The organism is Mycobacterium sp. UM_Kg1 (assembly GCF_000972925.1).
Classification (GTDB): Bacteria; Actinomycetota; Actinomycetes; order Mycobacteriales; family Mycobacteriaceae; genus Mycobacterium; species Mycobacterium hiberniae.
Window position 1 is genome coordinate 1 of sequence record NZ_JRMK01000002.1, and the last position, 55,757, is coordinate 55,757.

Annotated in this window: 61 protein-coding genes and 2 pseudogenes (1 of these 63 running past the window's edge); 41 read left to right on the forward strand and 22 right to left on the reverse strand. The window is 67.5% G+C overall.

Annotation, left to right across the window (positions count from 1 at the left end):
* Positions 1–102 precede the first annotated feature (102 nt).
* Both LI92_RS00405 and ric read left to right on the forward strand, forming a co-directional pair.
* Complete coding sequence (locus LI92_RS00405; protein ID WP_046314900.1) at positions 103–495, forward strand: PPOX class F420-dependent oxidoreductase; 393 nt, start codon at positions 103–105, stop codon at positions 493–495.
* 52 nt (positions 496–547) lie between these two features.
* Complete coding sequence (gene ric / locus LI92_RS00410; RefSeq protein WP_286134753.1) at positions 548–1,276, forward strand: iron-sulfur cluster repair di-iron protein; 729 nt, start codon at positions 548–550, stop codon at positions 1,274–1,276.
* A gap of 4 nt (positions 1,277–1,280) precedes the next feature.
* On the opposite strand, the gene LI92_RS00415 is transcribed toward ric, so the two are convergent.
* Positions 1,281–1,814 carry a dienelactone hydrolase family protein gene (locus LI92_RS00415; protein ID WP_046314902.1) on the reverse strand — a complete coding sequence of 178 codons (534 nt, stop codon included), beginning with the start codon at positions 1,812–1,814 and terminating at the stop codon, positions 1,281–1,283.
* Between the two features lie 76 nt (positions 1,815–1,890).
* On the opposite strand from LI92_RS00415, the gene LI92_RS00420 reads away from it, so the two are divergent.
* The 4 genes from LI92_RS00420 (at position 1,891) to LI92_RS00435 (ending at position 6,496) form a co-directional block, all read left to right on the forward strand.
* Positions 1,891–2,385: an FxsA family protein gene (locus LI92_RS00420; RefSeq protein ID WP_286134754.1), complete on the forward strand. Its 495-nt coding sequence runs from the start codon at positions 1,891–1,893 to the stop codon at positions 2,383–2,385.
* Between the two features lie 115 nt (positions 2,386–2,500).
* Positions 2,501–4,024: an amidohydrolase gene (locus tag LI92_RS00425; protein ID WP_046314968.1), complete on the forward strand. Its 1,524-nt coding sequence runs from the start codon at positions 2,501–2,503 to the stop codon at positions 4,022–4,024.
* Positions 4,017–5,747: an apolipoprotein N-acyltransferase gene (gene lnt / locus LI92_RS00430; RefSeq protein ID WP_046314903.1), complete on the forward strand. Its 1,731-nt coding sequence runs from the start codon at positions 4,017–4,019 to the stop codon at positions 5,745–5,747. The genes LI92_RS00425 and lnt overlap by 8 nt, the downstream gene beginning before the upstream one ends.
* The gene (locus LI92_RS00435; protein ID WP_046314904.1) at positions 5,744–6,496 is read left to right on the forward strand and encodes a polyprenol monophosphomannose synthase; all 753 of its coding nucleotides are present in this window, start codon (positions 5,744–5,746) and stop codon (positions 6,494–6,496) included. The genes lnt and LI92_RS00435 overlap by 4 nt, the downstream gene beginning before the upstream one ends.
* A gap of 43 nt (positions 6,497–6,539) precedes the next feature.
* Here LI92_RS00435 and LI92_RS00440 read toward each other — a convergent pair whose 3' ends face one another.
* Positions 6,540–6,875: an RNA polymerase-binding protein RbpA gene (locus tag LI92_RS00440; RefSeq protein ID WP_046314905.1), complete on the reverse strand. Its 336-nt coding sequence runs from the start codon at positions 6,873–6,875 to the stop codon at positions 6,540–6,542.
* A gap of 142 nt (positions 6,876–7,017) precedes the next feature.
* Here LI92_RS00440 and LI92_RS00445 point away from each other — a divergent pair, with 142 nt between their 5' ends.
* Positions 7,018–7,356 (forward strand): hypothetical protein, encoded by a 339-nt coding sequence (locus LI92_RS00445; RefSeq protein ID WP_109559774.1) that lies wholly within the window; start codon positions 7,018–7,020, stop codon positions 7,354–7,356.
* A 3-nt stretch (positions 7,357–7,359) separates the two neighbouring features.
* Here the strand turns inward: LI92_RS00445 and LI92_RS00450 are convergent, their stop codons facing one another.
* The gene (locus tag LI92_RS00450; RefSeq protein ID WP_082109468.1) at positions 7,360–8,055 is read right to left on the reverse strand and encodes a hypothetical protein; all 696 of its coding nucleotides are present in this window, start codon (positions 8,053–8,055) and stop codon (positions 7,360–7,362) included.
* A 154-nt stretch (positions 8,056–8,209) separates the two neighbouring features.
* On the opposite strand from LI92_RS00450, the gene LI92_RS00455 reads away from it, so the two are divergent.
* Complete coding sequence (locus LI92_RS00455; protein ID WP_046314907.1) at positions 8,210–9,718, forward strand: carboxylesterase/lipase family protein; 1,509 nt, start codon at positions 8,210–8,212, stop codon at positions 9,716–9,718.
* A 17-nt stretch (positions 9,719–9,735) separates the two neighbouring features.
* Here LI92_RS00455 and LI92_RS00460 read toward each other — a convergent pair whose 3' ends face one another.
* Positions 9,736–10,329 (reverse strand): RDD family protein, encoded by a 594-nt coding sequence (locus tag LI92_RS00460; protein ID WP_046314908.1) that lies wholly within the window; start codon positions 10,327–10,329, stop codon positions 9,736–9,738.
* Between the two features lie 101 nt (positions 10,330–10,430).
* Here LI92_RS00460 and LI92_RS24200 point away from each other — a divergent pair.
* The 4 genes and pseudogenes from LI92_RS24200 to LI92_RS00475 form a co-directional block, all read left to right on the forward strand.
* Positions 10,431–10,739: pseudogene (locus tag LI92_RS24200) on the forward strand (DUF2784 domain-containing protein); the annotation flags it as partial.
* 54 nt (positions 10,740–10,793) lie between these two features.
* Positions 10,794–11,363 carry an isochorismatase family protein gene (locus LI92_RS24205; RefSeq protein ID WP_046314970.1) on the forward strand — a complete coding sequence of 190 codons (570 nt, stop codon included), beginning with the start codon at positions 10,794–10,796 and terminating at the stop codon, positions 11,361–11,363.
* Positions 11,363–12,163, forward strand: a complete 801-nt coding sequence (locus LI92_RS00470; protein ID WP_046314909.1) for a nuclear transport factor 2 family protein — start codon at positions 11,363–11,365, stop codon at positions 12,161–12,163. The genes LI92_RS24205 and LI92_RS00470 overlap by 1 nt, the downstream gene beginning before the upstream one ends.
* Before the next feature lie 31 nt (positions 12,164–12,194).
* Positions 12,195–12,626 carry a TOBE domain-containing protein gene (locus tag LI92_RS00475; RefSeq protein WP_046314910.1) on the forward strand — a complete coding sequence of 144 codons (432 nt, stop codon included), beginning with the start codon at positions 12,195–12,197 and terminating at the stop codon, positions 12,624–12,626.
* Between the two features lies 1 nt (position 12,627).
* On the opposite strand, the gene LI92_RS00480 is transcribed toward LI92_RS00475, so the two are convergent.
* Positions 12,628–12,981 (reverse strand): DoxX family protein, encoded by a 354-nt coding sequence (locus LI92_RS00480; RefSeq protein ID WP_046314911.1) that lies wholly within the window; start codon positions 12,979–12,981, stop codon positions 12,628–12,630.
* Between the two features lie 73 nt (positions 12,982–13,054).
* Here LI92_RS00480 and LI92_RS00485 point away from each other — a divergent pair, with 73 nt between their 5' ends.
* The 7 genes from LI92_RS00485 to LI92_RS00515 are packed head-to-tail and all read left to right on the forward strand — an operon-like array spanning position 13,055 to position 20,840.
* Positions 13,055–13,993: a sigma-70 family RNA polymerase sigma factor gene (locus LI92_RS00485; RefSeq protein WP_046314912.1), complete on the forward strand. Its 939-nt coding sequence runs from the start codon at positions 13,055–13,057 to the stop codon at positions 13,991–13,993.
* 37 nt (positions 13,994–14,030) lie between these two features.
* On the forward strand, positions 14,031–14,771 hold the full coding sequence (locus LI92_RS00490; RefSeq protein ID WP_046314913.1) for an ATP-binding cassette domain-containing protein: 741 nt from the start codon (positions 14,031–14,033) through the stop codon (positions 14,769–14,771).
* Between the two features lie 2 nt (positions 14,772–14,773).
* A complete protein-coding gene (locus LI92_RS00495; protein ID WP_046314914.1) occupies positions 14,774–16,687 on the forward strand; it encodes a YhgE/Pip domain-containing protein in 1,914 nt (637 codons plus the stop codon).
* Positions 16,684–18,039, forward strand: a complete 1,356-nt coding sequence (locus LI92_RS00500) for an ABC transporter substrate-binding protein (protein ID WP_082109470.1) — start codon at positions 16,684–16,686, stop codon at positions 18,037–18,039. Before LI92_RS00495 ends, LI92_RS00500 begins: the two co-directional genes overlap by 4 nt.
* Entirely contained in the window at positions 18,036–18,920 is an 885-nt protein-coding gene (locus LI92_RS00505) for a carbohydrate ABC transporter permease (RefSeq protein WP_046314915.1), read from the forward strand. Before LI92_RS00500 ends, LI92_RS00505 begins: the two co-directional genes overlap by 4 nt.
* Positions 18,917–19,768 (forward strand): carbohydrate ABC transporter permease, encoded by an 852-nt coding sequence (locus LI92_RS00510; protein WP_152665285.1) that lies wholly within the window; start codon positions 18,917–18,919, stop codon positions 19,766–19,768. The genes LI92_RS00505 and LI92_RS00510 overlap by 4 nt, the downstream gene beginning before the upstream one ends.
* Positions 19,769–19,781: 13 nt before the next feature.
* Positions 19,782–20,840, forward strand: coding sequence for an ABC transporter ATP-binding protein (locus tag LI92_RS00515; protein WP_046314973.1), 1,059 nt, complete (start codon positions 19,782–19,784; stop codon positions 20,838–20,840).
* 27 nt (positions 20,841–20,867) lie between these two features.
* On the opposite strand, the gene LI92_RS00520 is transcribed toward LI92_RS00515, so the two are convergent.
* Both LI92_RS00520 and LI92_RS00525 read right to left on the reverse strand, forming a co-directional pair.
* Entirely contained in the window at positions 20,868–23,666 is a 2,799-nt protein-coding gene (locus LI92_RS00520) for an aconitate hydratase (protein ID WP_046314916.1), read from the reverse strand.
* Positions 23,667–23,749: 83 nt separating this feature from the next.
* Positions 23,750–24,082: a DUF732 domain-containing protein gene (locus tag LI92_RS00525; RefSeq protein WP_046314917.1), complete on the reverse strand. Its 333-nt coding sequence runs from the start codon at positions 24,080–24,082 to the stop codon at positions 23,750–23,752.
* Between the two features lie 200 nt (positions 24,083–24,282).
* Here LI92_RS00525 and LI92_RS00530 point away from each other — a divergent pair, with 200 nt between their 5' ends.
* Positions 24,283–24,918 (forward strand): VldE C-terminal domain-containing protein, encoded by a 636-nt coding sequence (locus LI92_RS00530; protein WP_152665286.1) that lies wholly within the window; start codon positions 24,283–24,285, stop codon positions 24,916–24,918.
* Here the strand turns inward: LI92_RS00530 and LI92_RS00535 are convergent.
* Positions 24,906–25,751, reverse strand: a complete 846-nt coding sequence (locus LI92_RS00535; RefSeq protein ID WP_046314919.1) for an SDR family oxidoreductase — start codon at positions 25,749–25,751, stop codon at positions 24,906–24,908. The two genes, LI92_RS00530 and LI92_RS00535, sit on opposite strands and share 13 nt — an antisense overlap.
* Positions 25,752–25,859: 108 nt before the next feature.
* Complete coding sequence (locus tag LI92_RS00540; RefSeq protein WP_286134758.1) at positions 25,860–26,489, reverse strand: TetR/AcrR family transcriptional regulator; 630 nt, start codon at positions 26,487–26,489, stop codon at positions 25,860–25,862.
* Positions 26,490–26,546: 57 nt separating this feature from the next.
* Here LI92_RS00540 and LI92_RS00545 point away from each other — a divergent pair, with 57 nt between their 5' ends.
* The 4 genes from LI92_RS00545 to LI92_RS21775 all read left to right on the forward strand — a co-directional run bounded on the left by LI92_RS00545 (position 26,547) and on the right by LI92_RS21775 (position 30,438).
* Positions 26,547–27,755 carry an oxygenase MpaB family protein gene (locus LI92_RS00545; RefSeq protein ID WP_046314921.1) on the forward strand — a complete coding sequence of 403 codons (1,209 nt, stop codon included), beginning with the start codon at positions 26,547–26,549 and terminating at the stop codon, positions 27,753–27,755.
* Positions 27,756–27,837: 82 nt separating this feature from the next.
* The gene (locus tag LI92_RS00550) at positions 27,838–28,623 is read left to right on the forward strand and encodes a TSUP family transporter (RefSeq protein ID WP_204368881.1); all 786 of its coding nucleotides are present in this window, start codon (positions 27,838–27,840) and stop codon (positions 28,621–28,623) included.
* A 96-nt stretch (positions 28,624–28,719) separates the two neighbouring features.
* Positions 28,720–29,271 carry an NAD(P)H-dependent oxidoreductase gene (locus LI92_RS00555; protein WP_046314922.1) on the forward strand — a complete coding sequence of 184 codons (552 nt, stop codon included), beginning with the start codon at positions 28,720–28,722 and terminating at the stop codon, positions 29,269–29,271.
* 147 nt (positions 29,272–29,418) lie between these two features.
* Positions 29,419–30,438, forward strand: a complete 1,020-nt coding sequence (locus LI92_RS21775) for an AraC family transcriptional regulator (RefSeq protein ID WP_082109472.1) — start codon at positions 29,419–29,421, stop codon at positions 30,436–30,438.
* Positions 30,439–30,505: 67 nt separating this feature from the next.
* Here LI92_RS21775 and LI92_RS00565 read toward each other — a convergent pair whose 3' ends face one another.
* The 3 genes from LI92_RS00565 to LI92_RS00575 all read right to left on the reverse strand — a co-directional run bounded on the left by LI92_RS00565 (position 30,506) and on the right by LI92_RS00575 (position 32,164).
* Positions 30,506–30,811, reverse strand: a complete 306-nt coding sequence (locus tag LI92_RS00565) for a YdhR family protein (RefSeq protein WP_046314923.1) — start codon at positions 30,809–30,811, stop codon at positions 30,506–30,508.
* A 2-nt stretch (positions 30,812–30,813) separates the two neighbouring features.
* Entirely contained in the window at positions 30,814–31,008 is a 195-nt protein-coding gene (locus tag LI92_RS00570; protein WP_046314924.1) for a hypothetical protein, read from the reverse strand.
* Between the two features lie 298 nt (positions 31,009–31,306).
* The gene (locus LI92_RS00575) at positions 31,307–32,164 is read right to left on the reverse strand and encodes a mycofactocin-coupled SDR family oxidoreductase (RefSeq protein ID WP_046314925.1); all 858 of its coding nucleotides are present in this window, start codon (positions 32,162–32,164) and stop codon (positions 31,307–31,309) included.
* Between the two features lie 179 nt (positions 32,165–32,343).
* On the opposite strand from LI92_RS00575, the gene LI92_RS00580 reads away from it, so the two are divergent.
* Positions 32,344–32,775 carry a nuclear transport factor 2 family protein gene (locus LI92_RS00580; protein ID WP_046314926.1) on the forward strand — a complete coding sequence of 144 codons (432 nt, stop codon included), beginning with the start codon at positions 32,344–32,346 and terminating at the stop codon, positions 32,773–32,775.
* Positions 32,776–32,847: 72 nt separating this feature from the next.
* Here LI92_RS00580 and LI92_RS00585 read toward each other — a convergent pair whose 3' ends face one another.
* The 8 genes from LI92_RS00585 to LI92_RS00620 form a co-directional block, all read right to left on the reverse strand.
* Positions 32,848–33,591, reverse strand: a complete 744-nt coding sequence (locus LI92_RS00585; RefSeq protein WP_046314927.1) for an SDR family NAD(P)-dependent oxidoreductase — start codon at positions 33,589–33,591, stop codon at positions 32,848–32,850.
* A 260-nt stretch (positions 33,592–33,851) separates the two neighbouring features.
* The gene (locus LI92_RS00590) at positions 33,852–34,463 is read right to left on the reverse strand and encodes a TetR/AcrR family transcriptional regulator (protein ID WP_046314976.1); all 612 of its coding nucleotides are present in this window, start codon (positions 34,461–34,463) and stop codon (positions 33,852–33,854) included.
* A gap of 180 nt (positions 34,464–34,643) precedes the next feature.
* Complete coding sequence (locus tag LI92_RS00595) at positions 34,644–35,783, reverse strand: acyl-CoA dehydrogenase family protein (protein WP_046314928.1); 1,140 nt, start codon at positions 35,781–35,783, stop codon at positions 34,644–34,646.
* 39 nt (positions 35,784–35,822) lie between these two features.
* Positions 35,823–37,439 (reverse strand): class I adenylate-forming enzyme family protein, encoded by a 1,617-nt coding sequence (locus LI92_RS00600; RefSeq protein WP_286134759.1) that lies wholly within the window; start codon positions 37,437–37,439, stop codon positions 35,823–35,825.
* 10 nt (positions 37,440–37,449) lie between these two features.
* Positions 37,450–38,217: an enoyl-CoA hydratase-related protein gene (locus tag LI92_RS00605; RefSeq protein ID WP_046314929.1), complete on the reverse strand. Its 768-nt coding sequence runs from the start codon at positions 38,215–38,217 to the stop codon at positions 37,450–37,452.
* Positions 38,218–38,288: 71 nt separating this feature from the next.
* The gene (locus LI92_RS00610) at positions 38,289–39,044 is read right to left on the reverse strand and encodes an SDR family NAD(P)-dependent oxidoreductase (protein WP_046314930.1); all 756 of its coding nucleotides are present in this window, start codon (positions 39,042–39,044) and stop codon (positions 38,289–38,291) included.
* A complete protein-coding gene (locus tag LI92_RS00615) occupies positions 39,025–39,657 on the reverse strand; it encodes a TetR/AcrR family transcriptional regulator (protein WP_286134760.1) in 633 nt (210 codons plus the stop codon). Before LI92_RS00615 ends, LI92_RS00610 begins: the two co-directional genes overlap by 20 nt.
* Positions 39,654–40,478: a MaoC/PaaZ C-terminal domain-containing protein gene (locus tag LI92_RS00620; protein WP_052740663.1), complete on the reverse strand. Its 825-nt coding sequence runs from the start codon at positions 40,476–40,478 to the stop codon at positions 39,654–39,656. The genes LI92_RS00615 and LI92_RS00620 overlap by 4 nt, the downstream gene beginning before the upstream one ends.
* A 94-nt stretch (positions 40,479–40,572) precedes the next feature.
* On the opposite strand from LI92_RS00620, the gene LI92_RS00625 reads away from it, so the two are divergent.
* The 12 genes and pseudogenes from LI92_RS00625 (at position 40,573) to LI92_RS00675 (ending at position 50,817) form a co-directional block, all read left to right on the forward strand.
* Positions 40,573–41,646 (forward strand): LLM class flavin-dependent oxidoreductase, encoded by a 1,074-nt coding sequence (locus LI92_RS00625; RefSeq protein WP_046314932.1) that lies wholly within the window; start codon positions 40,573–40,575, stop codon positions 41,644–41,646.
* Positions 41,643–43,136 carry a class I adenylate-forming enzyme family protein gene (locus tag LI92_RS00630; RefSeq protein ID WP_046314933.1) on the forward strand — a complete coding sequence of 498 codons (1,494 nt, stop codon included), beginning with the start codon at positions 41,643–41,645 and terminating at the stop codon, positions 43,134–43,136. The genes LI92_RS00625 and LI92_RS00630 overlap by 4 nt, the downstream gene beginning before the upstream one ends.
* Entirely contained in the window at positions 43,133–44,302 is a 1,170-nt protein-coding gene (locus LI92_RS00635; protein ID WP_152665287.1) for an acetyl-CoA acetyltransferase, read from the forward strand. Before LI92_RS00630 ends, LI92_RS00635 begins: the two co-directional genes overlap by 4 nt.
* Complete coding sequence (locus tag LI92_RS00640) at positions 44,299–44,703, forward strand: Zn-ribbon domain-containing OB-fold protein (RefSeq protein ID WP_046314935.1); 405 nt, start codon at positions 44,299–44,301, stop codon at positions 44,701–44,703. The genes LI92_RS00635 and LI92_RS00640 overlap by 4 nt, the downstream gene beginning before the upstream one ends.
* Positions 44,700–45,104 carry a nuclear transport factor 2 family protein gene (locus LI92_RS00645; RefSeq protein ID WP_046314936.1) on the forward strand — a complete coding sequence of 135 codons (405 nt, stop codon included), beginning with the start codon at positions 44,700–44,702 and terminating at the stop codon, positions 45,102–45,104. Before LI92_RS00640 ends, LI92_RS00645 begins: the two co-directional genes overlap by 4 nt.
* A 183-nt stretch (positions 45,105–45,287) precedes the next feature.
* Positions 45,288–46,094 (forward strand): annotated as a pseudogene (locus LI92_RS24575) (thiamine pyrophosphate-dependent dehydrogenase E1 component subunit alpha); the annotation flags it as partial.
* A gap of 114 nt (positions 46,095–46,208) precedes the next feature.
* Positions 46,209–47,177, forward strand: coding sequence for an alpha-ketoacid dehydrogenase subunit beta (locus LI92_RS24580; RefSeq protein WP_502691377.1), 969 nt, complete (start codon positions 46,209–46,211; stop codon positions 47,175–47,177).
* Positions 47,174–47,401, forward strand: coding sequence for a biotin/lipoyl-containing protein (locus LI92_RS00655; protein ID WP_046314938.1), 228 nt, complete (start codon positions 47,174–47,176; stop codon positions 47,399–47,401). Before LI92_RS24580 ends, LI92_RS00655 begins: the two co-directional genes overlap by 4 nt.
* Before the next feature lie 14 nt (positions 47,402–47,415).
* Entirely contained in the window at positions 47,416–48,255 is an 840-nt protein-coding gene (locus LI92_RS00660) for an enoyl-CoA hydratase/isomerase family protein (protein ID WP_286134762.1), read from the forward strand.
* Complete coding sequence (locus LI92_RS00665) at positions 48,252–49,223, forward strand: NAD(P)H-dependent flavin oxidoreductase (protein ID WP_046314939.1); 972 nt, start codon at positions 48,252–48,254, stop codon at positions 49,221–49,223. Before LI92_RS00660 ends, LI92_RS00665 begins: the two co-directional genes overlap by 4 nt.
* Positions 49,220–50,017, forward strand: coding sequence for an enoyl-CoA hydratase/isomerase family protein (locus LI92_RS00670; protein WP_046314940.1), 798 nt, complete (start codon positions 49,220–49,222; stop codon positions 50,015–50,017). Before LI92_RS00665 ends, LI92_RS00670 begins: the two co-directional genes overlap by 4 nt.
* An 8-nt stretch (positions 50,018–50,025) precedes the next feature.
* On the forward strand, positions 50,026–50,817 hold the full coding sequence (locus LI92_RS00675) for an enoyl-CoA hydratase/isomerase family protein (RefSeq protein ID WP_046314941.1): 792 nt from the start codon (positions 50,026–50,028) through the stop codon (positions 50,815–50,817).
* On the opposite strand, the gene LI92_RS00680 is transcribed toward LI92_RS00675, so the two are convergent.
* Positions 50,772–51,974: an acyl-CoA dehydrogenase family protein gene (locus LI92_RS00680; RefSeq protein ID WP_046314942.1), complete on the reverse strand. Its 1,203-nt coding sequence runs from the start codon at positions 51,972–51,974 to the stop codon at positions 50,772–50,774. The two genes, LI92_RS00675 and LI92_RS00680, sit on opposite strands and share 46 nt — an antisense overlap.
* Positions 51,975–51,976: 2 nt before the next feature.
* Positions 51,977–52,789 carry an enoyl-CoA hydratase/isomerase family protein gene (locus tag LI92_RS00685; RefSeq protein WP_046314943.1) on the reverse strand — a complete coding sequence of 271 codons (813 nt, stop codon included), beginning with the start codon at positions 52,787–52,789 and terminating at the stop codon, positions 51,977–51,979.
* Between the two features lie 109 nt (positions 52,790–52,898).
* Here LI92_RS00685 and LI92_RS00690 point away from each other — a divergent pair, with 109 nt between their 5' ends.
* The 4 genes in view from LI92_RS00690 to LI92_RS00705 are tightly spaced (at most 17 nt apart) and all read left to right on the forward strand, a layout consistent with a single transcriptional unit that may run on beyond the window.
* Complete coding sequence (locus LI92_RS00690; RefSeq protein ID WP_046314944.1) at positions 52,899–54,095, forward strand: cytochrome P450; 1,197 nt, start codon at positions 52,899–52,901, stop codon at positions 54,093–54,095.
* Positions 54,092–54,892, forward strand: a complete 801-nt coding sequence (locus LI92_RS00695) for an enoyl-CoA hydratase/isomerase family protein (RefSeq protein WP_286134763.1) — start codon at positions 54,092–54,094, stop codon at positions 54,890–54,892. The genes LI92_RS00690 and LI92_RS00695 overlap by 4 nt, the downstream gene beginning before the upstream one ends.
* Before the next feature lie 17 nt (positions 54,893–54,909).
* Positions 54,910–55,737: an SDR family NAD(P)-dependent oxidoreductase gene (locus LI92_RS00700; RefSeq protein ID WP_082109474.1), complete on the forward strand. Its 828-nt coding sequence runs from the start codon at positions 54,910–54,912 to the stop codon at positions 55,735–55,737.
* Positions 55,738–55,749: 12 nt separating this feature from the next.
* On the forward strand, positions 55,750–55,757 hold the 5' portion of the coding sequence (locus LI92_RS00705; RefSeq protein WP_046314982.1) for an SMP-30/gluconolactonase/LRE family protein. It continues 934 nt past the right edge of the window; the window shows 8 of its 942 coding nt (coding positions 1–8); its start codon is at positions 55,750–55,752; the stop codon falls past the right edge of the window.

The window sequence follows — 55,757 nt, forward strand, 5'->3', positions numbered from 1 at the left end:
CAGCCCGCCGCTCTAGCGGCCGAGCAGCGCGGCGTCCGGCGCACGAGCCGCCCGCGCCCCGGCTACCGGCGTGGGAGCTGCTCGGGGGGTAGGTTCGCGGTCATGGCACCCACTTTCGCCCAGATCGCCAAGTCCGAGTATCTGCTCCTGACCACCTTCACCAAAGACGGTCGCCCCAAACCGACTCCGGTATGGGCCGCGCCCGACGGCGACCGCCTGTTGGTCATCACCCAGGAATCCTCCTGGAAGGTCAAGCGGATTCGTAACAACCCGCACGTCACTCTGGCGGAATGCGATGTCCGTGGCCGCCCCAAAGGCGAGGCCGTCGAGGCCGTTGCCACTGTCTTGGACAAGTCGCACACCGGTGAGGTCTACGCCGCGATCGGCAAGCGCTACAAGCTCTTCGGCCGGGTGTTCATCTTCTTCAGCAAGTTGCGGGGCGGGATGCGCACCAACGTCGGCCTGGCGCTGACCCCGGCCGACGCCACTGCGTAGCCGGCGATAACCTGCCATATATAGTGGACTATGTTCATCTAAACTGGCTCCGGTGGACCGGACATCGACGGTGAGGACTTCCATGGCCGCCTACACAGGAGAGCATGTTCTGGGCGACATCGTCACCGCCGATCCGTCGACCACCCGCATCCTCAGCCGTTTCGGGATCGACTTCTGCTGTCACGGCCGGCGTCGCCTGGCCGAGGCATGTGCCGCCGACGGAGTCGACGCCGGAGAACTGCTGGCCGCACTCAACGCCGTCGAACCGGGTCGGCCGGCCGACTGGGCCGGCTACGACGATGTGTCGCTGATCGCCCATATCGTCAGCACCCACCACCGGTTCCTGTGGGACGAGTTCCCCCGGCTGACCGAGCTGGTCGACAAGGTGGCGCGGGTGCACGGCCCCCGGCACGGCGAGCTGATCGATGTCCGCGAGGTCTTCCACAGGCTGCGGGACGAGATGGAGCCACACCTGCGCCGCGAGGAGACCCTGCTGTTTCCCCAGATCAGCCTGCACGCCGGGCGTCCGGAGCAGGCCCTGCCGGACGACGTGCGCGCCGAACTGTCCGGCAATCAGGACGAACACGATCGGTGCGGTGAGCTGCTGGCCGAACTGCGGGCGCTCACCGACGGCTACGCGGTCCCGGCGGACGCCTGCGCCAGCTACACCGCGATGCTGGCCGGCCTGGCCGACTTGGAGTCCGACATCCACCTGCACGTGCACAAGGAGAACAACGTGCTGTTCCCGCGGGTGCTGGCCGCGGCCGGCGATCGCGCCTGAGTCATCAGGCCCCGGGCCTCAGGTGCTCGGCGAAGAATGCGAACACCCGGTTCCAGGCATCGGCGGTCGCGGCCTCGTTGTATCCGTACCCGGCGATGCGCAGCAGCGGCTGGGCCGGCAGCCGATTGGCGAAGCTGTGCCCGGCGTCGCGGTACACCTTGATGTCATGGGGGATGTGGTGCTTCTCGACCGCGGCGCGTAACCGGTCGCCGGCGATGCCCACCGCGCCGGAGCACTCCGGCATCGCCAGCAGGTGATCACGGGCGGCCAGGATGTCCTCGAGTGCGCGGCCGCGCTGAGTGAGCAGTTCGCGAAACACCCGGGTGATACAGCGCGCCCGCCCGCCCCGGGAGTACAGGTTGGGCGACAGCGCCAGATAACCCGCGGCGGCGACCCGCCGGGAAACGGCCCGCATGTCTGCGCCGTAGCCGATCGCATCGTGGACGAGCACCACACCGGGCCACGGCCCGGATCCCTCCGGAACATCCAGCAGGGCCTGCACAGGTCCGGCGGGTGCGTCGACATCGATCGTGGTCATCGCATCAGTATTGCCGTCACCGCATGTCCCCGCGGGCGGGTTGGAACCCCCCGGCCGTCTCCGACGTTGGACAGTCATGATGAGCGCTGCGCTGCGGATCTGCGGTCTCTACGTCCTGGTCGAGGTTGCGGTGATCGCCGCGATGATCTGGGCGTTCGGCTTCGGCTGGACGGCATTGCTGCTGGCCGCCACCGGCTTGGCCGGTCTGGTGCTGGCCACCGCGCAGGTCAAGCGCCAGCTCCGCCGGCTGCGCCGGCCCGCCGTCCCGGGTGTGCTCGCCGACAGCGGGCTGGTGACCGCCGGCACCATGCTGGTGCTGGTGCCGGGGCCGGTGACCACGCTGGCCGGCATGCTGCTGCTGGCGCCCCCGACCCGGGCGGCCGCACGCCCGCTGCTGGGCACGGTGGCCGCCACGGCACTGGGCCGGCACGCCCCGCTGGTGGCAGCGGCCACCGTCGGGCGGCAGTGGTACCGCAGCCGGCGCACCGGCGACTACATCGACGGCGAGTACATCGACGCCCAATTCGTCGACGTCACCGACACCGGCCGGCGGGCCCTTCCGGTCGCCTGATCGGTCGGCCACCTCAACCCGTACGTTCTACGACGTGAGCGTTGTGAACGACAGTCCCACCTCCTTGCTGCTCGGCGGGCGGATCCACAGTCCGAGTCACCCGGAGGCCACCGCGATGGCAGTCCGCGGCGAGCTGGTGGTCTGGCTCGGCAGCGACGAGCTCGGCCGGGAACAGTTCCCCCAGGCCGAGGTGGTCGAACTCGACGGTGCATTGGTCACCCCGGCGTTCGTCGACAGCCACGTGCACCTCACCGAGACCGGGCTGTGCCATGTCGGGCTGGATCTTCGGCCGGCCACCTCCGCACAGCACTGCCTGCAGCTGATCGCCGACTACGTCGCCGCCCACCCCGGGGAGCCGATCCGCGGACACGGCTGGGACGAATCCGGCTGGCCGGACGCCCGGGTCCCCGACACCGCCGCCATCGACGCTGCGGTGGGGGACCAGCCGGCCTACCTCTCGCGCGCCGACGTCCACTCGGCGCTGGCGTCCACCGCGCTGCGCAACCTGGTGCCGCCGAGCACGGCAGACCCGGCTGCGCCGCTGACCGGCGATGCCCACCACCTGGTCCGGGCCGCGGCGGGACGGTTGCTCACCGCCGCGCAACGCGCCGAAGCCCGGACGGCGGCGCTGGCTGCGGCCGCCGCGGCCGGGATCGTCGCGGTTCACGAGTGCGCCGGCCCGGACATCGGCGGCGCCGACGACTGGCGCGAGTTGCGGGCCGTGCGCGATGGCAGCGGTGTCGAAGTCATCGGCTACTGGGGCGAAGCGGTCGCCAGCGCCGATCGGGCGCGCGAGCTGATCGCCGACACCGGCGCTCGCGGGCTCGGCGGCGATCTCTTCGTCGACGGAGCCCTGGGGTCGCGCACCGCCTGGCTGCATGAGCCCTACGCCGATGCCCCCGGCTGCACCGGGGTGCACCATCTGGACGGCGACGCGGTCACCGCACACCTGCGGGCCTGTACCGAAGCCGGCGTCACCGCCGGGTTCCACGTCATCGGCGACGCCGCGGTGTCCTCGGTGGTGGCCGCGCTGGAGCAGGTGGTGGACCAGTACGGGGTGGCTGCGGTCGCCCGCTGCGGGCATCGGCTGGAGCACCTGGAGATGGTCAACGCCGAGCAGGCCGCCAAGCTGGGCGCCTGGGGCGTGATCGCAAGTATGCAACCGGCTTTCGACGCACGCTGGGGCGGCGCGGACGGCATGTACGCCCAGCGCCTGGGCGCCGAGCGAGCCGCCGGGCTGAACCCGTTCGCGCTGTTAGCATCCCAAGGCGTGCCCCTCGCGTTCGGTTCCGACAGCCCGGTCACCGGCCTGGATCCCTGGGCCGCGGTACGCGCGGCTGCGCACCATCGCACGCCCGGCAGCGCGATATCGATGCGGGCGGCGTTCGCCGCCTCGACCCGCGGCGGCTGGCGCGCCGCCGGTGTCAACGACGGCATCACCGGCACCCTGGTGCCCGGAGCGCCGGCGTCCTACGCGGTCTGGGAGACGGGGCCGCTGGCCGTGCAGGCGCCCCGCGACACCGTCCAGCGATGGTCGACCGATCCCCGCGCGCGGGTGCCCGCGCTGCCGGTGCTCGACGCCGGCGCCGGCCCGCGATGCCGTCGCACGGTTCACCGCGGGGTGGTGCTGTATGGCTGAGAACGACGAACCGGGCGTGTCGGCTCCCACCGCCGGTCCCGCCCGGACCGGACCGAACCGGGCCGAACGGCTGGCCCTCGCCGCCGCGGACCGCTGGGCGCAGCTGGCCGCCGCGGTGGGCGCCGGCATGCTGCTGCGCTCCAGCTTTCCGCCGCTGAACTGGTGGTGGGCCGCGATCCTGGCCTTCGCCGCGCTGAGCTGGGTGCTGATCCGCCGGGAGACCACCGTCGCCGGCGGCTTCGGCTACGGCCTGCTGTGCGGCTTGGCCCTGTATCTGCCGCTGCTTCCCTGGGTGGGTGGTCTGGTCGGCTCGCTGCCGTGGCTGGTGCTGGCACTGACGTGTGCACTGTTTCCCGCGCTGTTCGGTGCGGCGGCCGTCGTGGTGCGCTCCCTGCCCGGTTGGCCGATCTGGTTCGCGCTGCTGTGGGCCGCACAGGAGTGGGCGAAGTCGGTCTTCCCGTTCGGCGGATTCCCTTGGGGCGGAGTCGGATACAGCCAGACCTCCGGACCCTTGCTGCCCCTGGTCTCCCTCGGCGGGGTGCCCCTGCTGTCGACCGGCGTGGCGCTGCTCGGATGCGCCGGCACCGCCCTGACCGCCGAGATCGTGCGGTGGGTGCGCAATCCACCGGCGCCCGGTCGCGACCAGCGCCCACCGGCGGTTCTGGTACCCGGCCTGTGTATCTGTCTGGTGATGCTGACCGCTGTCGTGGTGTGGCCCGGGGTTCGGCGTTCCGGTGCCGGGGCCGGAGACGACCCGGCGATCACGGTGGCCGTCGTGCAGGGCAACGTGCCCAGACTCGGGCTGGACTTCAACGCCCAGCGCCGCGAGGTGCTGGACTACCACGTCCGCGAAACCCTGCGGCTGGCCGACGATGTCGCGGCGGGACGCGCACGGCAGCCATTGTTCGTCGTCTGGCCGGAGAACGCCTCCGACATCGATCCGGTGACCAACAGCGACGCCGCCCAGCAGATCACCGCCGCCGCGCAGGCGATCGACGCCCCCATCCTGGTGGGCACCGTGCGCGCCGCTGACGGCTGGAGCCCGCAGAACCCGGTGGCGTCGAATTCGGTGCTGGTGTGGGATCCGCGTACCGGCCCGGGGGAGAGCCACGACAAGCGGATCGTCCAGCCGTTCGGGGAGTACCTGCCGTGGCGCGGGTTCTTCCGCCACCTGTCCGGCTACGCGGACCGGGCCGGGTATTTCGTTCCCGGCCGCGGTGACGGGGTGGTGCATGTTGCCGGTGTCCCGGTCGGGGTCGCCACCTGTTGGGAGGTGATCTTCGATCGCGCGCCGCGTCAGTCGGTGCTCGCCGGCGCCCAGATGCTGGCCGTGCCCACCAACAACGCCACCTTCGACGAGACGATGAGCGAACAACAACTGGCGTTCGCCCGGGTGCGTGCGGTCGAGCACAACCGCTACGTGGTAGTCGCCGGCACCACGGGGATCAGCGCGGTGATCGCTCCCGACGGCCGGGAGCTGGCGCGCACCGCCTTCTTCGAGCCCGCCTATCTCGACGGCCACCTGCGACTCAAGACCGCGTTGACGCCCGCGACCCGGTGGGGGCCGGTGCTGCAGTGGGTGCTGGTTGGAGCGGCCGTTGCTGCCCTGCTGGCCGGCATACGGCAAAATGGAAACTTCATGCGCGATCGGTTTGCCCGACGCCGTTTCAAGCGGGGCCGCACCGGCGCCGATGCGAAAGAAGGGGAGGAGCGGCGCCGATGAACGAGCGTCCCAGCCTGCACACGTTGGTGGTCATCCCCACCTATAACGAGTTGGAGAATCTGCCGATCATCCTCGATCGGCTACAGCAGGCGCGCCCCGATGTGCACATCCTGATCGTCGACGACGGCAGTCCGGACGGTACCGGGAAGCTGGCCGATGAGCGGGCTGCCGCCGATCCCGCCCGCATCCACGTGATGCACCGCAGCTCCAAGGCGGGACTGGGCGCGGCCTACCTCGCCGGGTTCGCCTGGGCGCTCGAGCGCAACTACGAGGTGGTGGTCGAGATGGACGCCGACGGCAGCCATGCGCCCGAACAGCTCTACCGGTTGCTCGACGCCATCGACTCCGGCGCTGATTTGGCAATCGGCTCGCGCTACGTCGACGGTGGCGCGGTGCGCAACTGGCCGGTGCGCCGGCTGGTGCTGTCCAAGACCGCCAACACCTATGCGCGTCTGCTGCTCGGTGTGGGGATCCACGACATCACCGCCGGATACCGGGCGTATCGCCGGTCGGTTTTGGAGAAGATCGGTCTGGACGCGGTCGAGTCCAAGGGGTACTGCTTCCAGGTGGACCTCACCTGGCGGGCCGTCAACAACGGGTTCACCATCACCGAGGTGCCGATCACGTTCACCGAGCGGGAGCTCGGCGTGTCGAAGATGAGCGGCTCGAACATCCGCGAAGCGATGGTCAAGGTGGCCCAGTGGGGGATCGGCGGCCGGCTGAACCGGCTGCGGGGCGCCCGAGGCTAGATCGCCGCGGCAGCCGGGGCTGCCGCGGCGGTCCGGGGCGGACTCAGCCGCGCCGCTTCGTCTTGATCAGCTCGAGGCGCTCCTTGAGCAGCTCTTCGAGCTCTTCGACGGAGCGGCGCTCCAGCAGCATGTCCCAGTGGGTGCGCGGCGGCTTGACCTTCTTCGGCTCGGGCACATCGCCCTCGAGCAGCGTGCCTTCCAGTCCGTTGCGGCACATCCAGGTACCGGGGATCTCCGCGTCGTCGGCGAAGGGAACCTCGAACTCCTCACCGTTGTCGGTGCGGTAGCGCGCCATGCGACGCGGCGCCAGGTCGTGGTTGCGGTCGGTCTCGTAGCTCACGGCTCCCAGCCGACTGCCCCGCAGAACACGATCAGCCATGACCCACTCTCCTTAAAACCTGTTCAGTGAAATATGCCTCAGGATTGCCAACGCGAGCGGACCCTGCGAAGTTCCCGGCGCACGTGGCGAGACCTCTCATGATACCGGGGGGATCGCCGCCGGCGGACTAAGGTGTTCAACCGTGCCTCGCAGTCCCCGCACCCAGCCGTGCCGATGGTGCGGTCGTGACGTGGGCGACGCGGGGATCGGGCGCCGTCGCCAATACTGCCGGCAGTCCTGCCGGCAGCGCGCTTACGAACAGCGCGCCTTGATCGCCAGCGGCAAGACCACCGCGCTGGCACCCGATTCGGTGGTGCTCTCCGCCGACGAGGCGACGGCCCTGTCCGACCGGATCTACCAGGTCCGGTGCGCCGCTGAGGACATCGCGACCGCCCTGCGTGAAGACGCGCCCCGCGAGGAGCTGACCCAGCTGTGCGACACGCTGCTGCAGGCGGTCGACTCAGCGGACCGCTGGCGCTGATCCTCAGCTGGCGCAGCTGAACAGCTTGCCGGCGTCGGCCGGCGGCGGCACCGACTGCAGGCAGCCGAACGTGGTGATGCCCTCCGGGCTGATCAGTGCCGCCGCGCGGTGCGCATAGTTGACGCAGAACAGCCCGACCCGGTCGGCCCGGCAACGATAGTCGGCGAAGGACAGCGACGAGCCGTCGGGCAGCACGGCGCCGTTCCCGTGCACGAACCGCCCCGGGTCGCCGTGGGCGGATCCGACACGCAGCGTGTTGCCGCCGAAATCGACCCAGCCGCCCTTCCACTCGCCGTAGACGTCGTCGGGCTGCGGAGTCGGTGTCACCAGGTCCACCACACAGGACAACGCGCTGTCGGCGGAACTGGAATCGGTCATGCAGATGGTGTCGCGCCGCGGCGCGGCCGGCACCGTGAACGCGACATCGTCGATGAGGTCGGTCACCTCGCCGTCGCGGATCGCGGTGTGAAAACTCGCGGCGTCGACCGGACGGGCGGTTTCGATCCAGGTGATCACATCCGAGATCGACGCGCCGGCCGCCGGCGGGCCCACCGGCTTGGCCGAAGTCGTCGGCGCAGCAGCCGAAGACTTTGTGCTGGATGGTGCCGGCGCAGTCGACGTCGGCTCCGGATCGTGCACGGTGGCCCCCGAACATCCGGCGGTCAACAGCAGTACGGCGATCAGCCCGCTACGACGCATGCCGTTAGGCTAACCGGCCCTGCTCAAGCGGCGGTCCAGCCGCGCCTCTCCTTCGTCGAGGTTCGCTAACCGGCCCTGCTCAAGCGGCGGTCCAGCCGCGCCTCTCCTTCGTCGAGGTTCGCTAACCGCCGCCGCGTTCGCTACCGTTCGCCTCATGCATAACCACCCTGTGCAGGCCGCCATCGCCACCGGAGTGGTGGAGGGTTTCGCCCGCGACGGAGTGCGCAGATGGCGGTCCATCCCTTATGCCCGCCCGCCGGTCGGTCCGCTGCGATTCCGGGCGCCGCAACCGGCCGAGCCGTGGTCGGGGGTTCGCCATTGTCACGGATTCACCTACTGCGCGCCGCAGCGCCGGTTGTACACCGCGCTGGGGCCCGGCCGTTTCCAGCCGACCAGTGAGGACTGCCTGACGCTCAACGTGGTGGCGCCGGAGGACGGCGGCGACGGTCCGTTGCCGGTGATGTTCTTCATCCACGGTGGCGGCTACATCCTGGGCAGTTCGGCCACCCCGATCTATGACGGGGCGGCGCTGGCCCGGCGCGGCTGCGTCTACGTCTCGGCCAACTACCGCCTGGGTGCGCTGGGCTGCCTGGACCTGTCGTCGCTGTCGACCCCCGAGGTCACGGTGGACAGCAACCTCTACCTGCGTGACCTGGTGCTGGCGCTGCGCTGGGTCCGGGAGAACATCGCGGCGTTCGGGGGCGACCCCGACAACGTCACCATCTTCGGGGAGAGCGCGGGCGCACACGCCGTCGCCACTTTGCTGGCGGTTCCCTCGGCGCAGGGCCTGTTCGCCCGGGCCATCGCCGAAAGCCCGGCTGCGGGTCTGGTGCGCAACACCGAGATCGCCGCGGCGTTCGCCGAGCGATTCGCCGCGCTGTTGGGAGTCCGCCCGGGCGACGCCGCCCAGGCCCTGCTGCGGGTGTCGCCGGCTGAGCTGCTGGATGCCCAGGACCGGCTGATCGACGACGGCAACCGCGACATGCTGGGCGCGTTCCCCATCGGTCCGGTCTGTGGCGACGACGTGTTGCCGGTGGAACCGGTGGAGGCGATGCGGCAGGGGTCGGCGCACCGGGTTCCGCTCATCGTCGGCAGCAACGCCGAGGAAGGACGCCTGTTCACCCGTTTCCTGAAAATGCTGCCGGTCGACGAACCGACGGTCGAAGCGGTGCTGGCCGGGGCGGATACGACGGTGCGCGAACGCATCATCGCCGCCTACCCGGACTACCCGAAGCGGTCCGCGTGCGTGCGGCTCGGCGGCGATTTCGCGTTCAACGCTGCGGTGTGGCAGATCGCCGAGGCCCACGGTGCTCATGCCCCCACCTACGTCTACCGCTACGACTACGCGCCGCGGATGCTGCGCTGGTCGGGTATGGGCGCCACGCACGCAACCGAGTTGTTCGCGGTGTTCGACATCTACCGCAGCGGAGGGTTCGGCCGGCTACTGACCGCCGGCGCGGACCGGCGCACCGCGGTTCAGGTCAGCAAGCAGGTGCAGCGCCGCTGGGGCGCGTTCAGCCGGGCGGGGGTGCCCGGCGAGAACTGGCCGGCCTACTCCGCCGACGAGCGCGCCGTCATGGTGTTCGACCGCAGAACCCGGGTGGAATACGACCCGGCCCCGGAGCGCCGGATGGCGTGGCAGGGCTTCACCCTCGCCCACTGAGCATCCGGGGAGGAAGTTCAGTCCCGGGTGACCCGGGTGCCGCCGGCCAGCTCGTCGTGCTTGCCCTGCTTGGTCGGACTGCCGCTGATGGTCACCGCGATCACGACGTAGGCGATGAATGCCAGCAGCGGACCGACGTAGGGGACGACGGCCAGCAACGTGAACGAGTTGCGCAGAGCCGACTGGGCAGCCGTCGGTTTTGACACGCCGTCCGGCCCGCGTACGTGCAGACCCAGCAGCCGCTTGGCCGGGGTGGCCCCCTGGGTGACCTCGAACAGCACGAAATAGCCGAACGTCAGCGCCCCGGAGAACAGGCCGGTCACCAGGAACGGGTAATCGTCGGAGAAGACGAACACCGACAGGAAGAACGACACGACGCCCACCAGCATCCCGTCGAGGACGCGGGCCCAGAACCGTCTGAGCAGGCCGCCCGGCCGCTGCGCCGGAGCGGGCGGGGGTCCCCAGGCCTGCGGCGGCGGGTAACCGCCGGGCTGGCCGTAGCCGGGGCCATAACCGGGCCCCTGCGGCCCGTAACCCGGGCCGTTGGAGCCGTAACCAGGTCCGTTCGGGCCGTAACCGGGACCGTTCGGGCCGAAATCGCCGGTTGTCATCAGATCCGCTCCTGACCACGTTGGTGTTCGCCAATGTACCGTGACGCGCACAGGCTCGATCGGTTTCTGCGGAGGGCGAAACGGTGGTGTACCGGATCGCGGTGGTTCTCATCGTCGCAGCGCATCTCATCTTCGTCGGCTACGTCGTGGTCGGCGGTTTCCTCGCCCTGCGCGCACCCCGCACCCTGTGGCTGCACGGTGTGGCGGTCACGTGGGCGGCGCTGATCGTGGCCGACACTCCCGCCGGTGTGGAATGCCCGCTGACCTGGCTGGAGCGCCGTGCTCGCGCCGCCGCCGGCATGTCGGCGCTGCCGCCGGACGGCTTCATCGCCCACTACCTGACCGGCGTGCTCTACCCGCCGGGCTGGGCCACCGGAATCGACGTCGCGGTGCTCGGCGCCGTCGCGGGCTCCTGGGTGCTGTGCGGACGAGAGCTGCTGCGCCGCCGGCGATACTGTGGACGCATGCGGGCGTTGGTGATCGTCGACGTGCAGAACGATTTCTGCCCCGGCGGGGCACTGCCGGTGGCCGGAGCCGACGCGGTGGCCGACGCCATCAGCCGCTACCTGCAGAGCCCGAGCGGCCGGACCCGTTACGCCCACGTAGTGGCCACCCAGGACTGGCACATCGATCCGGGGCCGCACTTCTCCGGGAATCCCGACTACCAGAACTCCTGGCCACCGCACTGCGTCGCGGGAAGTCCCGGCGCAGCTCTGCACCCCGCCCTGAGCGCCGCCGGTGTCGAGGCGGTGTTCCAAAAGGGTTCCTACAGTGCGGGTTACAGCGGCTTCGAGGGGGTCGACGTGCACGGCTGTTCGTTGGGCGACTGGTTGCGTGAACACGATGTGGACAGTGTCGAGCTGGTCGGCGTCGCCACCGATCACTGCGTGCGCCGCACCGCCGAAGATGCGGTCGGCGAGGGCTTTGCCACCGCGGTGCTGCCGCACCTGACCGCCGGGGTGAACCCCGATTCGACGGCCGCCGCCCTGACGGCGATGCGCAGCGCCGGTGTCGCTGTGCTGGAGGCGGCCTGATGACCGGCGCCACGGCCGCGGAGCTGCTCGCGGCGGTCGAACAGTCACCGGCCGCGGCGGCCGCGCACGATCGGGCCGGCTGGACCGGGCTGTTCAGCGACGAAGGCCGGGTGGAGGATCCGGTGGGTTCGCGCCCGCATATCGGCGCCGAGCAGATCGGGCGGTTCTACGACACCTTCATCGGACCGCGCGACATCACGTTTCACCGTGACCTCGACATCGTGCGCGAAAACACCGTCATCCGCGACCTGCAACTGGAGGTTGCGATGGGACCAGCGGTCACCATGCACATTCCGGCGATCCTGCGCTATGACCTGAAAGAGTCTGCGGGGCAATGGAAGTTGTTGAGCCTGCAGGCCTTCTGGGAGCTTCCGGCCATGGTGCGCCAGTTTCTCGGCACCGGCGTCGCGGCCGTGCCCGCCGGCCTCGGGCTGACCAGAGCGTTGCTGCGCAATCAGGGACTGTCCGGTGCGGCAGGTTTCGCCGGCGGGTTCCGCCGGCCGGCCGGCGCGGCCAAGGACACGGTGCGGGCGTTCCTCGACGCGCTCGCCGTCGGCGACCTCGCCACCGCCAGAACGCTGCTGGCGCCGGCCGCCGACGTCACGTGCGGCGATGACGCCGCCGTCGAGCTCTCCGAGCTCGCGACGCTGCAGGCCGGCGCGCGCCCGGCCAAGATGCTGGCCGCCGGTGGCACGGTCGCGGTGTCGACCAGTTCGGCGCAGCGGCGCGCCGTGCTGTTCTTCGGCGTGGCGGGCCGGGCCGGGCCCATCACGGCGGTCCGCTGTTACGCAGCATCCTGAGCTGGTCTGGCGGCGGCGATAAACTCGGTACGTGCCGAGCTTTCGTATCGCCGAAGTCGCGGAGCTGCTCGGTGTCAGCGACGACACCGTCCGCCGGTGGGTGGATTCCGGCCGCCTGCCGCTGACGGCAGGCAGCGGGCCCCGCACGGTCGACGGGGCGGAGCTGGCCCGGTTCGCCCAGGAGCGCGCCGCGGCCCAAGGGGTCTCACGCAGTCCGGTGGTGGGCCAGTCGGCGCGCAACCGGATGGCCGGGCTGGTCACCAAGGTCACCCGTGACACGGTGATGGCGCAGGTCGAGGTTCAGGTCGGACCGTTCCGGCTGGTCTCCCTGGTCAGCAGGGAAGCCGCCGACGAACTGCAGCTGGAACCGGGCAGCCTGGTGGTGGCCTCGGTCAAGGCCACCGATGTCGTCGTCGAACTGCCACGGCGGGCCGGTTCGGCCGTCGCCAACGAGATCGGCTGACTCACGCCAGCAGCACCGCCAGCGAGGCCGCCGACGCCAGCAGATACGCGGCCGGAAACCCGATATTGTGCAGCACCCCGGTCCGGATGTGGGTAGCGACGGCCCCGATGAAGAAGGCCACCAGCCCGGCCGCTGCGGCGACACCGACCAGCCGAACGCCCGCCAGGCCGATGAGCAGACCGACGCCCCCGGCCAGTTTCAGCCCGCCCAACACCGGAATCCACGTCCGCGGTACGCCGACCTCGGCCGAGTTGGCCAGGACGAACTGCGCGGGGACGAAGTCCGCGACGGCGACGGCAATGGTGATCGCCGCGGTGACCACGATTGTCACCACGCTCACGGTCGGTACGCTCATAATGTTGCTCTTTCTTGTCGTCGATGGATGTGGCTCTATCCCTGTGACGACTCCCGGAAGGGAAAGGTGACCCATGGGCAACACCGACGGTTTGGCCCGACGGTTCGAAGACAACCGCCACCGCCTGCACTCGGTGGCTTTTCATGTGCTCGGCTCGGCCGCCGACGCCGAGGACGCCGTCCAAGCGGCCTGGCTCAAGGCCAGCCGTGCCGACCATGCGGCGGTGGACAATCTGGCGGCGTGGCTGACCACCATCACCGCCCGCGTCTCCGTCGATGCGTTGCGCGCCCGCGCGCGCCGCATTGAGCAACCCCTGCCGGACCCATCCGAGCCGGACGGCAGCACCGCTTTTGCCGTGCCCGCCGCCGACGAGGAGGTGTTGCGCGGCGAGGCGGTCAGCCGGGCCCTGCTGGTGGTGCTGGACCGCTTGTCGCCGGCCCAGCGGGTGGCCTTCGTGCTGCACGATGTGTTCGACGTGCCCTTCGAACACATCGGTGAGGTGCTGGAGCGCTCACCGGAGGCGGCCAAGAAACTGGCCAGCCGTGCCCGGGCCCGCCTGCGCGACGCCTCGGGCGAGCCACCACGACGCCGCGCCGAACACCTGCGGGTGGTGAGCGCATTCCTGGCCGCCTCGCGCGGGGGCGACATCCCGGCGCTGCTGGAGATGCTGGCGCCCGACGTCGTGCGGCGTGTCGACCCGGTGCTGGTGCCGGCCGGGGTGCCCACGCAGATGCGCGGCGCCGCCGACGTCGCACAGGAGACCCGAAGCTTCACCGGCCGCGCAGAGGCCGGCGCGGTGCTGATCGTCGACGGCGCACCGGGCATCGCCATCGCCCCGGGCGGTCGCCTGTTCGCCCTGCTGCGCCTCGGCATCGGCGACGACGGCCGGATTCACACCATCGACATCACCGGCGATCCGCAGCGGCTGCGCAGCGCGACGCTGCACCTGCCGCCGGCTGAGCTGCTGCCAGAACACGAGACAACCGCTCGCCGCGGCCCGGTTCTGCTTTGATGGGTCACGCGAAACCGATGTGTGAGGGGGACAGCCCGTGCCAGATCAGACCGCTGCTGCCGAGGAGACGACGGCGGAGGCGCAACCGCCGGCGGTGACGGCACGCGGCATCACGATGACCGGACCGTGGGGGCGGGTCTTCGGGCCACTGGACCTCAACATCCCGGCCGGCGGGGTCAGCCTGCTGATCGGTCCGCCCGGGTCGGGGCGCACCGCGCTGCTGATGAACCTCGCCGGCCGGATGAAGCCCTCCGCGGGCACGCTCACGGTGTTCGGCCAGAGCAGAGCGCGCAACATCTTCGATCTGGCCGCGCTGGCCGGGATAGCGGAGCTCGATGAGATCTTCGAGTCGGTGACGGTCGGGGATCTGATCACCGAGAAGATCCGCTGGGACGCGCCGTGGTACCGCCTGGTGCGCCGGGCCGGTGATGCCGAGCGCGATGCGATCTGCGCCCCGGTCTTCGGCGATGTGCCGATGCCGCAACTGCACGACTACGTCGAGCACCTCGACGAACTGACCGGCCTGCTGCTGCGTATCGCGCTGGCCAACACCAAGCGCCCACCGCTGCTGGTGGTGGGCAGCATCGACGAAGTCACCAACGACCGTGACCGCGCCACCCTGGTCCAGCGGTTGGTGGTCCTGGGCGGGCAGCAGACCGTGATCACCGCCTCGGCAAACGTGCTCGGCGAGGAATCCGGGGTCACCACACAGATCGTCGTCGATGCCCTCGAGCGCGCCGATCTCACCCACGGCCGACACGAGAAGGGGAACCGCTGAGCATGCTCGCCGGAATGTCGCTGGGAACCGACCTCAAACGCTATTCGCGGGGCACCATGCCGCGGCTGGCGTTGATCACCATCATCGTGCTGCCCCTGCTGTACGGGGCGATGTATCTGTGGGCGTTCTGGAATCCGTTCGCCGCCATCGACAAGATCCCGGTTGCCCTGGTCAACGAAGACACCGGCGCGCAGGTCTCCGACCAGCCCGTGCACGCCGGGGACGAGGTGACTCGCGCCCTGGTCGACTCCGGCCAGCTGGATCTGCACCAGGTTTCGCAGAGCGAGGCCGTCAAGGGGGTGTCCGACGGCACTTACTACTTCTCGATCACCCTGCCGGCCGATTTCAGCGCCGCCGTGGTGTCCCCGGCGGGACCGCATCCGCAGAAGGCCCAGATTCAGTTCCGGTTCAACGACGCGAACAACTATCTGGCCTCGGTCATGGGACAGAACGCCGCCCGCGAGGTACTCAACGAAGTGAGCGCCAAAGTAGGCCAGCAGGTGATCGGTACCGCCTTGACCCAGGTGACCGACGAGGTCCGCCAGGCTGCCGACGGCGCGGGGCAACTCGCTGAGGGCTCAAGTGCTTTGGCCGCCAACCTGGGCACGGCGCGGGACGGTTCCGCGGCGCTCGCCGACGGAATCCGCCAGCTGGCCACCGGCGTGCACCAGGCCACCGACCCGCTGCTCAAGGTGACCGAGGACCTGGCCGCCAAGGGGTTCGACCCCAATGCCGCCGGTGCCGCAGCCGCCGGCCTCGGTGCCGACCTCACGACGCTGACCGACCGGATCGCTTCGCTCAACGTCAACTACCAGCAGGCCGCCGGCATCGTGGACCAGGTGGTCGACAGCCTGCGCGCCAACCCCGACCCCGCGGTCCAGGCGCTGGCCGACACCCTGGCCGGCGCCCGACGGCTCCTCGACGTCGCGGGCATCGACCCGGCCACCGACGAGGGACTGGCGCACCTGCGCGCCAACACCCAACAGCTGCAGAACGATCTCGCCGACCCCGGCAGCGGCCTGCGCACGTTCATGACGCACGCCCTCGACGGCGGCCTGCAGGCCGACCTGGTCGCGCTGCGCGACGGGGCCACCGCGCTGCAAGCCGGGGCGAATCAGCTCAGCGACGGGCTGGTCCAGCTGACCGACGGCAGCAATCAGCTCAAGGACGGTGCCGCACAGCTGGCCGCGGGACTGGGCGAAGCCGATCAGCGGGCCTCGACGATCACCGACCAGCAGCGCGTCCAGGTGGCCCAGATCCTGGCCAGTCCGGTGGGGGTGGATATGGACTTCACCCATCACGCCGCCACGTTCGGCACCGGATTCGCCCCGTTCTTTCTGCCGCTGGCGCTGTTCATCGGAGCACTCATCGTTTGGATGCTGTTGACGCCGTTGCAGACTCGCGCCATCGTCAGCGGCCTCGGTGCGTTGCGGGTGGTGCTGGCCTCGTACTGGCCGGCCCTGCTACTGGGCCTGTGCCAGGTGCTGCTGATGTATACCGTGGTGCACTTCGGGGTGGGGTTGCAAGCCCGGCACGCGGCCGGCATGGTGGCCTTCCTGGCGTTGATCGCGGCAGCATTCCTGGCCATGATCCAGGCGTTCAACGCGCTGCTGGGGGTGGCCGTCGGCCGGGTCTTCACGTTGGCCTTCCTGATGTTCCAGCTGGTGTCGTCCGGCGGGGTCTATCCCGTGGAGACCACCGCGAAGCCCTTCCAGATCCTGCACCCCTACGACCCGATGACCTATGCGGTCAACGGGTTGCGCCAGCTGACCGTCGGCGGCGTCGACGAGCGGTTGTGGATGTCGGTGGCCGTGCTGGCGGGAATCCTGGTGCTCTCACTGCTGGCCAGCTCCTGGGCTGCCCGACGCGACCGCCAGTACACCCTCGAGCGCCTCTACCCCCCGATCGAAGTGTGACTGCGGCGCCGGCGACACCTTCGGGCGGGCGGGTCCTGCCTCGGCGCACCGTGCTCCGGGGCGCCGGGGCGCTCGGGGCGGCCGCGCTGGTCCCGTGGACGCCGGCCTGCGGCACCGGCGAGGACGCTCTGACGTTCTACTTCGCGGCCAACCCCGAAGAGGCCGACGCCCGGATGCGCATCGTGGCCGCCTTCGAACGCGAGCACCCCGAGATTCGGGTCCGCACGATATTGGCCGGCGGCGATCCGACGCAGCAGATCTCGACGTTCTGCGCCGGCGGCAAATGCCCGGATGTGCTGATGGCGTGGGAGTTCAACTTCGCCGGGTTTGCCGACCGCGGGGTGCTGTTGGACCTCAACAGCCTGCTGGAACGGGATCGGCGGTTCGCGGCGGCGTTGCACGCCGACAGTCACCCGGCGCTGTATGAGACGTTCGGCTTCCAAGGCGGCCAGTACGCGTTTCCAGAACAGTGGTCGGGTGCGTTCTTGTTCTACAACACCCGGATCTTCGCCGAAGCCGGTGTGCCACCGCCGCCGGGCCGCTGGGACCAGCCCTGGAGCTTCGACGAATTCCTCGCTGCCGCAACCGCACTGACACGGCGTTCCGGAAACGGACGGGTCACCCAGTGGGGCTTCGTCGACACCTGGTCCGCGCCCTACACCGCGGCGCTGTTCGGCATGAACAACGGCACCCCGTGGGCGGTGCCGCGGGTCAACCCGACCCACCTCAACTTCGACGACGACGACTTTCTGGCCGGCGTCCAGTTCTACGCCGACCTGGCCAACGTGCATCGGGTGGCGCCGGCCGCCGCCGACACCCAGTCGATCTCCACGATGGGCCTGTTCACCGCCGGCAAGGCTGCGATGGCCCTCGGCGGGCACTGGCGCTATCAGACGTTCATCCACGCCGAGGGCCTGGATTTCGATGTGGCGGTGCTGCCGACGGGGCCCGGCGCCGCAGCCAGGGGCAGGGCGGCGCGATCCGCCATCGGCAGCACCGGTCTGGCCATTGCCGCCGGCAGTCGCCGCCGCGAACAGGCCTGGGAGTTCCTCAAATTTGCGACGGGGCCGGCGGGACAGTCGCTGATCGCCGAATCCGGACTGTTCGTGCCGGTGTTGCGTTCGGGGATCGGCTCACCGGGCTTTACCGCCGCCCACGCCGGAATCGCCAACCTTGCCGTGCTGACCGGCGGGCCGGCGCATTCCGAGGGGTTGCCCATCACCCCGGACTGGCAGAAGATCCACGCCCTGATGGACCGCGCCATCGGTCCGGTCCTGCGCGGCTCACGGCCCGCGTCGAGTCTCAGGCAAGGCCTGACCCCGCAGATCGACAAAGTCCTGGCCGCCCCATGAACCCGACCCGCAGCCGGTCTCGCGCAGGACGCTGGTTCATCGCCCCGAACCTGCTTGCCGTCGCGGTGTTCATGGCCTTCCCGCTGGGCTTCTCGCTCTATATGAGCTTCCAGCACTGGGACCTGTTCACGCCGCCGCAGTTCGTCGGCGCCGCCAACTACCGTGAGGTGTTCGCCGGCGATCCGTTGTTCGCCATCGCGGTGCGCAACACGACGGTGTTCACGCTCGGCAGCGTCGTCCCCACGGTGCTCATCAGCCTGGCGGTGGCCGGACTGCTGAACCGCCAGATCCGGGGAATCGGCCTGTTCCGGGCGATCGCCTTTCTGCCGCTGGCGGTGTCGTCGGTGGTGATCGCGGTGGTGTGGCAGTTCGTGTTCAACACCGACAACGGGCTGCTGAACATCATGCTCGGCTGGTTCGGCGTCGCCCCGGTGCCGTGGCTCACCGAGCCGCACTGGGCGATGGTGTCGTTGTGCGTGGTCAGCGTCTGGAAGAGCGTGCCGTTCGCGACGGTGATCCTGCTGGCGGCCATGCAGGGCGTGCCCGAATCCCTGCATGAGGCGGCGCGCATCGACGGGGCGGGGGAGCTGCGCCGGTTCGTGTCGATCACGGTGCCGATGATCCGCGGCGCCGTGTGGTTCGTGGTGGTGATCTCGATCATCAACGCCTTTCAGGCGTTCGACCTCGTCTACGTGCTCACCGGAAGCAGCGGGGGCCCCGAGACCGGCACCTACGTGCTGGCCATCATGCTGTTCCAGCAGGCGTTCGCCTTCCTGAACTTCGGCTACGCGTCCGCACTGGCCTGGGTGATGTTCGCCGTGCTGCTGGTGCTCACCGTCATCCAGCTGCGGCTGTCCCGCCGCAATGCGGTGCAGCAGTGACGCCCCGCCACGCCGCGCCAACGGGGCGGCACCGCATCGCCGGGCTGCTCGGCGCCTACGCCGGGTTGGCGGCCGTCACCGCCTGCGCGCTGTTCCCGATTCTGTGGGCGCTGTCGGGCTCCCTGAAACGCCAGGCCGAGATCAGCCAGCCCATCCTGGTACCGGCCCATCCGCAGTGGTCGAACTACCTTGAGGTGTTCGCCCGCATGCCGTTTTGGCGCGTGCTGTTCAACACCGTCCTCTACGCCGGCTGCGTCACCGCCGGGCAGGTGTTCTTCTGCTCCCTGGCCGGCTATGCCTTTGCCCGGCTTCCGTTCACCGGCCGCGACAGCCTGTTCGTGCTCTATCTGGCGACGCTGATGGTGCCGTTGACGGTCACGGTGATTCCGCAGTTCATCTTGATGCGGGTTTTCGGCTGGACCGACACCATGTGGGCGATGATCATCCCCGGACTGTTCGGCAGCGCCTTCGGCACCTACCTGATGCGCCAGTTCTTCGCCACCTTGCCCGTCGACATGGAAGAGGCCGCCATCTTGGACGGCTGCTCGCCGTGGACCATCTATTGGCGCATCCTGTTGCCGCACGCCAGGCCGGCGGCGATGGTGCTGGCGGTGTTGACCTGGATCAATGTCTGGAACGATTTTCTGTGGCCGCTGCTGATGATTCAGCGCAAGGACATCGCCACCTTGACCCTCGGACTGGTATGGATGCAGGGCGAGTACGTCGCCGAATGGCCGATAATCATGGCGGCGTCCATGCTGATGCTGGCGCCGCTGGTGGTGATCTACGCGGTCGCCCAGCGGGCCTTCGTCCGCGGGATCGCGGCGACCGGTTTCGGTGGACGGTAGTCAGGAGAACGCGGTGGCCTCAGTGACGTTCGACTCGGTGACGCGGCACTATCCCGGCACCGAACACCGCGCTGTCGACGGCCTGGACCTCGCCGTCAAAGACGGCGAGTTCATGGTGCTGGTCGGACCCTCGGGGTGCGGTAAAACCACGACGCTGCGAATGCTGGCCGGCCTGGAACCCGTCGACGCCGGCCGCATTCTCATCGGCGAGCGTGACGTCACCGCAACCGATCCCGCCGGTCGCGATATCGCGATGGTCTTTCAGAACTACGCCCTGTACCCGCACATGACGGTGGCGCAGAACATGGGATTCGCCCTCAAGGTCGCCAAGACTCCCAAGGCGCAGATCCGCTCCCGGGTGCGCGAAGCCGCGGAACTGCTGGGTCTGTCGGAGCTGCTGGCCCGCAAGCCCAAGGACCTCTCCGGCGGCGAACGCCAGCGCGTCGCGATGGGCCGGGCGATCGTGCGGCGCCCGCAGGTCTTCTTGATGGACGAGCCGCTGTCGAATCTGGACGCCATGTTGCGGGTGCAGACCCGCAACCAGATCGCCGACCTGCAACGGCGGCTGGGTATCACCACGGTCTATGTGACCCACGATCAGGTCGAGGCCATGACGATGGGCGATCGGGTTGCGGTGCTGCGCGACGGAGTCCTGCAGCAGTGCGCGCCGCCGCGCGAGCTCTACCGCACCCCGGCCAATGTGTTCGTCGCCGGGTTCATCGGGTCGCCGGCGATGAACCTGTTCACCGTTCCCGTCGTCGGCTCCACGGTGTCACTGGACGGGTTCGGCATCCCCATACCGCCGGAAATCGTTGCGGCAGCAGCAGAAGTGACGGTGGGAATCCGTCCCGAGCACTTGAAGATCGCCGATCGCGGGATCGGCGTCGAGGTCGATTTCGTGGAAGAACTGGGCGCCGACACCTATCTGTACGGCGCGACGGCGCAGCAGACGGCCCGGCTGGTGGCCCGGGTCTCGGGGACCGTCGAGGTGTCACGCGGCGCCCGGTTGTCGCTCGGCTTCGACATGAGCGACCTGCACTTCTTCGCGACCGACGGAGCCCGGATCGGCTGAGCCCGCCCCGATAGGGCCGGCGGGGCCTCAGTCGAGCAGCTGCCGCAGCACATAGGGCATGATGCCGCCGTGCCGGTAGTAGTCGGCTTCGCCAGGGGTGTCGATGCGCACCGTCGCATCGAACTCGATGTCACCGGCGCGCACGTGCACGGTGTCGGGAATCTTCTCGCCCAGCGCGGTCACCCCGGTGATGTCAAAGGTTTCTTCACCGGTAAGCCCCAGCGATTCCGCGTCGGCGCCGGCGGGGAACTGCAGCGGCAGCACACCCATGCCGATCAGGTTGGACCGGTGGATGCGCTCATAGGACACCGCCAGCACCGCCCGCACCCCGAGCAGTGCGGTGCCTTTGGCGGCCCAGTCCCGCGAGGATCCCGAACCGTATTCTCTGCCCGCCAGAATCACCAGCGGGGTCCCGGCGGCGAGGTAGTTCACCGAGGCTTCGTAGATGGTGGTCACCGGACCGTCGGCCCGGGTGAAGTCACGGGTGAATCCCCCCTCGGTGCCGGGTGCCAACTGGTTACGCAGCCGCACGTTGGCGAAGGTGCCGCGGATCATCACCTCGTGGTTGCCGCGGCGTGAGCCGTAGGAGTTGAAGTCTTTGCGGTCAATACCGTGTTCCGACAGATACTTTCCGGCGGGGGCGTCATAGCGGATGGACCCGGCCGGGCTGATGTGGTCGGTGGTCACCGAGTCGCCGAGTTTGGCCAGTACCCGAGCCCCGGTGATGTCGGTGACCGGCTCGGGCTCGCGCGTCATGCCGTCGAAGTACGGTGGCCGGCGCACGTAGGTGGATTCGGGCTCCCAGGAGAAGGTGTCGCTGTCGGGTACCGCCAGTGAGCGCCAGCGCTCGTCGCCGGTGAAGACATCGGCGTAGCTGGCGGTGAACATCTGCGCCTGCAGGTTGTCGTCCACCACGGCGGCGATCTCCGCGGCGGTGGGCCAGATGTCGCGCAGGTACACCCGTTCGCCATCGCTGCCGGTGCCGAGCGGGTCGGTCAGCAGGTTGACACGCAGGGTGCCGGCCAGCGCATAGGCGACCACCAGCGGCGGCGAGGCCAGGAAGTTCATCCGGACCTCCGGATGGATACGGCCCTCGAAGTTGCGGTTGCCCGACAGCACCGAGCACACGGTCAGGTCGTGGTCGACGACAGCCTTGCTCACCTCGGGGATCAGCGGTCCCGAGTTGCCGATGCAGGTGGTACAGCCGTAGCCGACCAGGTTGAAGCCGAGCTTGTCCAGGTAGGGGGTCAAGCCCGCCCGCTCGTAGTAGTCGGTGACCACGCGCGACCCGGGTGCCAGGGTGGTCTTCACCCACGGCTTGCGCGACAGGCCCTTGTCGACGGCGTTGCGCGCCAGCAGTGCCGCGCCCACCATCACCGAGGGGTTGGAGGTGTTGGTGCAGGAGGTGATCGCGGCGATGACCACATCGCCGTTGTCGACGTCGGTACGGGTGCCGTCGGCCAACTCGATCGGGGTGGGCGCAGTGGGCCACGGGAGCTTGTCGCCGCCGGCCCACTGTTCCCGCGGGGTGCCTTCGGGTTGGGATTGACCGAACGCGATCGGGTCGCTGGCCGGAAACGAGTCCGCCGACGCCTGGTCCAGGTCGGAGAGGGCCTGAGCGGTCGATTCGGCGCCGTCGAGCAGGGCGGCGACGGTCTGGGGGGCCAGCCGCAGCGGGATGCGGTCCTGCGGGCGTTTGGGGCCGGCGATCGACGGCTCGACGGCGCCGAGGTCCAGTTCGAGAGTCTGGGAGTACGCGGGATCGCGGTCCGGGTCATGCCACATGCCCTGTTCCTTGGCGTAGGCCTGCACCAGTTTGATCTGGTGCTCCGAGCGCCCGGTCAAGCGCAGATAGTCGCAGGTCACGTCATCGATGGGGAAGATCGCGCAGGTGGCCCCGTACTCCGGGCTCATGTTGCCGATGGTGGCCCGGTTGGCCAGTGGGACGTTGGCCACCCCCGGACCGTAGAACTCGACGAACTTGCCCACCACCCCGGTGGCACGCAGCAGTTGCGCCACCGTGAGGACCAGGTCGGTGGCGGTGGTGCCCGGCTGCAGTTCGCCGGTCAGTTTGAGGCCGACTACCGGCGGGATCAGCATGCTCATGGGCTGTCCGAGCATGGCCGCTTCGGCCTCGATCCCGCCGACGCCCCAGCCCAGCACGCCCAGGCCGTTGACCATCGGGGTGTGCGAGTCGGTGCCCACCAGGGTGTCCGGGTAGGCCAGCGGTCCCTGCGCGCTGTCGCGGGTGAACACCACCCGGGCCAGGTATTCCAGGTTGACCTGGTGGCAGATGCCGGTGTCGGGCGGCACCACCGAGAAATCGTCGAAGGCCTGTTGGGCCCACCGCAACAGTTGGTAGCGCTCGGCGTTGCGCTCGAATTCCAGTTCGGCGTTGATCGAAAACGCGTCGGGGCGCCCGAAGACGTCGGCGATCACCGAGTGGTCGATCACCAGCTCGGTGGGGCACAGCGGGTTGATGCGGCCGGTCTGCCCGCCCAGCTCGGTGATCGCGTCGCGCATCGCGACCAGGTCGACCACGCACGGCACCCCGGTGAAGTCCTGCATCAAGACTCGTGCGGGCGTGAATGCGATCTCCCGGCCGTGTTCGTCGGCCGGGTCCCATGCGGCCAGTGCGCCGATCTGCTCGGCGGTGACCAGGCGGCCGTCCTCGTTGCGCAGCAGGTTCTCCAGAAGAACCTTGAGGCTGTAGGGCAACCGTGCTGCGCCGCTGACCCGGTCGAGGCGCCGGATCTGATACGTGGTGTCGTCGACGCTCAGCCGGCCCCGGGTGTCGAAGCTGTCGTGGTTGCTGCTTTCGGCCATCGCGGGCCCCTCCCACCGGACGGATCGGTTACTACCGACCCTAGGGCCGCTTCACCGCCGCGGCCAGGGGAAGAAGGCCGCAATCAGCCGTTCTGGGCGGCCCGCTCCAGAACCGGACGCTTGTCGGGGCAGTAGGTGTTGATCGACGCGCCGAGGAACTGCCAGGCCTGCACCTGCGTGCTGCCCTTCTGCAGGTTGGGGGTGATGAAGCGGACCGACTTGGCCGCGTCCCCGTCGATTCCCTTGTCCAGACGCTCACAGACGATCTTGCCCAGCCACGCGTTGTAATCCCGCGGGCCGTAGATGCCGTAGGTGTGCAGTTCGCGGGCGAAATCGGTGTCCGGGTCGGCGTGGGCGGGCGCGGCCAGCGCCACGGCCACGCCCAGGACCGCTGCGGCGAGGGTCGTCGATTTCATGAGATGCAGTGTAGACCCGTCTGCTTAGGTGAGCTTCCTTTGCCGGGTGCGGGGGAGCGGGCCCAAGCGCGCTCACCTGCGCGAATCGGAGCCGATCGGACCGGCGCTCGGGGGGCCCATTGTGACGAAGACGACATAAGGAATTTATGAGGTTTATAAAATTGTGACTATTAGCCGAATTTCTCGTATTGTGTCTTCCCGTGGGCCGACACGAGTTAGCCAGCAAGCGGCAAAGGTCATCTGTTCTGATGGCCGCAGTCCTCGCACCAGCGGCAGTGTTCTTTGCTGTGGGTGGCAGCGCCAATCCTGCGGTGCCGAAAGAATCCGTTGCGGTGGTTGCTGAAGACAATTCGCCTGGCGGAATGCAGCTTGTCGCAGCACCCGCCGTGACTCATGAAACGGGCGCCCCCGCGCGGTTCTCGGTGGCATCGCGCACCCGCACCGTTTCGCGGTTCCTGCCGGCGGGAGTAGCTCCGGAGCGGGGCCTGCAGGTCCGCACCATCCAGGCGGCCCGCAGCATCAGTGACGCCTTCCCGCAGATCCGCCAGATCGGGGGCGTGCGGTCCGACGCGCTGCGCTGGCACCCCAATGGGCTGGCGCTCGACGTGATGGTTCCCAACCCGACCAGCGCCGCGGGCATCGCGCTCGGCGATGAGATCGTGGCCTACGTGATGGAGAACGCCGAGCGGTTCGGTCTGCAGGACGCCATCTGGCGCGGCGTGTACTACACACCCGGCGGCGGCGCGCAGCGTGGCGGATACGGCCATTACGACCATGTGCATGTCACCACCACCGGCGGCGGATACCCCAGCGGGGCCGAGGTCTACCTGCGCTGAGCGTCGGCGTCGTCGATGAAGAAGTCGATCAGCGGCTCCGACCCGCCCCCGTAGCCCGACAGGTCGGTGACCCCGGCCTCGGTGAGCACCTGCGCGTCGATGAAGCACTGGCCGGTGGCGTCGGCGCCCTTGCGGCGCAGGATCTCCACGGCGGCGTCCGCCATGATCTGCGGGCTGCGCGACCTCTCGAGCAACTCGACCCCGTTGGGAGTGTTGGCGACCGCCGATGTTGCGATGTAGGTCTGCGGCCACAGGCAGTTGCAGGCGATCCCGGCGTCGGCGTATTCGGCGGCCCAGCCCAGCGTCAACAGCGTCATCCCGTATTTGGACAGCGTGTAGGACGGGTGGATGCCCAGCCAGTACGGGTTCAGGTTGATCGGGGGAGCGATGGTCAGCACGTGGGGATTGGCCGAGCGCCGAAGGTGCGGCAGGCAGGCTCTGGTCAGCAGGAACGTTCCGCGCACGTTGATGTCCTGCATGAGGTCAAAACGCTTGGCGGACAACTGCTCGGTGGGCTCGGTCGCGATGGAGCTGGCGTTGTTGACGCACACGTCGACGCCGCCGAACTTCTCGACCGCGGCGTCGATCGCCCGTTGCACATCCTGCTCGCTGCGCACGTCGCCGACGACCGCGAGGGCCCGGCCTCCGGCGGCCTCGATCTCGGCGGCCGCGGTGTGCACGGTGCCGGGCAGTCGCGGATGCGGCTCGGCCGTCTTGGCCAGCAGCACGACATTGGCACCCAGCCGGGCGGCACCCAGGCCGATAGCCAGCCCGATACCGCGGCTTGCGCCCGAGACCACGACGGTCCTGCCGGAGAATTCAGCGCCTGTCACCTGCGGACTCCTCGTCGACGATGCGTTTTTGCCCGGGGCTTCGGCGCGGAATCGGGCCGTGGCCGCCCGGGCGCCAGCGTGACAGTTCAGTGCAGAATTGTAAAGTCGTCAGGTGTCCGCCGGGGCTTTCAGCGCGGCCGCCAGCATGGTCGCCGTCACCCGGATCATGGCGTCGCGATCCGCGGTGGCGGGTCGCTGCAAAGCGATGCGCAAGCAGGCGCTCGACGTCACGCCCATGGTGACGAACACCAGATCGTCCAGCTCTGCCGGCGACAGGTCCGGCCGCGATCGGCTCGGGATCACGCTGGCCAGCGGCAGCAGGCTGCGCTCGACCTCGGCCATCGCGGTGTGGTTGAGGTAGGGCGGCAGATCGAAAGCTGAGGATGTCATCGCCGCCAGCAGAATCGGGGCGTGCTGCTCATAGACGGTCGTGAGGGTGTCGACGAGGAGGGACGCCGCCTGATCCACCTCCAGGTCGATGGCTTGGCCGACGGTGCGCACCAACTGGAAGGAGATGTCGCGTGTGGCCTCTTCCACCAGCTCGACGATGATCGCGGCGCGGTCGGGAAAATAGCGATACACCGTGCCGATACTCACGTGGGCGGCATCGGCGATGGTTTGGGTGGTCAACGGTTCCACCCCTCGGCGCTCCACCAGCTGCCGAGCGGTGTCCAGCAGCCGGCGACGCATCTCGCGGGCGCGCTGCTGTTGCGGACGTGAGCGTGTCGGAGCGGGCAACGCACCTCCCGTCAAAAGTGAGTAGTAAATGAGGCATTCTCATGTTTACATGACTGCATGGCAAATGCGCCCCATATTCCCAATGCCGACCTGGCCGTCGCGCGCTACGGCCAGGCCGGCCGCGACTGGATCGCCGGGACGCAGATCGCCGATCCGCCGGCCGATGCCGTGGTCGCTGATTTCGCGACGCTGCCGCGCGGAGCCGGGATGGCCATGCTGCGCACCGCACTGGAGCACGGCATCGATACCGTGCCGGAGGCGCCGGAGTCGCTGCGGGCATTGTTCGACGAGATCGACCACGAGCCGGACTGGCTCGACCACGACCGCCTGGACCGGGCGGCGGGGCACATCGTGCGCCACACCGCTTCCTACGGCATCGTCTTGGGTGCGGCCTCCTTGACCACCGGCGCGATGAACTCCGTCGCCGGCCTGCCGCTGGTTCTGACCGGCCGCTACACGAGCCAGGCGGCGGTGCGGTCGATCGAGGTGGGCGCCTGGCTGCAGACGATTCTCACCCCGGGCGGATTGCGGCGCTACGGCGCCGGGGTGGCCACCACGGTGCGGGTCAGGATGATTCACGCGTTCGTCCGGCGCCATCTGCTGACCGGGGCCGACTGGGACACCGCGACCTGGGGTGTGCCCATTCCGCAGAGCTATATGGCCGTCACCGTCGTCGAATTCGGCCGGATCGCGCTGGCGGCGATGCACCAACTGGGAATCCGCTACACGCCCGCCGAGCTCGACGACATCTACCACCTCTGGCGTTACGTCGGACGGCTCAACGGTGTTGCGGAGCCGTTGAATCCGGCCACCGAAGCCGATCAGATCCGGATCGCCGAACTGTACGCGCTGACCGCGGTGGCGCCCGACGACGGCGACCGCGACTTCGTGCGGGCGCTGACCCACGACTACCTCGCGCGCGAGATCGCCGAGCTGTTGCCGTTGCGCGGTGCGTGGAAACACGCCGTGGGCGTCAACGTCATCAACGGCATGATCCGGTTATTTCTCGGCGATGCCAACGCCACCCAACTGGGAGTGGCCGACACCCCGATGAAGTATCTGCCGCGCGTGGTCAGCCCGGTCGTCGCGGGGGCCAACCACATCCTGGCCCGCATTCCCGGCGTCAACGACATGCGGACCCGCCGTGCCCTGGCCAACTACCCGCGCCTGATGGACGAACAGCGGCAACGCTACGGAATACACCACGACCTGGTCGATGCCGCGCCCAACAGCGGCGACCATCCCGCGGCGGTGCGCTCGGCGTAGCGGCGAGCCGGCCGTGTTCACAACGCAAGTCCGGTGATTCAAACTCTGGCCAGCGCCACACCGCTGCGGCCATAGTGCTGGGGTGGCCGTACCCGACCTGGTTCTGTTGAGCTTCATCGGGGGTCTGGCAGTCGCACTGCTGACCGCGCCGGTCGGCGTGTCCGGCGCGGTGTTTCTGCTTCCGATCCAGATCAGCGTCCTGCAGATCCCCAGCCCCGCTGTCACCCCGACCAACCTGCTGTTCAACATCGTCGCGGCCCCCGGCGCGCTGGCCCGCTATCGCACGCAGGCGAGCCTGCACAGCGCCCTGACCGTATCGCTGCTCATCGGTACGCTGCCCGGCGTCGTCATCGGGGCCTGCGTCCGGGTGTTCCTGATTCCGGGCCCCGAGGTGTTCCGGATCATGGTGGCAGGTTTCCTCTTCCCGGTTGGACTTCGGCTTCTTCTCCGGCCGCGGCGCGTGCCGACGCCCGATTCGGCGCCACTGGCAGGCGGCCTGACCATCGGCATAGCGCTGATCGTCGGGGTCATCGGCGGCATCTACGGGATCGGTGGCGGATCGTTGCTGAGCCCCATCCTGGTCGGCCACGGTGTCGCAGTGGCGACGGTGGCCCCGGCCACGTTGGTGTGCACATTAATCACCTCGCTGGTCGGCGCGGCCACCTATGCGATCCTGGCGATCGTCACCACCGGGCTGCAGGTCGCGCCCCATTGGACCGCGGGACTGCTCGCCGGAGCCGGTGGGCTCGTCGGGGGCTATCTCGGCGCACGACTGCAGCCGCGGTTACCCGAAGCCGCACTACGAACCGTGCTGGGCACACTGGCCGTCGCGACCGCCGTTCTCTATGTGCTCGAGGCGCTTCGGTAGGAGCCGGCGGACGAGGGATCAGCGCGCGGCCAAGACGAAAACGCTACGATCACGGTCCCTGCGAAAGTGAAGGCTACTGCGAATGCGGCACAACCGATGACCCCGGCCACCTCCACCGTGCGAACCCTCATTCTGGTGGGCAGCCTGCGGTCTGGATCCCTCAATCGCGCACTGGCCCAGACAGCCATCGATCACGTGCCTGCACGCGTCGAGCCGATCCTGTTCGACCGCCTGGGCGAGTTGCCGCACTACAACGAGGACCTCGACACCGCGACAGGCGATCCCGTGGTGCAGGCACTTCGTGCCGAGGCGGACACCAGCGACGCCTTGCTCGTAGTCACGCCGGAATACAACGGCGGCCTGCCCGGAGTACTCAAGAATGCGATCGACTGGCTCTCGCGCCCGTATGGCAACAGCGCACTGAAGGGCAAGCCGGCAGCGGTGATCGGCTCGGCACTGGGCAGGTACGGGGGCCAATGGGCACACGCCGATGCCCGCAAGTCGCTCGCGATCGCCGGCGCGCAGGTGCCCGAGGATATCGAATTGTCCATTCCGGCCAAGGATCTCAATGGGCTGCCGCCCGCCGAATCGCCCGACGTCGTCGCGTCGCTGCGCGGAGTCTGGGCGCGGTTGATCGAGCACCTCTAGGACGGGTCCGGCTGCCGCTGTCCGCGGCGACGCCGTCGGGGGAGATCGCGGACTTCGGCTCGTCGGGATCTCAAACCTCGGCAAAGCCCATCGGCGACCCTATAGTGCCCCCTGACCGGTATGTGGTTCTGGAGGGATTGGTAGGGCATGACTGCTGAACTCGGCTGGGCAGAGGTCCGCACAGCTCCGGTTCTTGGGCAGGCCTGGCACCCGGGAACATTCGAATCCAGTGATCCAGACAGAGCCCACAGCCATCCGAGCGAGTTCGTGGGTCCGCACACGATGGATCTGCCGGAGGGAACCTACGGCTGCCATGCCCGTCAGCAGGCCACCTCGATGCCGGGCGTGCAAGTCCACCGGATGGCCTACGGCGGGACGACAGTTGACCTGCGCCCCGAGCCCAACACCGAGCACATCGTGGTCATCCACACCCTGCAAGGCCGGATCGGCGTGAGTTCTGGAGACGTCGGGATCGTCGCAGGACCACACCTTCCCGTCGTCCTCGACGTGGGCAAGCGCTATCGCACGCGCTGGAGCCGGAACAGCGTGGCCTGCAAGGTCGTTGTCGACCGGGCGCTGGCTCGCAGGATTGCCGCAGAGGCCCGCGGCCTGTCCCCGGAGCACGTCTCGCTGGACTTCTCCCTGCAAACCCTCCCCGCGAGCCCTGCGGTCGCCACCTGGAGCCGAATGGTGGACATTCTGGCCGAGCAGGCCGCGCCGTCCAGACCTGACCAAACACCGTCGCTCACCGGCGTTCACCTTGCCAAGGCGACCGTATCGGCACTGCTCGACACCTTCCCGAACGCGGTACGCGTCACCAGCGACCGGTGGACGCCAGGGGATTGCGCGCCGGCGGTGGCCCGAGCCATCAGCTACATCGACGAGCATGCCGGTAGTCCGCTCACCGTGCGCGAGATCGCACAGTCGGTGGGCCTGAGCTCGCGTGCGTTGCAGGCGGCGTTCCGCCGGCAACGCAACGTCACGCCGATGGAGTATGCCCGTCAGGTCCGACTTCGGCGGGCCTACGAGGATCTGGCCGTCGCTGACGCCGAGCGGACGACCGTTGCCGCCGTCGCCGCCCGCTGGGGCTACCACAACCCCGGCCGGTTCGCCGCGGACTTCCGCGCCCAGTTCGGCAGATATCCCAAAGAGGTTCTTGCCCACTGACGCGCGGTGCCGGCGGTCAGGTGTCTGCCGCCGGCACCACGCGCCACCGAGTTACCCCGCCGGCGCCTCAGGGCGACGGCAGCCCGTGGGTACGAGCGCTGAGCGCTTCGTCCACGCCGAATCGCTGAATCAAGAAGGCGGAGAACTTCGGGTGCTGCTGTAGCTCAGCGACCAACGGCCCCGACAGATAGGCATCAGCGGCGGCATCGTCGCGGAAGATGTAGAAGCCGCCGCTGCCGCCGTGGGTCTCGAGCCAGGTCTTGCCCAGCAAGCCGTCGACGTCGGTGAGCGCGCCAGCGAACTCGACAGCAATCGCAGCCAGTTCCGCCGGCTCGGCAGCACTGGCGAAGGTGACCAGAATCGCGGTTGCCATGCTTAACAGATCTCCACATCCAGGGCGGAGAAGAACGTCGACAGGGCGTCGGTTCCCTTCTGCCGGAACGGATGATCAACGGTGTGTGCGGTCTGCAAATACTCACCCCCGGTCTTGGCGATGTAGTCGTCCGGCACCTGCTTGGCCTCGGGGGAGAGGCTGTCAAGATCGGGGACGAGATGGAGCCGCGGCGCCATAGGTTCTCCTTCTGCGATCAGGCCTTGCCGCTGTCAGTCAAACGCGGACTTCCGGGCGGCGACAGCCGTCAAGCGCACGGTGGCTGTCCACTTTGCGCACGTGTGCGCGGTGACAGCGGCGGGAGAACCCGGCAAGGGGTAGCGCTGTCCGTTTCGGCGTGGGGAGTACTCGGCTTGAGCCGATGACCTGCCGCTCGCGACAGCCGCGCCTTCGGCGCAGTCGCGTTCTCGTCTCAGCTGACCGGCATCCGCCGCGAGCGGCCGAGCGAGGCGCGAACGGGCATTCCCCCGCTGGGGGTTACATGCCCAGTTTCAGGCCGGCTCCCGCGTCGACGAACAGTTGCTGGCCCGTCACGAAGCGTGATTCATCGGATGCCAGGTAGACGATGGCGTGGGATACGTCCTCGGGTTCCACCCAGGGTGTGGGCATCGCCTGTAGGAGAGGAAACACAATCTGGGCGTCGTCCCTGGTCGGCTCAGGCAGATCAGGCCGGAACACCCGGTACATCGGCAGGTTGTGCAGCATGTCGGTGTTGACATTCGTCGGGTGGACCGCATTGACACGGATCCCGTGCGGCGCCATGGTGAGCGCAAGGGCCTTGGTGTAATCGCGAATCATCTTCTTTGCCATACCGTAGCCCGCACCACCTGGCCCCTGTGGGCCACCGCCATTGACCAGATCCTTCTGATCGATGAGTCCGGCGATGGAACCTGTGGCGATCACCGAACCACCCGGCCCCAGGTGATCGAAGCTGACGTGGATGGTGTTGACGACCCCGACGAAGTCGACGTCGAACGCGTCGATGAAGCCGCGAAACGGGATGTGGTTGCCCTGCGGGCATATTCCCGCATTGGCAACGACGACATGCAAACCGCCAAGTTCGGCCACGGCCTCGTCCAGGCGGGCTTTGAGTGAAAAGCGATCACGCACATCGACGACCGCCGATATGGCCCGCTGTCCTGACTTTTCGACCAGATTGACCGTCTCTTCGAGATCTTCGGGAGTGGCCAACGGGTACTCGTTCGACTCGATGTCGGCACAGATATCGATCGCGATGATATCGGCACCTTCGTCTGCCAGATGGACCGCGTGGCTACGACCCTGCCCCCGCGCTGCGCCGGTGACGAGGGCAACCTTGCCCTTGAGACGGTTCATCGTTGACTCCCATCGGATCACTGACGGCGTGTTTTAGACCAGTGGATAATAGAACACTGACTGTTACTCTGTCATGCATAGCGGGTGAGGGGATCCCCGGCCCCGTGCACCCATTACAGTGGGCGCTGAGTAGCCGGCGTTTTGGTCTGGCATCGAGAACGTTGGGAGCTCAGCTTCACGTGACCGATTACCTCGCATCCCGCTCACACCTCGAAGCACACTCCGAGCTGGCGTTGGCTAAGGCTCGCTACTGCCGCCTCCTGGACACCAAGGATTGGGCGGCGCTGACTGACCTGTTGGCCGAGGACGTCACGGTCGATCTCGACGGCGGCAACCCGGAATCAACACCGCTGTGCGGCCGCGACACTGTGGTGGAGGCTGTCCGGGCGGCGGTGGCACAGGCGATCACCGTGCACCAAGTGCATGCCCCGGAATTTGACGTGGCCGGCGACAGCGCGCACGTCATCTGGGCGGTTCAAGAACGCGTGGTCTGGGAGAACGGAACATCCCTGACCGCCTACGGGCATTATCACGACCGCTGGGTTCGGCGCGACGGTAGGTGGCTGCTTGCGGAGATGAAGCTCATCCACTTACTCATGGACTTTGGTTGACCACTGCGGGTGGAGCGCGGTGGCCCTACCCCGGGGATGCGCCACCGCCGCCCTTGGACTTACGTCACATGCTCACAGGCGCATCGGAGCAGCCGACGACTTGAGTGTTACGTGCTCGAGCCCCACCGTCGAGTTGTCGAGTGCGCCCGCGAAAATTGTCGCCAAGGTGTCGGCCACCTCGTCGGGGGTCATGTGCGTCGATGGGACCAACCCACGCGATATCCATTCGCCCGCAACGGCTCCGAGCAGTTCTGGGTCGAAGTCGGAGATAAAGTCGGTGGGCACCGTCGCGCCGACCTCCACGCAGCTGAACCGATAGCCGGGATGCTCCAGCCGCCATGCCGTCATAGTGCGTTCCGTAGCGGCCTTGCTGGCCGAATAGGCCCCCAGTGCGCGATGCGGATTGCGGACCGAATCTGATGACAGCACGGCCACCACGGCCGATGGCGCCAGCACGGGCAGATGCGCGCGGATGACCTGATGGACACCGATCACATTGGTTGTCAGGACCTTGATCCAGTCGGCACTATCGACCTCGGAGAATAACTTCAGCGGCGCATATCCTGCGGTGATCAACAACAGATCGACGTTCCCGAGCGTGTCCGCAGCGACGCGGCCGATGCGGGCGCAGTCTTCGGGAATGCAGATGTCGGCACGAACGGAGGTCAGCTCCGGGCCGTCGGCGGGGAGTTCGCGGCGTGCGGCCACCACCAGCCGCGCCCCCTGTGTTGCCGCCCTGCTGACAAACGACTTGCCTATGCCGGCAGAACCCCCGACGACAACGATCCGTCTGCCCGCCAGCGAACTCGTGCTCACCGCGCACCTTCAGTCATCGACTGGTTCCCACGATCAGGGCAGGACTTCCCGCTGCCTCGGATGCGGCGGGCAGGTGCGTCCAGCACCGCGTCTGCGGTGGCGGCCACCCGCCGGCCCTCGACTGATATCGGCCTACTACGCCACGCCGCCGCCATAGCTCTCCTATGCCCTCGTGCGGCCGCTCACCCGGCCCGCATCGCACCGTCCCTACAGGACAATAGATCAACACATGTTCTGTTGACTACTACCGGTGCGCGATGTCAGCGGAGTCCGTTGACGGCGAACTTCTCCACGTATTTGCGCACTGTCGCGGGCTTGGCCATGTCGAAGGTCTGCGCCTCGTTAACGGTGGAGAAGGAGTAGATGATTCGGGCGAGCCATTCACTGGCCGCGGTCACGTCTACCGATGCGCCGACTTCGCCCCGCTTCTGAGCCTCGCGAACATAGGGCACCAGAAACTCGGTTGAGCGTCGTACCGCACTGTCGCCGTCGGAAATCATGTGGCGCATGAGTTCAGCGTCATCGGCCATGAGTCGGTTGCGAGTGCGGTGGTCCAGCAGTATGCGTGCGTGGGTCTCGGCCATCGCACCCAACTGCTCGGCAAGCGTGGACTTCTTGGCCATCGCGGCGGCAACCAGCCGATAGAATTTCTGCGCACCGAATTCGATCGCCGCCTCGATCAGGACATTACGGTCCTCGAAGTAGCGGTACACCGTGCCGCGTGAGACATTGGCCATCCGAGCCACGTCTTGGACGCTGGTGCGTTGAATTCCCAGCTGCGTGAAGCACTGGTTGACCGCTTCGAGAATCTGGTTGCGACGGTCCAGGTCCGCACTGTCGTCGACTGCGGCCGATACGGGCTGGCTTGCCATCAGCACTCCTTGCCTCCGAAAGCAGTATCGGCGGACTCAGCGCCCTCCGTAAGGGCTCAATACTACGCGACAAAGCCTGTCCTGCTGTCCCGGACCCACCGCCGATCGACGCTCACCGGCCACGCAACCAGGCCACCTTGCGCGCCGGGGCGTCCACCCGGCCGGCCAGCAGCGCAGAGCTCACGTGAGTCCGATGATGTCGGCCAGCCGCCGCCGATGAAAGTCGGCGTCGCCAAAGAGCATCGACGAGCACTGCGCGCGCTTGAAGTGTAGGTGCGCCGCATGCTCCCAGGTGAACCCGATACCGCCGTGCATCTGGATGTTGGACGCGGCCGCGCGCAGGTACACCTCCGAGCAGTGGGCCTTCGCCAAGGCCGCGGCAGCGCCGAAGGATTCCGGGAAGGCGTCGATTGCCGCCGCCGCGTACTGGGCCACACCGCGGGCGCCTGCTATCGCCAGCATCAGATCGGCGCACTTGTGCCGGATCGCCTGGAAGGAACCGATCGGCCGGCCGAACTGGCGCCGCACCTTGACATAACCGACGGCCTGATCGAGACAGCGCTGCGCACCGCCGACCTGCTCCAATGCCAGCATTGTGACCGACTGGCACAGTGCCAGATCGAGCCCCGCGCCGATCGCCTCTTCACCACCGACCAAGGTCGCCGGTGCACCGGCCAACGTGATCACAGCTTGACGGCGCGTCGGGTCCAGACTCGACTGGGTCCGGCGTTGCAGAACCGAGGTGTCGTCCACGGCGAACAGCGCGGGCCCACGGTCGGTTCGAGCGACAACCAGCAGCAGATCAGCGATCGCGCCGTCGAGCACGAAGTGCTTCGTGCCGTGCAACCTCCACCCTGCGGCAACCCGTTCGGCACGGGTCTGCACGGTCTCGATGTTCCAGCGACCCGGCCATTCGGTCAACGCCAGGGCGGCGATGGTGCGCCCACTTGCCAACTCAGGTAAGAACCGCTGCTTGGCCGCCTCGTCGGCACAGTTCAGCAGCACGTTCGTCGCCAGCACCGCCGACCCGAAGAACGGCCCCGGCAGCAGCGCTGCACCGGTTTCCTCCACCACGATGCCGAGTTCGGTGAAGCCGAAACCCTCCCCGCCGTATTCCTCCGGGATTGCCAGACCCTGAAGCTGCAGCTGCTCGGCCATCGCCTGCCACAACGCCGGGTCGTAGCCGAGCTCAGTTTCCATGACACGGCGCACCTGGTCCTCGGGGGAGTACTGGCCCAGGAAGGCGCGCACCGCGCTCCGGAACTCCTCGTGCTGATCATTGGCACTGAACGCTGTGGACACGGTTGATGGGTCGGTCATGTCATCGGCTCCCGTGGTCTCGTTCCCGGTGACCGCATCTCATGCCAACACCTTCGCTTCGAGCATCTTGGCCAAGGCGACCTTGTCGATTTTATCGGTTGTGGTGTACGGCAACTGGTCAACGTCGGGCAGCAGCACCCACCTCTTCGGAACCTTGTAGGCCGCCAGGTGCTGCCGGCACTCGGCGGTCAACTGGTCGGCCGTCAGATCCGAACCGGTGTCGAGCACCACGACCGCGCACACCAGAGCACCCTTTTCAGGGTCGGGGAGCCCGACCACATAAGCGACGCGCACTCCCTCGATCCGCCCCAGCAGCGCCTCGACCTCGGCCGGCGCGACATTGGCTCCCGAGGTCTTGATCATGTCGTCGACGCGGCCGGTGAAATACAGGTGGCCGTCGTCGTCCTGGTAGCCGGCGTCCTTGGTGTGATACCAACCGTCGGCGTCGAACACCTCCTGGCGACTGCGACCGACGATGCCGCGCATCATCGCCCAGCCCCGCACGCAGATTTCGCCGACGGTGCCATGGGGAACCTCGCGGCCGGTGTCGTCGACGATCTTGTGTTCATACCCGGGACCCGAAACCCCGAGAGAGCCCCGCTTGGATTCCGGTACCTGCTCATGCGGCGGCCACCAGGTGTGCGAACTGCATGTCTCTGTCATTCCGAGCTGACGCACCCGAAGCGAGGGGTCGGCAGCCCGCCGTCGGGGCGGCAGCAGCATCTGCTGGTAGCCCTCGCGGAGCGCGGACAGATCGGCGCGGGCGAAGTCTGGATGATTCGACAGCGCGGGGCCGATGTGATCGAAGCCCGTGGTGTAGGTGGCGCGCTCGGACTGCAGCAGACGAAGCACATCTCCGGCGTCGAAGCGGTGTTCGGTGAGGATGGTCAACCCGAGCTGCATGGGGCCGAGAAGCCCGAACACCAAGCCGCCGACCCAGAAGAAGGCCATGGGCACATAGACCCGGTCAGACGACGTCCACCCATGTTGGCCGGCGATGAACGCCGAGTGCGTGATCGCGGTGCCGTGGGTGTGAATCACGCCTTTGGGATGTGCGGTGCTGCCCGAGGTATAGATCACCATCAGGTCGTCGGTCTCGCGCACCGTCGCTTCGCACTGGGTCAGCAGCTTGCGGTACTCGGGTTGCGCCGATACCTGGCGCGGCGAGAAGTAGATCACATTGCGCAGGTGGGGGAGCCGAGCACAACGCAGACCGTCGGTTGCCGATGTCCCGGTGACGGCCTCCAGCCGGGCGCGAATGTCTTTGCCCAACAGTGATTCGACCGCGACCACCGTATGTATGTCGGAATCGCGCAGCAGCCATTCCAGTTCGCCGGCCTGAAAGAACGTGTTGAGCGGTACGGCCACTGCGCCGATCCGGGTGGCCGCCAGGAATCCGACGGCGAAATCGGGACCATTAGGTGCCAGAATTCCTACCCGATTGCCTTTGACAACACCGCAACTCAGCAGTCGGGCGGCCAGGTCCGCCGAGCGTGTGTCGGCATCGCCATAGCTGATCCGTTCGTCGTTGCCGGTGCTGTCTGAGGCCACGACGAAGTCATTGCCACCGTGCTGCTCGCACACCGCACGCAGCATCTCCGGTAGCACCGGCCGGTAGGGCAGTGGGGCGTAGCGGAAGACGCGCCCCGGACTCACTGGGCCGTCCTCACTCAATGGTCCAGCGTGGTTCACGCTTCTCCGCGAAGGCGACCATTCCCTCGCGGTAATCCGGATGCGTCATCTGGTGGTGCAGGACGTACCGGTAGGCGACGTCGTTGGCGGCGTGTAGCCCGACATCCAGCGAGGCCCACATGGCCTTGATCGAGGCTTGCGTAGTAGCGGGCGAGAGCGCCGTGATCGCCATCGCGACCTCTCGTGCTCGCTGTTGCAGTCGGTCAGCGGGAACGACTTCGTTGATCAACCCGATTTCGTAACCGCGCTGGGCGGTTATCCGGCCGTCCTTGGTCATCAAGGCCAGTTGCATCACCATCGAGATCGGCATGCGCCGAAGCAGCACCGCCGGCTCAAGTGCGAACACGTTGCCGACTTTGAGGTGGGTGTCGATCAACTCGGCGTGCTCGGCCGCGATGATCAGGTCGGCGTCGGCAACCTGGTGAAGTCCGCCCCCGACCACCATTCCGTTGAGAGCGCAGATAACCGGCTTCCACACGTTGTGGTGTAGGCGTGAACCGGGCACCTTGTTTCGGATGCCATTGGCAGCGGTCGCCCGGATGTCCTGGCCCACGCAGAAGGCGCGGTCGCCGGCGCCGGTGATGATGGCGACCCTGATCTCGGGGTCATCGCGAACCTGACCCCATGCCCACCCCAGTTCGGTACGAGCCAGATCGTCGGTCGCGTTCAACCGATCAGGCCGATTGATGGTGATGGTGGCTATGTGTTCGCTGACGTCGAAGAGAATTCGCTCCAGTTTCACCGGACCCCTGCCCACTAGCGCCAATGGCTAAACAAATTATCACAGTGTGTTCATCTGTGTCGTCACTGAGGTCATGGTATCCATTGGCCTCCGGAGACTGAGATCAGCTGGCCGGTGATGTGCTTGGCCGATTCGGAACACAGGAACACCACCGCCGCCGCGATATCGTCGGGCTCGCCGATGGCCCCAGTGATCGTCGACTCGCGCATGGCGTTCAACTCCGAATCCGTCTTGCGGGACAGCAGCCACGGAGTGGCCGTGGTGCCCACGACAATGGTGTTGACGCGCACGCCGTGCGGGCCCAGCTGCACCGCCATCAGCCGGCTCAGACCCTCGACCCCCGACTTGGCCGCGGCGTAGGCGGGCGGCCCCGTTCGAACGCCGTGGGCAGACACCGAGCTGATGTTCACGATCGCGCCGCGGCCAGCCGCGACCATCTGCCGGGCGGCCACCTGGCCCATGATGAACGTTCCGGTCAGATTCACCGCCACAATGCGATCCCAATCATCGTCACTCTGATCGAGGAAGGTGGCAGGCAGCGTCATCCCGGCGTTGTTCACCAGGACACGTATCGGTCCGTGTGTCTCGGCAAGGGCGGCCAGTTCCCTCTCGACGGCGGGCCGGTCGGTGATCGAAATCGGCAAGGGGATCACCGATCCACTGCGTGCGGCCTCGCCGTCGGCAATCCGCGCCATCGCCTTTGCGTTGACATCAACGACGGCAACCCGGTATCCCGCACCGACGAGCGCATCGACGATCGCCTCGCCGATGCCGCGCGCGCCGCCGGTGACGACGGCCAGCGCAGCGTTATCCGTCCCCGCAGTCATGCTCCTCCTTGACCAGGCGTTCGATCCGGTTGATCGACGGCCGCAGCAGTGCCACTGCCTGTGCCACGGTGTCGATCAGGTCGAGGTGGCCCGCACTGGCCACCCAGGTGTCTATCGCAGTCCGGTTCGCGGCGTTGATCGCGCTGGCCGCCAGACGGGGGAGCATGTCCGAGGACTCGTCGGCTCCCAGCCGGGCCGCAACCTCGTGGGTCATCTGGTCGATCCAGTCATCGTTGAGCCGCAGCAGCGTGGCTCGCAGACCGGGACTACCCGCGTACATTCTGGCCCGAATCAGAAAGAAGTCCGGTTCGGCGCTGATGGTCTGGGCCACCGCGGCCGACGCCTCTGCCAGCGCGCCCCACAACGACGTCGAGCGGGAAGAGCGAAATCGTTGCGCCGCCTCCTCGAGGCGCTCGGCGTACCCGTCGAAGAGCAGGTCCTCTTTTGCGGCGAAATGATGGAAGAACGTCCGGCTGGCCACGCCTGCGGCAGCAGAGATCTGCTCGACGGTGGTCGATTCGTAGCCGTTGGTTTCGAACAGTCGGATGGCGCAGGCAACCAGCGCTTGCCGGTTCCGCTCTCCCCGTGCGCGCCGAAGGTCCACCGGCGTCACCGTCGAAGGGTCGCCACGCCCGACGACAACGTCACGTTGGGTCCCTGGCTTGCGCGAAACCGCAGATCTGCGCCGTCCCGCCATATCTCGGTACGCAGCCCTTGGCCGAGCAGCACCGGCTTGGCGAATCGGCAGCTGATCGACCGCAGAGCGTCCGGCTCGCCCTGGCCGGCCGCGTTGATAACGGCACGGGCCGCGAAACCCAGGGTGCACAGGCCATGCAGAAAGACGTCGTCGAACCCCGCCCGGTTTGCGGCTGCCGGATCGATGTGCAGTGGGTTTCGATCACCGCTGAGTCGGTAAAGCGCCGCCTGCTCCGGGCGAATCTCGTCGTCAACAGTGAAGTCGGGGACTCCGGTTGGTTCGTCGGCCGGGGACGGTCCTCGCTCGCCGCCGAATCCGCCGGCGCCGAGAACCATGGTCTGCCCGACGGCGACGAACAGTTCGCCGTCGGCATCCTCTCCGCGGGTTGTCACTTCGATGGCGGCGTGCTTGCCCTTGTCCCACGCGGCCGTGACTTCGCCGCTGACGTTCACCTCGCCGCGGGGCCGCAGTGGGCGCCTCAGGGTCAGTGACTGGCCCCCGTGCACGATCGGCGATTCCCCCAGATCGAGCATCGGGCGCAAGTCCTTGACGGCCCACCAGTTGGCCAGCAATGCGAACGTGGGCAGGACGGTGAGCCCGCCGTGCTCGTTGAGCATGCTGAGTTCTCCCGGCGGCCGGGCGCCGACGCCGAGGGCGTACAGGATCGCGTCGGTCTCAGTCCAGGCGAATGTCGTCGCCTTCAGCGGCGTGCCTACCAACGCGGCGGAAACGGACACCGGGCCCTCCCTTGACATAGAACGGATTGACGCCAACTGTTCAATCGTGCAGTATTGTCGCAGTAACTGCAACTAGTTTCGGGGAGATCGCGATATGAAGTTCGGTGTCTTCATCCTCGGCGACAAGCCCAACCACCTCAGCGAGCAAGAGGTCTTGGCCAATGTGCTGGAGGAGGCGCGCTGGGCCGAGGAGCTGGGATACGACCAGGTGTGGCTCGCCGAACATCACTTCTCGCCCTACGGCATCCTGGCGGATCTGCCGTTGGTCGCTGCCGCGATCGCCGCGCAGACCGAGCGCATCCGGATCGGCACCGCCTGCATGGTGGCGCCGTTCCACAATCCCGTTCGCCTCGCCGAACGCATTGCCATGGTCGACGTACTTTCAGGTGGCCGTTTCGATGCGGGCTTCGGGCGCGGCTACCAGGCGCACGAGTTCAAAGGCTTCGGGATTCCCATGGATGAGGCGACCGCGCGCTACACCGAGGCCGTGGAGATCGTGAATCAGCTGCTGACACAGGAGAGTGTCAGCTACGAGGGAAAGCACTTCCAGATTCAGGACGTCACGGTCTATCCCCGCCCCGTTCAGGATCCGGTGCCGGTCTGGGGAACGGTGATGAAGACCCCGTCGAGCTTCGAGTGGCTTGCCGACAAGGGATTCGGTGCCATCATCGGAAATCCCTACACTGTCGATCCGGACCTCCAAGGCGCGCTCGACATCTATCTCGAGACCCAGGCGAAGAAAGGTCTCGCCGCCGCCACCGACAAGGTCTGGGCCCTGCTGAATGCCTTCTGCCACAGCGACGACCAGTTCGCGCGTTCCTATCCTCGCGAGAGCGTGGAGTTGTCCATCGAACGTCACCGCGCGTATTCAAGCCCCTTCGAGCGCGGCGGAGAGATCCCAGCCGATTACAAGGCTTACTCGGACTGGTTCGAAAAACACGACAAGCAGAGCTACGAGCAGGTCCTCAACTCGCACCTGACGCTCATGGGTGATCCCGATCGCATCATCGACAAGATGCGCACGGTGATCGACATGGGTTGGCGCAACATCATGCTGCGCATGTCGCGCGGCGGTGCCATGGATCGTTCCAAGGTCTACGATTCGATGAAACTCTTCGCCCAAGAGGTGATTCCGGCGGCGACCGAGCTCGCGGCAGCGCCGGCTTGAGTAACGAGCTCAACGACCGGCTGCGCACCGTACTGTCGCTCGATCCAGCGCAACCCGCGATCGAGTATCGGGGCGAGTGGACCGATTGGGCTGCTGTGAACACAGTGGCCACCGGTGTTCAGGAGCTGCTCAACACCGGCGGACTGGGTTCCGGATCCCCGGTCGGTCTGGTGCTTCGCAACCATCCGGCCCTGGTCGGGGCGCTCATCGGAGTACTGCTGTCGGGTGCGACAGTGGTGACCCTCAATGCGTCCCAGGGCGATGCCGGCCTGAGCGCCGAGATTGCCGAACTGGCGCCGGCAGCCGTGATTGCGCTCGACACCGACTGGCAACGACCCGGACTCGCGGACTTCGACGGCGCGTTGGTCCTCAGCGTTTCGCTGCAGCCGGCCGCGGTCACCGTCCGCCGACGTCCTGAGACCGGGGTTCCGGCTGCGTTCCGTGCAGAGCTGGAAGGTGTGGCGGTTCAGATGCTGACCAGCGGGACAACCGGCCCTCCTAAGCGGATTCCCCTGTCCTACGAGGCGTTCAGCCGTACTGTTGCCGCCGCGGAGGCGCACTACTCCGGCGCCGCGGCCGGTACGCCGCGGCTGCGGTCGGGGGTGGCCATCGTCAGTTCGCCGCTGGTCCACATGTCCGGACTGTTCCGGACGCTGCTCAACGTGTGCCAGGGGCGCAAGATCGCGTTACTTGAGCGGTTCGGGGTGCCGGAGTTCGTCGAGCTGGTGTGTCGGCACCGGCCGCGAGCTGTCAGCCTGGTGCCCTCGGCCCTGGTGATGATTCTCGACGCGCAGGTCGACCGAGAGGTCTTCGACAGCGTCGAAGTGGTCACCTCGGGCACCGCGCACCTACCGGTCGCCGTGCAGGAGGCCTTCGAGGAGCGTTACGACGTGGCCGTGCTGCCGTCTTACGGCGCAACGGAGTTCGCCGGCGGGGTCGCAGGCTGGAACCTCGCGCTGCACCGCCGGTGGGCACTGGCCAAACGCGGCAGTGTCGGCAGACCGCAGCGCGGACGCGAGGTCCGCATTGCGGCGCTCGACGGTGACACCGAAGTCTCCCCGGGGACCCAGGGACGCATCGAGGTGCGTACCGGCGGCGGGGACTGGGTGGCCACCACCGATCTCGGTCGCTTGGACTCCGACGGCTTCCTCTATGTGGACGGCAGAACCGACGACGTCATCGTTCGGGGCGGCTTCAAAGTCGCGCCCGCCGTGGTGGTCGCTGCGCTGCGCAGCCACCCGGCCGTCCGCGACGCCGGGGTCACGGGTGTGCCCGACGAACGCCTCGGCTCGGTTCCGGTTGCGGCCGTGGAACTCGCCAGCGGCGCCAGCGCCGGACCGGATGAACTGCTGAACTTCCTCAGAGACCGGCTGACCCGCTACGAGGTGCCCGCCGCGTTGATCGTCGTGGATGCGCTGCCGCGGACCGCGTCGCTGAAGGTCAGCCAACCGAGATTGCGCGAACTGTTCGACAAGGAGGTCCCTGCGTGACGGCGATCAGAGGATCGGCGGCAGTCGTCGGGGTTGCCGACGACGTCTCCCCGAGCGGGATCATCGACGTGCCGCTGCGCGAGTTGGAGGCCCGGGTGATCCGGGCGGCCCTGGCCGATGCCGGTCTCACGCTGAGCGACGTCGACGGGTTGTGCACCTGCACGGGCGGCTCCCTGATGCATTCGGTCGAACTGGCCGAGTACTTGGGAATCGCCCCGCGGTTCACCGATGCGACGCAGACCGGCGGGGCCAGTTATGGGCTCTACGTCGAGCACGCCGCAGCTGCGATCGCCGCGGGAATGGCCGAGACAGTCGTGATCGTGTATGCGTCCACGCCGCGTGCCGCGCGCAAGCGAGGGGAGAAGGGGCTGGGTGTGTTCGCGACGCCGGAGCGTCTCGAATGGGAGACCCCGTACGGCGTGATGCCCCCGATCAGCGCCTACGCCCTGGCCGCTAACCGGCACATGGCCCAGTTCGGCACCACTGCCGAACAGCTCGCACAGATCGCCGTCGACACCAGAGCGTGGGCTGCGCGCAACCCCCGCGCACACCTGCGGGACCCGATCAGCGTGAATGACGTGCTGGAGTCCGGATACCTCGCCGAGCCGGTGCACAAACTGGAGTGCTGCCTGGTAACCGACGGCGCCGCAGCCATCGTGGTGACCAGCGCAGAACGTGCCCGGTCGCTGGCCCGGCCGCCGGTCTACGTACTCGGCGCGGCCTCGGCTGCCTCGCACGCGATGATCTCGCAGATGCCCGACCTCACGGTCACTCCGGGCGCCCGCTCCGGCCCCGCGGCCTTCGCCGCCGCGGGCATCACCCCCGGTGACGTCGATGTCGTGCAGTTGTACGACTCCTTCACCATCACCGTTCTACTCGCCTTGGAGGATCTCGGCTTCTGCGCCAAGGGCGAGGGCGGTCCGTTCTGCGGTACCGGTGTGTTGGCCCCCGGGGGTGCGCTGCCGGGCCAGACGACGGGCGGCGGACTCGCCTACACGCACCCCGGAGCGTTCGGAGCGTTCCTTCTCGTCGAGGCGGCGCGTCAGCTTCGCGGCGAATGCCAGGAACGGCAGGTGGCCGGCGCCGAGGTCGCGTTGGCCCACGGCACCGGAGGCGTGCTGTCGGCGACCTCGACGGTGATTCTCGGGACGGAGGCAACGCTATGACCGACACCCCAGCTGCGATTCCCGTGCCCGAGCCATCCGCCGTCAGCGGCCCCTTCTGGGATGGCACGCGCCGGCGCGAATTACACATACAGCGATGCGACTCCTGCTCCCGGCTGGTCTGGTATCCGCGATTCGCCTGTTCGCACTGCGGAGGCGACCAACTGACCTGGGAGCGGGTCTCGGGTAACGGCACGGTTTACGCGGTCAGTGTGCACCATCGGCCCGCTCTGCCGGCATTGGCCGATCGGGTGCCGTACTCGGTGGTGTTGGTGGATCTGGACGAAGGCGCACGCATCATGTCCAACGTCTTCGGTGCGCCGCCGGCCGTCGGTGCTGCGGTCAGGGTTGCGTGGTCGCCCCTGCCGGACGGTCGGAATCTGCCGACCTTCGAGCTCATATGAACGATTCCGAGGAGCTGTATCGGCGGCGGGAAGCGCTGGTGCTGCGGCACGTCGCAGCAGAGAACGACCGTGATCTCGAGGCGATCATGGCCACGTTCACCCATGCGCGCTACGAGATCATACCGACGGGGGAGGTCTTCGACGGCGAGAGCGCGGTACGCGCGATGATCGAGCAGCAGTGGGCCGAGCTGCCCCGCATGCGCTACGCCCCCGAGGCGCTGTTTCACTCCGAAGCCGGGTTGGTCGTCGAAACGCGAACAACCTGCCCTGGAAGCTCGTTCAATATGTTGAGCGTCAACCTATTCGGGTTCATCGGTGACGGACTCGTGCTGGAGCGCTGCTATTTCGACCGGCTGCTGTTCGCCGACGAGCTGGAGAAGGTTCCGAAGCAGCACGACTGAACAGGTGTCGTTCTATTGTAGAGTTCTGTGTCGGACCGTCGAGGAGTAGGGATGTCAGCCCAAGTGGACGCCGCCTTGTCGTTGCAGACCGGTGATCGAGCGCTGGCACTGTACCGCTTGATGAGCAAAATCCATCACGGCGACAAGCGCGTTCGCAAGGCGCTGTCCTCCGGCGAGGCGACCATGAGCTACTGGCCGGTGGACGGCCAGGAGGCCATGTCGGCCGGCGCGATGCTCGCACTGGCCGACGGCGACCAGGTCGTCACGACCTACCGCGGTCTGGGCGACGCCCTTGCCAAGGGGATCGATCTGCCCGGCTACTTCGCCGAGATCCTCGGCCGCCGCGACGGGCTGTCCAAAGGCAAAGCAGGCGCCATGGGCATCTACGACCCCGATCACGGCATCGCGTGGACCACCGGCATCGTCGGCGCCGGACCGTTGATAGCCAACGGGATTGCGCTGGCGGCACTGCGGCGGCAGACCGGCCAGGTGGTGCTGGTCAGCTTCGGTGACGGCGCCACGAGCATCGGGTTCGTTCACGAAGCCATGAACCTGGCATCCCTGTGGTCCTTACCGGTGATCTTTTTCTGTCAGAACAACTCCTGGGCCGAAGCCACCTCGTTCGACCGCTACACGCGCACCGAGCGACTTTCTGATCGCGCACCGGCCTACGGTATGCCGGGTGTCACGGTCGACGGGACAGATCCCCAAGCGGTGTACGGCGCGGTCAGCGCGGCAGTCGACCGCGCCCGCAGCAACCTGGGACCCTCGTTCATCGAGGCGGTGGCTTACCGGTTGCAGGGGCACTACTTCGGCGACACGATGGGATACGCCGACCAAGACGAGCTTGCCGCCAAGCGAGCCGACCCGCCGTTCGCGCGGTATCGCCGGCGGTTGATCGACGACGGCACCGCGACCGCCGCGGAACTGGATGCCATCGACGCCGAGACCGCCGCGGAGGTGAATTCGGCGTTCACTGCCGCGGTGGCCTCGACGCCGCCGGATGTCTCCGAGCTCACCCAAGACGTCTTCGCCGACGGCGGCTGCGAGTTGGCCAGTCCGGGGCCGGTTGCGGTTGCTCCGCCGGGGGCGCAGACCGAGGAGATGGGCTTGGTCGCGGCCATCAATCGCACCCTCGACCGTGCCATGGCGGCCGACGAGTCGATCGTTCTGCTCGGCGAAGACATCGGCGACCGGTCTGGCGGCGGAATGTTCAAGGTCACCGCCGGCCTGTCCGCCAAGTACGGGGAACACCGCGTCCTGGACACCCCCATCGCGGAGTCGGCGATCATCGGGACAGCCATCGGCGCCGCTCTGGCAGGGCTGCGGCCCGTCGCCGAACTGATGTTCATGGACTTTCTCGGCGTCGCAATGGACCAGATCGCCAACCACGCCGCCAAGGTCCGCTATCTGTCGGGAGGCCGCCACGGCGCACCGATGGTGATCCGGACAATGGTGGGAGCCTCCGCGGGCCCGCAGCATTCGCAGGCCTTCGAAGCATGGGCCATGCACACGCCGGGCTTGAAGGTCGTGTGGCCCAGCACCGCCGCCGACGCGGCGGGCCTGCTCAGGGCCTGTCTGGATGACGACGACCCGTGTCTGTTCGTGGAATCGATGAAGCTGTACTACGGCGGGGGGAAGGGACCGGTTCCGGTCGACGACTACGTCATTCCGCTCGGGCAGGCCGACGTCAAGCGGGCCGGATCCGACGTCACCGTCGTGGCCTACGGCGTCATGGTCCACGCCGCCCTGGAGGCCGCCGGCCAGCTCGCAGCCGAAGGGATCTCCGTTGAGGTGGTCGACCTTCGCACCCTCGTTCCCCTGGATCTGGACACCGTTCTGGCATCGGTGGGCAAGACGACCCGCCTCGTCGTCACCCACGAGTCAGTCGGTTTCTGCGGTCCGGGCGCCGAGATCGCCGCGGCCGTCGGTACGGAGTTGTTCGGAGTGCTCTCGGCACCCATCCAGCGGGTCGCCGGTACCTACACGCCCGTGCCCCGGGCCGCCAGCCTCGAAGCGGCCTGTCGGCCCGGAGCGGCGCAGATCATCGACGCCGTCAGGAGGATCGTGTGACCGAGGTGCGACTACCGAAGCCCGGCGACGCCATCACCGAGGCCGAGATCACCGAACTGCATGTCCCAGAGGGCGCCCAGGTCACCGAAGGCGATCCGCTGTACACCATCGCCACCGACAAGGTGGAGATGGACATCGAATCTCCGGTGTCGGGAACGGTCTCCTGGTCGGTGCAGCGGGGGCAGACCTACGAAGTCGGCGTGCTGGTCGCCGTCATCTCATGACCGCCCTACCGGCCGTGGTCGACCTGCAGGCCCCGGAGCTCTCCGCCCGGATCGACGGCGACACCCTGACTGTGACCATTGATCGTCCGGAGAAGCGCAACGCCTTGACGGCGGACGGCTACCACGGCATCAAGCGGGCGGCGATGATCGTGGCTGACGAACCCACGCTCCAGTTTCTGGTGCTGACGGGCGCCGGTGACGTGTTCTGTGCGGGCGGCGACATGAACTCGGTCGGTAACCCTGATCGGCGCTGGGATTCGTTCACCGACGCCTACGACGCGACCCCGTTCGAGACGCTCGGCAAGATACCGAAACTCGTCGTGTGCGCCGTCAATGGGACGGCGCTCGGCGGCGGCCTGGTCATGACGCTGTACGCGGACTTGGTGATCGCCTCCGACCGGGCGCGGCTGCGCGTACCTGATCTGACGCGGGGAGTCTATGAGGCGTTCATCGCCGCACGCATTCCCCAGCGGATTGGAACCCTGCGGGCGAATCACCTGGTGTACGGCAACGATTGGATCGATGCCGCAGAGGCCGAGCGATTGGGTCTGGTCGGGAAGGTGGTCCCGCATGAGACTCTGGCCGCCGAAACGGCCGCGCTGCTTGAGCGGGTGCGCAATACCGGTCCGGCCGCGCGCGCGGCGATGAAACGGGAGATGGCTCGCACGCTGCCTGCGGTCGACGTGTCCGGTTACTGGGCCTCGATGGGCACGGCTGAGCAGATCGAGGCGTTCACCGCATTCCTGCAGAAGCGGCCACCGAACTGGCCGGCGACGGTTGACCGGGATGCGTTTGTGGCGACTCGCCGGCCGGACTGGGCCGGATCCGATGCGGAAGGGGACGTAATTCCTTGATCAGAACGCGATTCACTGAGGTGTTCGGGGTCGCTGCGCCGATAGTTCAGGGCGGCATGCAGTGGGTCGGGCGGGCGGAGTTGGCCGCGGCGGTGTCGGAAGCGGGCGGCCTCGGTTTGATCACGGCGTTGACCCAGCCCACGCCGGCCGCACTGGCAAACGAGATCGCGCGGGCCCGAGACTTGACCGACAAGCCGTTCGGGGTGAACCTCACCATCCTGCCGACCATCAACCCACCGCCCTATGAGGAGTACCGACAGGTCATCGTCGACGCAGGAATCAAGATCGTCGAGACTGCCGGCTCCAATCCAGCCCCGCACCTGCCGATTTTCCATGACAACGGCATCAAGGTGCTGCACAAATGCACCTCGGTGCGGCACGCGGCCAAGGCCCAGGATCTTGGCGTTGACGGCATCAGCATCGACGGATTCGAGTGCGCCGGGCACCCCGGAGAGGACGACGTACCCGGTTTGGTGTTGATTCCAGCCGCTGCCCGGGTGATCGACATCCCGATGATCGCGTCCGGCGGCTTCGCTGATGGGCGTGGCCTGGCCGCCGCACTTGCCCTGGGTGCCGACGGTATCAACATGGGGTCGCGCTTCATGTGCACCGTCGAGTCGCCGATTCATCCCAACGTCAAGGATGCGATCGTCGCCGGTAACGAGTTGGGAACCGAATTGATCTTCCGCACACTGCGCAACACCGGCCGCGTGGCCAGCAATACCATTTCGCGCGAGGTGGTGAAGATTCTCGACGACGGTGGGCAGTTCGAAGACATCGCCCACCTGGTTTCCGGGCAGCGCGGAGCACAGGTCTACCAGACCGGCGATCTGGAGGCCGGGATCTGGTGGATCGGAACCGTGATGGGATTGATTGACGACATACCCACGGCTGGCGAGCTGGTAGCGCGCATCGTGGCCGAGGCAGAGCAGATCATCGGTGGCCGATTGGCTGGAGCAATCCGATGACCGAGCTGCCGCGGGGGACCGCCGAACTGACCGGGTGCGACGAACTTCTCGTCGCCAACGACGGCCCGGTGCGGATCGTCACGTTGAACAATCCCGCGAGCGCCAACGCCGTGAACAATCGGATGCACGGCGCATTCGCTCGACTGTGGACCGCGCTCGGTGAGGACGCCGACGCTCGTGCGGTGCTGCTCACCGGCACAGGTGATTTCTTCTCGGCCGGCGGCGACCTCGTCGAATGGCTCACCACCCATGTCGAGAACCCGGTGACCCGGCGGGAAGGCATGCGAGATGCGCGCCGCATCGTCCGCGACATGGTCGACTTCCCGCTTCCGATCATCGCGTCGGTGAACGGTCCCGCCGTCGGATTCGGCTGCAGTATCGCCGTTTTATGCGACCTGGTCCTGATGTCGGATCGGGCCTACTTTGCCGACACGCATGTCGCCAGCGGCTTAGTCGCCGGTGATGGTGGATCTGTGCTGTGGCCGCTGTTCATGAGCTTGCTCAAAGCCAAGGAATACCTCCTGCTGGGCGAGCGCATCGGTGCCGAGAAGGCGGTCGAATTGGGGCTCGCCAACAGAGTCGTCCCGCATGCCGACATCAAGTCAGAGGGACTCGCCCTGGCGCATCGCCTGGCCGCACTGCCCCCGCGTGCGGTTCAGGACACCAAACGCACGCTCAACCTGCACGCCGAGCGTGCGGTAACCGCCATCCTCGACTACGGGATCTCGGCAGAGACCGAGTGCTTCACCACCGCCGAACATCGCGCCGCGATCGACAAGTTCCTCAACCGGTAGCCGCGGCGATGACCGAGCAGGCCCATATTCGCCGGGAGGATCGGGACGGCATAGCCCTGGTCCTGGTCAACCGTCCGGCCCAGCGCAATTCGCTGCGCTACGAGTCGTGGACGCAACTGTCGGAGGCGCTGTCTGATCTCGGCGGCGCACGTGGGCTGGTGATTGCGGGTGAAGCCGGGTTCTTCAGCGCCGGCGGCGACCTGAAATCGGGGCCAGCGCACGGGGAAGGACCGATGGGTCCGGCAGGACGGGTTGAGCACGCGCATCACGTGATGATGCAGCTGCGACGGATTCCGGTGCCGACCATTGCGGCAGTGGAGGGAGCAGCGATCGGGCTCGGCTGGAGTCTCGCGCTGTCCTGCGATCTGATCGTTGCGGCCCGGGATTCGTTCTTCGCCGCGCCCTTCGTGGCTAGAGCGGTGGTGCCCGACGGCGGAATCGCTTGGCGGCTGACCCAGCAGCTGGGCCGTCATCGAGCGTCGTCGCTGCTTCTGCGGGGGAGCAGGGTGCCCGCTGAACAAGCCCATGAGTGGGGCCTGGTGACCGACGTCGCCGAGCCTGGTGGCGCTGTCGCTGCGGCTCTCGACATCGCGCGGGAGCTGGCCGAGGCGGACACCGGAGCAGTCGAGCTGACGAAGCGGCTCATCGCGTCGGTCGAAGAGCCGCATCTGGCTGCGTTCCAGCCCTTCGAACTGGCTGTCGCGACCGTCGCACAGCAGCGTTCAGCCGCCGCGTCGGGCCGTGCCCAATTCGGTCACCGCGGAAGTCCCAGTCCCGCAGTGGATATCAAGTCGCGCTGAATCTCGCTGGTGCCGCCTCCGATGGTGTGCAGCAGTGACAACAGCAGTCCCTCGGAGAAGTGTCCGTGCAGCAGCGCGTCGGGATCATCGGGCAGTAACGCGCCGGCGGGCCCGAGGATTTTGGCACCCAGCTGCCGCAGTTCCGCGGTGAGTTCAGAGTGATAGAGCTTCGACAGCGACGGTAACGCCGGATCCAGTGTGCCCGCCGCCTGCTGGCTGGCCACACGGTAGGACAGGGCGCGACCGACCTCGACGCGTTCCACCGCGCGAACCAATGCCAGCAGATTGGCGGGGTCGTCCAACGGGTCGAACGAAGTGCCGCGCGCAGCACGGCACCAGTCGATGAGCTCGTCGAGGTAGCGCTGCGCCTGGGCCGCTCGGGTCACGTTGGAACGCTCGGCCACCAGCAGCGCTTTCGCAACGGCCCAACCCTGCCCCTCGGCGCCCACCAGATTGGCGGCGGGCACGCGTACGCCGTCGAAGAACTCCTCGGCGAACGTCGGATAGCCGGTCAGCGAACGAATCGGCCTCCGGGTGATTCCGGGCGTTTCGAGGTCGACGAGAAAGAACGAGATCCCGGCCTGGCGCTTCTCACCCGGTGGTGAGGTACGCGCCAGCACGAAGATCCAGTCGGCCAGTACGCCGTTGCTGGTCCAGGTCTTCTGGCCGTCAAGGATGTAGACGTCGCCCTCTCGACGCGCCGTCATCCGCAGTGCGGCCAGGTCCGATCCCGCTTCGGGCTCCGAATAACCCTGCGCCCACATCCGCTCGCTTCGCGCAATCTTGGGCAGATGCTCTTCCTGCTGTTCGGGCGTGCCGAATTCGAAGAGCACGGGTGCGAGCATGTTGACACCGTTGGTGTTGACCAAAGGCGCTCCGGCGTAGGCGAGTTCCTCCCGGATGACCACCTGTTCGACGACTCCCAGCCCCGCCCCGCCGTAGCGGGTCGGCCAGTGCGGGACGAACCAGCCTTGGGTGTGCAGCTCCTGACAGAAGGCGACCGCACGCTGGTGAGCGTCTCGGGGAAGATAGTCGGGGTTGGCCGCAGTGCGCCGGAACTCCTCTGGCAGGTGCTCGGCGAGCCAGGTTCGCAGGCGCGTGCGCAGCTGCTCGACGTCGGATCCACCGCCGAACCGCACGATGGGATCGAGCGGCACGCTCAGACCCGGTCCGCGGGCTTTGCCGATCGCTTCATCAGCTCCGCCACGTAGTTCTGGAACTCCTTCGAGCCGGTCACGACCGCCTGCAGGTCGTTGCTGGCCTGTTGGTGTGTCCTAAAGCCCATGTTCTCCCACGCCCGCAGAATGCCGGCCTTGGTCGCCTGCAGGGTGATCAGCGGGGCCTTGGCGATCTTGGCCGCCAGCGCCTCAACTTCGGCTTCGAGCTGTTCTCGTGGCACCACCCGGTTCACCAGCCCGAACTCGAGGGCTTGGTCGGCAGTGATCTTCTGGGCGGTGTAGAGGTACTCAGCCGCGCGCTTGTAGTTCATGAACACCCAGGGCTCAAACATCGTCTCCGAGCCCGGGAGGCCGAACCCGGGCACCAGCGGCATCTGAAACCACGCATCGTCACTGCACACGGTGATCTCGGGAATCAACGCCCACGTGGTGCCGCCTCCGATGGCGTAGCCGTGTACCTGGGAGATGACCGGCTTGGGGAACTCCCAGAGCTTGAGGACGGGCCACAGAAACAGTTGCGCCGCGGAGCGCCAGACCTTGCCCGACGCGTCGAGCTCCGCCTTGAACTCCGGGTAGCTGCCTTCGGGGACATGGCCGGAACAGAATCCTTTGCCATTGGCCTTGATGATGACGACCTTGATGTCGTAGTCGTACTGGGCGTCGTCGAGCGCTTCGTTGACGCTGTGCACCATCTCGGATGTCTGAGCGTTGGCCCGGTCCGGGTTGTTGAGGATGATGCGCGCGATTGCACCGTCCTTCTCGTAGATGACGTGGTCCAACTCTCGCGTCTGCACCTCAAGCTCCTCCTCGCCGTCCCTTGGCCGCGTGCGAGAATGCTAGCGCACGCTAGTGCAATTAAACACATATTGTATTAGTGTCCCACGTGAGAGGACGGTGGCGCCGATGACGACGACGGAACTGCGTTGGGATCCTTTTGATCGCACCCTGCATGCGGAACCGTACTCCGTGTGGAAGCGGATGCGCGACGACGCACCGGTGTACTACAACCCGGAGTACGACTTCTACGCCCTCAGCAGGTTCGACGACGTCATGGCTGCGTCCCTGGACACCGAGTCCTTCTCGTCCGAACACGGCATCACCCTCGACATGATCACCGACGATCCCTGGGGTCCACCCAAGGCAATGATCATGATGGATCCGCCCGACCACACCTATATGCGGAAAATGGTCAACCGCACGTTTTTTCGGAGCCGAATCGCCCAACTGGAAGACCACATCCGCCAGTTGTGCCGTGGCTACCTGGACCGCTACGTCGGAGCGGACGGATTCGACTACGTTCGTGACTTCTCCGCCAAACTGCCGGTGATGGTGATCAGCTCGCTGCTCGGTTTCCCAGAGGAAGACCACGACGACCTGCGGGAGTGGTCCGACGCGCAGATCCATCGCGACGAAGGCAACCCCGAGCGCACGGCGGCCGGCGACGCGGCCTCGGCAAACCTGTTCGCCTACTACCGCAAGCAGATCGAGCTGCGGCGCAGCGTTTCCCAGTCGGACGTGGTCAGTGACCTGATGAACTCGGCTCTGGTCACCCCGAACGCCGCCACCCGCGGATTGGACGACGGGGAGTTGCTGGTGTTCATCGCGATGATCAACGTCGCCGGCAATGAAACAGTCGCGCGGCTCCTGGGGTGGGCCGCCCTGACGCTGGCCCGCAATCCAGACCAGCGCGCGAAGCTGGTCGAGGATCCCGGCTTGATCGGTGGCGCTGTGGAGGAACTGCTGCGCTACGACGCCCCCTCACCGATCCAGGGCCGTTTCACCTTGCGCGACGTCGGTTACCACGGAACGGTGATCCCAGCTGGGAAGAAGGTGGCACTGCTCACCGGCTCCGCCGGTCGCGACGAGCGTCAGTACGACCGCCCCGACGTCTTTGACGTGACGCGGACCGGCATTCGGCACATCAGCTTCGGGCACGGAGCCCATTTCTGCCTGGGCGCCGCGCTCGCCCGGCTGGAGGCCAGGGTGGCGCTCGAAGAGACCCTCAAGCGTTTCCCCCATTGGACCGTCGACGAGGCGAACGTGGCTTTCGTCCATACCAACTCGGTCCGCGGCCCGGCGAGCGTACCCATCGCGCCGTGATCCCGGGTCTTGCGGTCCGCAACGACGGCGCGGTCCGTTGGCTGGTGCTGGACCGGCCCGAAGCCGGCAACTCGGTGACCCGGGCGATGCAGCAGGGCTTGATCGACAATCTCGCTGCGGCCTCAAGTGACCCGGACATCCGGGCCGTGGTGTTCACCGCCAGCGGTGATCGGCACTTCTGCACGGGACCCAACCTGAGCGACCCGAACATGCGCCCGAGCCGGGAGCGGATCGCCGGCGATGCGGCACGAATCCTGCGTACCGGCTCACAGGCAGTGGTCTCGGCTCTGCTTGACTGCGAGAAGCCGGTGATCTGCGCGCTCAACGGTGTGGCCGCCGGCGTCGGCGCGAGCATGGTGCTGGCGTGCGACCTCGTCGTCGCGGTGCAGAGCGCACGGCTCCTCGAGATCTTCGTCCGACGGGGGCTGGCCCCGGATGGCGGTGCCGCCTACCTGCTCGCCCGCAAGCTTCCGTTCAATGTGGCCAAGCGGCTGATCCTGTTCGGCGAAGAGCTGTCGGCGGCAGAGGCACATCGGATCGGGCTGGTGAATGAGGTGGTCGCCGACGGAGCGGAACTCGAGACGCTGGTCACCGAATGGGCGGAGCGGCTGGCGGCTGGGCCTACCCGGGCGATCGCCGCGGCGAAACAGATGCTCAACCAGGCCCTCGATGTGGACAGGTCTGTCGCATTTCAGACCGAAGCCCTGCTGGTCGAACAGGTTGCGGGAACCGCTGACGTCGCCGAAGGGATGGCCGCATTCACACAGCGGCGGGATCCCCGATTCGACGGTCGCTGACATCTCGGATCGATGCGATGAGCACCCCTGCGGACCGTGCCCGACAAGCACCAGCCGGCAACGCACCGGTGGACTCGAGCTTGGTCGGCAAGGTCGTCACCATCACCGGCGCCAGCGGTGGGATCGGCCGCGTTCTGGCTCGCCGATTCGCCCAATGCGGTGCCCGCGTCGCTCTGGTGGCTCGACGCGCCGACGAACTCGCGATCACCGCGCAGGCGATCATCGATGACGGGGGAGCGGCTTCGGTGCATGCCGCTGACATCCGGGATGAGACGCAGTGCGTGCAGGTCGTCACCGATATTCACCGTCGCTGGGGGGCACTCGATGTGCTGGTGAACAACGCGGCCGTTCCGGGCATCGACGAACAGGTCAGTGAAGCGACCTCCGCAAACTGGCACAATGTGGTGGCCACCAATCTTCTCGCCCCGATGATTCTTTCTCGCGAGGCCCTGACTCAGGCGATGATTCCGGCGCGCAGCGGCAACATCCAGTTCGTCTCATCGGCAGCGGCGCGCCACATACAACCGCGAAAAGCGCACTATGCCGCCGCCAAGCTGGGGCTTTCCGCGCTGGCGCAGACGCTGGCAACCGAGGTCGGCGAATTCGGCATCCGGGTCAACACCCTGGTGCTCGGCAGTGTCGCCGGGGCACTCTTCGACAGTTACGTCGCGCGCCGGTCCGCTGAAGACGGCGTCGACGCCGGTGCGCTCCGTCAGCACCTGACCACGATGAACGGACTCCGCAGGCTGGTCGAACCCGAGGAGGTCGCCGAGGTTTCGATATGGCTGGCCTCGGCAGCGGCCTCGGCCATCACCGGCCAGGACATCGCGGTGACGGGCGGATAACCGGTGACCGGGATGCCTGA

Coding starts and splice junctions, on each gene's coding strand:
- LI92_RS00405 (WP_046314900.1), top strand. CDS start 103: ATGGCACCCACTTTCGCCCAGATCGCCAAGTCCGAGTATCTGCTCCTG.
- LI92_RS00415 (WP_046314902.1), bottom strand. CDS start 1,814: ATGACCACGATCGATGTCGACGCACCCGCCGGACCTGTGCAGGCCCTG.
- LI92_RS00420 (WP_286134754.1), top strand. CDS start 1,891: ATGATGAGCGCTGCGCTGCGGATCTGCGGTCTCTACGTCCTGGTCGAG.
- LI92_RS00425 (WP_046314968.1), top strand. CDS start 2,501: ATGGCAGTCCGCGGCGAGCTGGTGGTCTGGCTCGGCAGCGACGAGCTC.
- lnt (WP_046314903.1), top strand. CDS start 4,017: ATGGCTGAGAACGACGAACCGGGCGTGTCGGCTCCCACCGCCGGTCCC.
- LI92_RS00435 (WP_046314904.1), top strand. CDS start 5,744: ATGAACGAGCGTCCCAGCCTGCACACGTTGGTGGTCATCCCCACCTAT.
- LI92_RS00440 (WP_046314905.1), bottom strand. CDS start 6,875: ATGGCTGATCGTGTTCTGCGGGGCAGTCGGCTGGGAGCCGTGAGCTAC.
- LI92_RS00450 (WP_082109468.1), bottom strand. CDS start 8,055: ATGCGTCGTAGCGGGCTGATCGCCGTACTGCTGTTGACCGCCGGATGT.
- LI92_RS00455 (WP_046314907.1), top strand. CDS start 8,210: ATGCATAACCACCCTGTGCAGGCCGCCATCGCCACCGGAGTGGTGGAG.
- LI92_RS00460 (WP_046314908.1), bottom strand. CDS start 10,329: ATGACAACCGGCGATTTCGGCCCGAACGGTCCCGGTTACGGCCCGAAC.
- LI92_RS24205 (WP_046314970.1), top strand. CDS start 10,794: ATGCGGGCGTTGGTGATCGTCGACGTGCAGAACGATTTCTGCCCCGGC.
- LI92_RS00470 (WP_046314909.1), top strand. CDS start 11,363: ATGACCGGCGCCACGGCCGCGGAGCTGCTCGCGGCGGTCGAACAGTCA.
- LI92_RS00480 (WP_046314911.1), bottom strand. CDS start 12,981: ATGAGCGTACCGACCGTGAGCGTGGTGACAATCGTGGTCACCGCGGCG.
- LI92_RS00485 (WP_046314912.1), top strand. CDS start 13,055: ATGGGCAACACCGACGGTTTGGCCCGACGGTTCGAAGACAACCGCCAC.
- LI92_RS00495 (WP_046314914.1), top strand. CDS start 14,774: ATGCTCGCCGGAATGTCGCTGGGAACCGACCTCAAACGCTATTCGCGG.
- LI92_RS00505 (WP_046314915.1), top strand. CDS start 18,036: ATGAACCCGACCCGCAGCCGGTCTCGCGCAGGACGCTGGTTCATCGCC.
- LI92_RS00520 (WP_046314916.1), bottom strand. CDS start 23,666: ATGGCCGAAAGCAGCAACCACGACAGCTTCGACACCCGGGGCCGGCTG.
- LI92_RS00525 (WP_046314917.1), bottom strand. CDS start 24,082: ATGAAATCGACGACCCTCGCCGCAGCGGTCCTGGGCGTGGCCGTGGCG.
- LI92_RS00545 (WP_046314921.1), top strand. CDS start 26,547: ATGGCAAATGCGCCCCATATTCCCAATGCCGACCTGGCCGTCGCGCGC.
- LI92_RS00555 (WP_046314922.1), top strand. CDS start 28,720: ATGACCCCGGCCACCTCCACCGTGCGAACCCTCATTCTGGTGGGCAGC.
- LI92_RS21775 (WP_082109472.1), top strand. CDS start 29,419: ATGACTGCTGAACTCGGCTGGGCAGAGGTCCGCACAGCTCCGGTTCTT.
- LI92_RS00565 (WP_046314923.1), bottom strand. CDS start 30,811: ATGGCAACCGCGATTCTGGTCACCTTCGCCAGTGCTGCCGAGCCGGCG.
- LI92_RS00570 (WP_046314924.1), bottom strand. CDS start 31,008: ATGGCGCCGCGGCTCCATCTCGTCCCCGATCTTGACAGCCTCTCCCCC.
- LI92_RS00575 (WP_046314925.1), bottom strand. CDS start 32,164: ATGAACCGTCTCAAGGGCAAGGTTGCCCTCGTCACCGGCGCAGCGCGG.
- LI92_RS00590 (WP_046314976.1), bottom strand. CDS start 34,463: ATGGCAAGCCAGCCCGTATCGGCCGCAGTCGACGACAGTGCGGACCTG.
- LI92_RS00595 (WP_046314928.1), bottom strand. CDS start 35,783: ATGACCGACCCATCAACCGTGTCCACAGCGTTCAGTGCCAATGATCAG.
- LI92_RS00610 (WP_046314930.1), bottom strand. CDS start 39,044: ATGACTGCGGGGACGGATAACGCTGCGCTGGCCGTCGTCACCGGCGGC.
- LI92_RS00625 (WP_046314932.1), top strand. CDS start 40,573: ATGAAGTTCGGTGTCTTCATCCTCGGCGACAAGCCCAACCACCTCAGC.
- LI92_RS00640 (WP_046314935.1), top strand. CDS start 44,299: ATGACCGACACCCCAGCTGCGATTCCCGTGCCCGAGCCATCCGCCGTC.
- LI92_RS00645 (WP_046314936.1), top strand. CDS start 44,700: ATGAACGATTCCGAGGAGCTGTATCGGCGGCGGGAAGCGCTGGTGCTG.
- LI92_RS24580 (WP_502691377.1), top strand. CDS start 46,209: ATGGGCTTGGTCGCGGCCATCAATCGCACCCTCGACCGTGCCATGGCG.
- LI92_RS00670 (WP_046314940.1), top strand. CDS start 49,220: ATGACCGAGCTGCCGCGGGGGACCGCCGAACTGACCGGGTGCGACGAA.
- LI92_RS00675 (WP_046314941.1), top strand. CDS start 50,026: ATGACCGAGCAGGCCCATATTCGCCGGGAGGATCGGGACGGCATAGCC.
- LI92_RS00690 (WP_046314944.1), top strand. CDS start 52,899: ATGACGACGACGGAACTGCGTTGGGATCCTTTTGATCGCACCCTGCAT.
- LI92_RS00700 (WP_082109474.1), top strand. CDS start 54,910: ATGAGCACCCCTGCGGACCGTGCCCGACAAGCACCAGCCGGCAACGCA.